Consider the following 43,561-nt stretch of genomic DNA (forward strand, 5'->3'; position numbering starts at 1 on the left):
AACTGAGCTTGTGTCTCGGTGGTAGACAGCGAGGCCTCGACGGCCTCACGTTTGAATGTGTCGCTAAAGCGACGGCGGGGTTTGTATTTCATAACACCTTCTCATTAAATGAAGGTGTCTACTTTTCTCGGGCCAGTCCACCGGGTTTTTCTTACCGCTGACAGCTTACGGCTTACAGCTCAAATGCCCTGGCGGGCTTCGCGCAGCAGGCGCTTCATGTCGCGCACTGCCTTTTCCAGACCGTCAAAGGCGGCCCGGGCAATAATGGCGTGGCCGATATTCAGCTCCAGCATTTCCGGAATGGCGGCAATGGGCTTGACGTTGTGGTAATGCAGGCCGTGGCCGCCGTTCACCTTAAGGCCGGCGTCATGGGCATAGGAAGCTGATGCCGCGATACGCTTGAGCTCGGCCAGCTGTTCGGCCTCGTCGGCAGCATCAGCGTAACGCCCGGTATGTATTTCTATATAGGGTGCGCCAGTGGCGACGGCCGCATCTATCTGAGCCCGGTCGGCATCAATAAACAAAGACACCTTAATGCCCGCAGCTTGCAGCCGGGCCACCGCCTCAGTGATTTTTTCCGGCTGACCAGCCACATCCAGACCGCCCTCTGTGGTGACCTCTTCCCGCTTTTCCGGTACCAGGCACACAAAAGCCGGCTTGATGCGACAGGCAATATCAATCATCTCGTCGGTCACCGCCATTTCCAGGTTCATTCTGGTTTCAATGGTCTGTGCCAGAATCTCGACATCACGATCGATGATATGGCGGCGGTCTTCCCGCAGGTGCACGGTAATACCGTCAGCACCGGCCTGCTCGGCAATGGCGGCGGCATGTACCGGATCAGGATAACTGGTGCCCCGGGCGTTACGCAGCGTGGCAATATGGTCAATATTCACACCCAAATACAGTTCACTCACTGGAATTTCCTCTCTTTCCTTTGATAAACAGGGCCCGGCTTTTCAGCACTCGTCCTTCCAGATAAGGGGCCAGCGCGGTGCGGCTGAAGCGTTTGGCAGCGTTCAGCACCTCCGGCGACTCCAGCCTGAGTTCGGCCAAATCATATAACCAGTCACCCCGGTAGGCACCGGGCTCGGCCTTGCTCAGCGCCACGAAACCGGCTTCCGGCCGGTAAGCATACCAGCCCGAGGCTGAAACCGCTGCTCCCGTCTCGGCATCCTGAGTAAAATCCACGCCATAACCGAGCACACTCAGCATATAAAACTCAAAATGGCGCAAACAGGGCTCAAGGACACTGCCGACCGTCAGCTTTTGCAGAGTTTCCACATAAACATCAAACACCTCATCAAAGGGAGTTTGTACTTCAAGCAGGTAGTAAATGAGCTCGTTCAGATAAAGACCACTGTACAGCGCCGGTCCTGCCAGCCGAATGGCCGGTGCCGTGGCTTCGGCACTGTAGAGGGTTTTCAGATCGCCCTTGCCGCCAAAGGTAAGACGCAAGGGGACAAAGGGCTGCAGCAGCCCTTTTAACGGTGAGCGGGGCTGACGGCTGCCCCGGGCCACCAGACTCTGCCGCCCCTGCTCACGGGTGAACACTTCCACCAGCTGGCTGGTTTCCCGGTAGGGGCGGCTGTGAATAACAAAGGCGGCATGCGCCATGATCAGTCGTCGCCGTAACCCAGGCTGCGCAAGGCGCGCTCGTCATCGGCCCAGCCGGATTTAACCTTGACCCACAGCTCCAGATACACCTTTTGCTCCAGCAGCCGCTCCAGATCGAGCCGGGCTTCGGTGCCTATGGTACGCAGTTTTTCGCCCTTGTTACCGATGACCATACGCTTCTGGCCGCTGCGCTCTACCAGGATCAGACCATTAATATGCACCACGCCCTTTTCATCCACCTGATAGCGCTCGATCTCTACAGTAATCGAATAAGGCAGCTCGTCACCGGTAAAGCGCATCAGCTTTTCACGAATGATTTCCGCCGCCATAAAGCGGGAAGAGCGATCGGTGATGTAGTCTTCCGGAAAATAATGCAGAGAAGGCTTAAGCCGGGACCGGGCCAATTTGGCGATGGTGTCTACATTGGTGCCCTTTTCTGCTGAAATCGGCACTATGTCGGCAAAGTCCATTTGCTGGGCCAGCCACTGCATGTGCGGCAGCAGGGCTTCCTTGCTGTCGACGTTGTCGATTTTATTGATGGCCAGCACCACAGGACAGCTCATGCGCCGCAGTTTGTTCAGCACCATGTCGTCATCTTTGGTCCACTGGGTGCCGTCCACCACAAAGACCACCATTTCCACATCGCCCAGTGAGCTGGTGGCAGCCCGGTTCATCAACCGGTTAATGGCGCGCTTTTCTTCAATATGCAGCCCGGGGGTATCCACATAAACAACCTGATAGTCGCCGTCTGTGTCTATGCCCATGATGCGGTGGCGGGTAGTCTGCGGCTTTTTCGAGGTAATGCTGACCTTCTGCCCCAGCAGCCGGTTCAACAGGGTGGATTTGCCCACGTTGGGACGGCCGACAATGGCCACAAAGCCGCAATAGGTTTGCTGTTGTTCTGTCATAACAAGGTTTCCAGGGCCTGCTCGGCCGCCGCCTGCTCTGCCTTGCGGCGGCTGGTTCCAATACCCACCACAGGGTCGGCCAGGCCATCCACCACACAGTGCACGGTAAATTTCTGATTATGGGCTTCGCCTATGACATTTACTACTTCATAAGTCGGCAATGGCTTGCGCTTGCCCTGCAGCAGCTCCTGCAGCCGCGTTTTGGGATCTTTCTGCTCCACGCCGGGCTGAATATCGTTCAGCCGGCGGTCATACCAGCTCAGCAGCAGCTGAGTAACGCTGTCGATGCCGCTGTCGAGATAAACCGCACCAATCAGCGCCTCCACCGCATCGGCCAGAATCGACTCACGGCGATAACCGCCGCTTTTCAGCTCTCCGGGACCAAGAATAAGGTATTCGCCCAGCTCAAAAGCCCGCGCCAGCTCGGCCAGGGTTTTTTCCCGCACCAGGGTGGCGCGCATGCGTGACATGTCGCCTTCATTGACCTTGGGAAAGCGATGAAACAGGGCATCGGCAATCACCATGCTGAGAATGGAATCGCCCAGAAACTCCAGCCGCTCATTGTGGCGGGAGCCGGCGCTGCGGTGAGTCAGCGCCCTTACCAGCAGAGCCTCGTCATTAAAGGTATGGCCCAGCTTGTTTTGCAGATTGTTCAGTTTTTTCATTAATGAATTGCGCCTATTCGGCTGAAACGCACATCACTGGGCACCCAGGCGGGCAGCCAGCTGTCGGCGTTGCGTTCAAACTCAAAGCTTATCCAGATAGCAACCGCCTTACCCACCAGATTGCCTTCGGGTACAAAGCCCCAGAACCGGCTGTCGGTGCTGTTGTCTCTGTTATCACCCAGAGCAAAATAGTGCCCTTCCGGTACTATCCACTCGTTTATCGCTGTACCAGGCTGGCGATAATACATGGATACTCTGTCCGGCAGCAGCGGGTTTTGCAGGGTGTCATGCGGCCGCTCTGTCAGGTTTTCCTGATAACGGGCCAGCGGAATTCCCATTTGGGTAAACTCACCACTTTGCTTAAATGTAAGCGGCACCGGTTCATAGCCGGGACAGTCGTTACCGTTACAGGCAGGCTTGATATAGAGTTGCTTGTCACGATAAACGATATGGTCACCGGGCAGCCCCACAATGCGCTTGATGTAATCAATGCGGGGATTTTCCGGATATTTAAACACCGCAATATCGCCCCGCTCCGGCTTGCCGGTGGGAATAAGTGTGGTGTTACTGACCGGCTCTTTCAGTCCGTAGGAAAACTTCTCCACCAGAATGAAATCCCCCACCAGCAGAGTGGGCATCATGGAGCCGGAGGGGATCTGAAACGGCTCATAAATAAAAGATCGCAGTACCAGCACTGCCGCAATCACCGGAAAAATTGACCTGGCCTGTTCGATCCAGCCCGGGGCCGCGGCGGCTTTGGCCAGCGCGGCCGCGTCCACCTTGTTGCCGTGGCTCTGTTGCGCCTCGGCCAGCTCGCGCCCCCGTCGGGGCGCCCAGATCCACTTGTCACAGGCCCAGATAATGCCGGTGACCAGGGTCACCAGCACCAGGATCAGGGCAAAGGTACTTGCCATGGTTACTTGTCCTTACCTACGTGCAGAATGGCGAGGAAGGCATCCTGCGGAATATCAACCCGGCCCAGCGACTTCATGCGCTTCTTGCCTTCTTTCTGCTTGGCCAGCAGTTTCTTTTTACGGCTGACGTCGCCGCCATAACACTTGGCGGTCACGTCTTTACGCAGCGCTTTTACGGTGCTGCGAGCAATAATCTGGTTACCGATGGCCGCCTGAATGGCAATATCAAACATCTGCCGTGGAATAAGCTCACGCATTTTTTCCACCAGCTGACGACCACGGAACTGGGCATTTTCCTTGTGGGTAATAATGGCCAGGGCATCCACGCGGTCGCCGTTGATCATGATATCGAGGCGCACCATGTCGGCGGCTTCAAAACGCTTGAAACCGTAATCCAGCGAGGCATAGCCCCGGCTGGTGGACTTCAGGCGATCAAAGAAGTCGAGCACCACTTCCGCCATGGGAATGTCGTAGGTCAGTGCCACCTGGTTGCCGTGGTAAACCATATTGGTCTGCACGCCGCGTTTTTCGATGCACAAAGTAATGACGTTACCCAGGTATTCCTGCGGCACCAGAATATTACACTCGGCAATGGGCTCGTGAATTTCTTCAATGCTGGTGATGGCCGGCAGCTGAGACGGGCTGTCGATATAGATGACGTCACCGTCGGTCTTGACCACTTCATACACTACCGTGGGTGCCGTGGTGATCAGGTCGAGATCGTATTCCCGCTCCAGCCGTTCCTGAATAATTTCCATGTGCAGCATGCCCAGGAAACCACAGCGGAAGCCAAAGCCAAGGGCGTTGGAGGTTTCCGGCTCATAAAACAATGAAGCGTCGTTCAGCGCCAGCTTGTCGAGGGCATCGCGGAAGGTTTCATAGTCATCACTGGAAATCGGGAACAGGCCGGCATAAACCTGCGGCTTCACTTTCTGAAAGCCCGGCAGCGCCTTCTCGGCCCCGTGTTTGGCATGGGTCAGGGTGTCACCCACGGGCGCACCGTGAATGTCCTTGATGCCGCATACCACCCAGCCTACTTCGCCACAGTTAAGGCCGTCAGTGTCTTTTTGCTTGGGCGTAAAGATACCGATGCGATCCACACCCCACACCTGGCCGGTGCTCATTACCTTGATCTTGTCGTTCTTTTTCAGATTGCCGTGCTTGATGCGCACCAGTGACACTACCCCCAGATAAGGGTCGAACCAGGAGTCAATGATCAGCGCCTGCAGCGGCCCCTCGGGCTCTCCTTCCGGAGACGGAATTTTCTGTACTATGGTTTCCAGCACCTGATCCACACCCAGACCGGTTTTGGCGGAGCAGCGTACGGCATCAAGGGCGTCGATGCCGACAATATCCTCAATTTCTTCCGCCACCCGCTCCGGCTCGGCCTGAGGCAGGTCAATCTTGTTCAGTACCGGCACCACTTCCAGATTCATGTCGAGGGCGGTATAACAGTTGGCCAGAGTCTGTGCCTCAACCCCCTGACCGGCATCCACTACCAGCAGCGCCCCTTCACAGGCGGCCAGTGAGCGGGATACCTCATAGGAGAAGTCCACGTGTCCGGGGGTATCAATAAAATTCAGCTGATACTGATTACCGTCCTGTGCCTGGTAGTTCAGGGTCACACTCTGGGCCTTGATGGTAATGCCGCGCTCACGCTCCAGATCCATGGAGTCGAGTACCTGCTGCTGCATTTCCCTGTCGGTCAGGCCACCGCACACCTGGATCAGGCGATCGGACAGGGTAGATTTGCCGTGGTCGATGTGAGCGATGACGGAGAAATTACGAATATGCTTCATGATGCGATAAGGCGTCCGTAGTCAATGGCGACAATAAAGGGCGGATTCTACCGGATTAGCGGCACAGTGACCAATCCTTAGTCGGCTTCAGGGCAACTAATCCGCTGCCCTGACCGTTGGTATCAGGGTATCCAGTATCACCGGCTGATCATCACCACTGCGCCGGCGTGCCAGCCATGAAGCCAGCCAGAAACCCATGCCGCCGCCGGCTGCCGCGCCCAGGATGGAGCCGCTGTCGGCGGCTCCGGCCAGCCCCGCCAGCAGGCCGCCGGCCAGCATAAACACCAGTGGCAACAAATAGACCAGCAGTGCGCCGGTAATCAGGCTGTGCTCGGGTATACCGATACGCACCTGCTGACCGGGCTGAAGCGTGAGTCCGGTGGCAATCACAAAGCGATGATCACGCCCCGGCAGGGCTTTGGATACCAGGCCGGTGCCGCATGTGCTGTTTTGCCGGCACTGACCACAGGCCGACTTACTGAAGCAGCTGACTTCCACGCCATTTGGGTGTACTGCCACTACTGTGGCTATTTCTTCAATCATGGCGTGCTGTTATTGACTGAACGGGGTGCTACCGACTCGGCAATACGCCTGGCCGTCTCTGCCGGTACGTCTCCGACCACTGTCACTTCCATGCGGGCCGGATTGACCAGGCTGACCAGGTGAGTTGCCCCCTGGCGTACCAGCTGCTGGCGCGGTTCATTCTGTGAAGATTCAGCCACATACACGGAAACATCCACTATACCGTTTGAAGCCATCAGATATTCCACCGGTTGCTCAGTCAGTGGCAGACGATGACGATTTTGCCTGTGTATCTTAAACCCTTCCGGCAGCCAGCCCGCCTGCCAGGATGCAGCCTTTGGCTCAGGTGCATGGCCTTCAGCCAAAGGCATGGCCGGTGGCAATTTCACTGTCTGCAATTCTTTTAACAAGGGGGCCGGCTTATCACTGAGCACCAGCGCCACCCCCATGCTCTGAGCCACCAGAGCCGCGTCTTCATCCAGCGTATCCAGGCGCAGAAGCAGCCCGGTTTGCTGATCCAGCCAAAGCACATAACCGTAGTAGTGCTCGGTTTTTGGCAAAAGCCGTACCAGATTGGCGGTGCGTCCCAGCACACGGTTGCGACCGGCAATCACGGCTTCATACTGATCCAGCAGTTGTTCCAGCGGCAGCTGCTGCACACGCGTGAACAGTCCCGGTAACCGGGAGTCTTTCAGGGTATAACCCTCGGGACCATAATCAAAAAAACTGGTTTCAGCGTCTCGCTGCACAAACTCTCTGGGGCGGCCATTAAGGTGAAGCAGGTGTGTCAGCGCCTGACCGTCGAGATGTCCGCGGGTCAGGCGCTTGGGCTCCGGAGGACCAATACCGGAATCAATGAGAGTAAGCTCAAAATTAAGCTGCTGATAAGCCTGCTGCATGGTACGCAACAAAGCCTCGGGGTCAGCGTCGGTTGCCGCTCTGACCGGAGCAATGGTCACTAAAAGCAGGGTCAGTGTTGCACCCAGTTTGCGTATCATCAAAAACCACTACCTCAGTGCTGATGCAGTCGCTGCTGCAATTCATGATCCATCAAGAGGGCGTTGATACGTTGCTCCTGCTCCAGACGCTGCTGTTCGGTATGGCGCTGCTGCTGCTCATTCTGGTAATTCAGACTCACCGGGGAGGCTCCGCCACTCATGGGCAGCGTGTTGAGCACTGGTGACTGAGCCGCATCGGGCTGGCTGTATTGCTGCACACCAAATATCACTGCCGCCGATACGGAGGCCGCAATGGCAAACTGGCCCGCATGACGAAGTACCGGCTTGATACGGCTCAGACCAAACACAGGGCGAACCACCTTGTTATGGTGCTCAGCCTGTTCGGTGCCGCTGCCCGGTGTCCGGATTTCCTCCTGCTCAATCGCAGCTGCAATACTGTCGCTCAGATCAAAGGGCAATTGCTTGGGCAACTCGTTACGCAGCGCATCGCCATACAGGTGATAACGGCCAAAGGTATCAGCCAGCTCCCTGTTGCCAGCAACGTCCTCCAGTAACACCCTGTCCTGAATTTCTCCGTCTACCAGTGCCGATATTTGCTCTTTGTTAGCCATATCACTTCCCCGTTAACTCCGAAGCAAGGGGTTGACCCGCTTGTCTATTGCTTCCCGCGCCCGAAAAATACGAGAGCGCACCGTGCCCACCGGGCATTCCATGACACTCGCTATATCTTCGTAGCTCATCCCTTCCAGCTCTCGCAAGGTAATTGCCGTTTTAAGGTCATCTGGCAGGCTGTCTATGGTGTCATATACAGCCCGGCGAATTTCCTCTGTCAGCATCAGGCGCTCCGGTGAAGCCTGCTCCTTGAGCGCCTCACCGCCGCCATAATACTCGGCATCTTCAACGTCCACATCGGCACCCGGAGGTCGCCGACGCTGTGTTACCAGATGATTTTTGGCGGTATTTACCGCAATACGGTACAGCCAGGTAAAAAAGGCACTGTCACCGCGAAAACCGGGTAATGCCCGGTAGGCCTTGATAAATGCCTCCTGAGTTACGTCAGGCACATCTCCGGGATTGGACACATACCGCGACACCAGGTTCGCCACTTTATACTGATATTTTTTTACCAGCAGGTTAAATGCATTTTTATCGCCACGCTGTACCCGCTCGATCAATTGCTGATCAGTCAAATGTTCGCTCATACGAGCCGTGTAACCTCCGATTTTTCCGGTGCTCGACCACCAGCCCGTCACAAGCGTACCTTACATGGACTGTCGTTATGGCAAAAAGTTCTGAAGACATTTCAAAAAGCCAAATACGGCTGCGCATAAAGCGCACATGCGATAATATGCAAAGACTCTCCATTTCGAGCCAATGATACTTTATGAAGGATCCCGTTGAATACCTCTGCGACGTACTCATCATTGGCAGCGGTGCCGCCGGCCTGTCTCTGGCATTAAAGCTGGCTGACCATGCTCAGGTACATGTGCTGTGCAAAGGACCGCTGGCCGAAGGTGCTACTCTCTATGCCCAGGGCGGTATCGCCGCTGTTTTTGATAAAACCGACAGTGTTGAATCTCACGTTACCGATACCCTGATAGCCGGTGCCGGCCTGTGCGACAAGCAAGTGGTGGAGTTCACTGCCCGTAATGCACCCGACGCCATTCAGTGGCTGATTGGCCAGGGCGTACCCTTTGATACCGAAGAACTGGAACAGGGCAAGGCCAGCTATCACCTCACCCGGGAAGGCGGCCACAGCCACAGACGCATTTTTCATGCTGCCGATGCGACCGGCAAGGCAGTGCAGACCACACTGATAGAGCAGGTACAGCGCCATCCCAATATTCATGTGCTGGAGCGGGTCAATGCCCTTGATCTGATCACCAGTGCCCGTTTGGGGTTACCCGGCAACCGGGTGCTGGGTGCTTATGTATGGAACCGCAATAAGGAGCGGGTGGAAACGGTGCGTGCCCGCTTTGTGGCCATGGCCACCGGCGGTGCTTCAAAAGTCTATCAGTACACCTCAAATCCGGACGTCAGCTCCGGTGACGGCATTGCCATGGCCTGGCGGGCAGGTTGCCGGGTGGCAAATATGGAGTTCAATCAGTTTCATCCCACCAGCCTGTTTCATCCGGACGACAGCAACTTTCTGCTGACCGAGGCCCTGCGCGGTGAAGGCGCGCACCTGCTGCGCCCGGACGGCAGCCGCTTTATGCCTGATTTTGATGAGCGCGGCGAACTGGCGCCCCGGGACATAGTGGCCAGAGCCATCGATCATGAGATGAAGCGCCTGGGTGCCGACTGCATGTATCTGGACATCAGTCACAAACCGGCAGACTTTATCGTGCAGCACTTTCCCACTATTTATGAGCGCTGCCTCAAGGTGGGCATTGATATCACCAAGCAGCCCATGCCGGTAGTGCCTGCCGCTCATTACACCTGTGGCGGTGTTATGGTCGACAGTCATGGCCGCACCGACATCGATGGCCTTTATGCCATTGGCGAAGTGTCTTACACCGGCCTGCACGGTGCCAACCGCATGGCCTCCAACTCGCTGCTGGAGTGCATCGTGTTTGCCCGTGCTGCCGGTGAGCATATGCTGGCAAGCCTTGCCACGACTCCCGAGCCGCCCATGCTGCCGCTATGGGATGAAAGCCAGGTCACCAACTCGGATGAAGAAGTGGTTATTCACCATAACTGGCACGAGTTGCGACTGTTTATGTGGGACTATGTGGGCATAGTACGCTCCAACAAACGTCTGGAGCGGGCCAAGCGTCGCATTGAGTTGCTACAACAGGAAATTCAGGAATATTACGCCAACTTTCGGGTCAGTAATAATCTGCTTGAGCTGCGCAATCTGGTGCAGGTAGCAGAGCTGATTGTGCTGTCGGCCATGGAACGCAAAGAGTCACGCGGACTGCATTACACCCTGGACTACCCCGGCCAGCTCGATAATCCGGCTCCGACGGTACTCAGCCCGGCCAACTATCGCCCGCGTCAGCCCTGATAAAACAGCTGCCGTGCCAGACGCCGGTAAACTGCATCGGGCACGGCATCCTGAAATATCCACAAGGGCGGCCAGGGATCTTGCTGTAATATCAGCAGCAAAAAGCCGGGACCGGCCCGGCTGAAACGCGACAGCTCACCACGGCGGCCGTCGAGAGTAATAATACCGGCATTAAACTCACCCCGTGGCCGGTAGTGCCGGGCGCGCTGCCACATTATGATTACCGCCAGTAACCACACAGGCGCAAACCAGAGCAGCCGGTCGGTACTCAACAGCAGCGAAGCCGGAAGCCACAGGCACAGCGCCAGCCCCAGCAAATAAAGCCGGAGCAGCCATGACGGCTCAGCGTTGATTACGAATCTGGTTGCGCTCAAGAATGTAACTCACCATGGCCTGCAGCGCTGCATCCTGTGAACGCTCATGCCCCATAAACCAGGCGAACAAGTCCGGATCATCACATTCCAGTAACCGGCAGAAGGTAGCCTTCTGAGTTTCGTCAAGAGCGTCGTACTCGTGCTCCACAAAGGGGCCCAGAATCACGTCCAGCTCCAGCATGCCGCGGCGGCATGCCCAGACAAGGCGGGGTTTTTCAGAGGTTGTGAGCATGTCGGCTTCCATCTAGCAAAACAAAGCTTATGTTATAAGGTCGAATGAATACTGACAAATAACTTGGCCGTCTTTACCATGAGGGTCACACTTTAAGAATGAAACAGAGGGTATTCCCGTGTTTACCATCCCTTCCTCCCCCAAACTTTATCCCCTGACCGACAGAGCCGTGATCAGTCTGACCGGCGAAGAGCGGGTCAAATATCTGCAGGGCCAGGTAACCTGCGACGTGACCTCACTGGCAGAAGGCGATGCCTGCGCCGGCGGCCATTGTGACAGCAAAGGCAAACTGTGGGCCTCTTTCTGGCTGGCCAACCAGGGCGAACAGCTGCTGCTGGTGCTGAACAGCTCGCTGGTAGCGCGTCAGCTGCCGGAGCTGAAAAAGTTTGCGGTATTTGCCAAAACCGATATTGAAGACGCCAGTGCGCAATGGCAAGTATTTGGCCTGGCCGGTGAAGGCCTGTCACACTGGCTGAGCCACGAAGCAGGTGACGGTAATCTGTGGCAGGGTGGTGTCATTATTCCGGTAGCCGCCGAGCATGCCCTGCTGGTGCTGCCCAAAGACGCCACGCTTCCCGACTTGCCCACAGGCGAAGAGCAGGAGTGGCAAGGGCTGATGATCCAGGCCGGTCTGCCGGATATGAGCGCCGAGCATCAGGGCGACTATATACCTCAGATGCTCAACCTGCAGGCGATTGGCGGCATCAGTTTTACCAAAGGCTGTTATATGGGGCAGGAAACCGTTGCCAGAGCCAAATATCGCGGAGCCAATAAGAAAGCCATGTTTATTCTGCAGGGCACGGCTACCGCTCAGGTGACGGTTAATCAGGATCTGGAACTGCAGCTGGGAGAAAACTGGCGGCGCGCCGGTACTGTGCTCAGTGTGTGCCAGCAAAACAATCAGTGTGTGCTGACCTCTGTGCTGAACAAGGATCTGGATGCCGACAGCGTGCTGCGCTTCAAGGATCAACCCGACAGCCGGCTGCAACTGCAGCCCCTGCCCTATCAGCTGGAAGACTGAGCCGGTTTTACTTCAGCTGCCGTCAGTTAAACTGACGGCAGCCAATTGTCATCAAGCAAGGAGACATAATGCGTACCACCAAAGATCGAATTCGACATGCCCTGGGCTTTGAGATTATCGGTCTGCTGATTTTTGCCCCCCTCGCCAGTCTGGTATTTAATTACGATCTGTTTGAGCTGGGATTAATGGCACTGGTGGGCTCTGTAATTGCCACCGTCTGGAACTATTTCTACAACGTTCTGTTTGATCACGGCATGCTGAAACTGCGCGGCGACGTGCGCAAAACCACCCCCATTCGCGTGCTCCACGCCCTGCTGTTTGAGAGCGGCCTGCTGTTGCTGTTTTTGCCGATGATTGCCTGGCATCTGAACATCAGCCTGTGGGATGCCTTTATTATGGACATTGCCATGTCCTGCTTTTATCTGACCTACACCTTTGTGTATAACCTGGCTTACGACCGGATTTTTCCGGTACCCAACCCCACTGCTCATAGCTGCTGATATAAAAAAACCGCCTGCCGGCGGTTTTTTGTTTTTCTGCTGGTTACTTGCTGCGAACCGGCTCGGTTACATCGTCATCGATGCTGTCCGGATTGCCTTCCATTCTGGCTACTATGGTGTTCACGGCAGTGTCACCCACCACATTGGAAGAGGTACAGAACATATCGTTAATGCGGTCTACTGCCATCACAATGGCCATGGCTTCCACCGGCAGGCCCATCTGATGCAGCAACACACCGGCCATGACTACAGCACCGCCGGGCACACCGCCCACACCCACCGACATCAGCAGCACGGTAATGCCCACGGTCAGCAGATCACCCATGGGAATGGGCGTACCGGAGATGTTGGCAGCGAAAAAGGCGGCCAGCGTAATGTAGATGGCCGAGCCCGACATATTGATGGTGGCACCCAGGGGCACACCAAAACCGGCTACCGCCTTGGATACACCCAGCTTTTCGGTCAGGGTACGCATGGTCACCGGAATGGTGGCGTTGGAGCTGGCAGTGGACAGGGAGAACAGCAGCTGCTCTCGGGTAGCCTTGCGGAACACACCCGGCTTGATGCCAGTGGTCAGCCAGACCGCCAGCGGATATACCACCAAAATCCAGAACGCCAGCACCATCACCACCATGGCCACATAACCGGCTACCGACATCAGAGTGGCGGCTTCGAGGGTAGCACCAAGGCTTATCATCAGTGCAAACACACCATAAGGTGCCAGGGTCATGACCAGACCTACCAGCTTCATCATCACTTCATTGGCCATACGAAACGCACGGGCTGCCGGTGCCGCCGTAGCACCCAGGCCCTGAATGGCCAGGCCGGTAAGAATAGCCATAAAAATGATTTGCAGCATATCACCGGAAGCAAAGGCCTGGACCGGGTTGCTGGGCACTATGTTCACCAGCATGGCACCCAGATCCGGAGTTTCTGTGGTGGTCAGCTCAACGGCACCGCTGGCACCATGGGGCAAAGTGGCACCCAGGCCGGGCTGAAATATCACACCCACCAGAATGGCAGCGGCAATCGACAGCATGGTGTTGATAATATAGAGACCAAAGGTACGGCTGCCCAGCCGGCCAAAGCTGGCCACATCACGCAGTTCACAGATACCGGTCACAATCGAGATGTAGACCAGCGGCACCACCATCAGCTTGATCAATGATACAAACATGCCGCCCAGGCCTTCAGCCAGGCCAACCAGCTCGTTATTGAGCAGAGAAACATCCGTAAACACATACTGAATTGCACTGCCGATCAGCAGACCGACAAAAAGCCCGGTAAAGATTCGGGCGGAAAGGGAGCCTTTCATTTCTACATCCTCAGAAAAAGCCAAAGTAATTATCTGCTATTTATTATTTTTGTAGATAAGTTAACCAGTCGTTCCGTAAGCGCCGAAATTTTACATTCAAAAAACACCACAGCAACCACAATGATCCACTTCTTCGGCTCTTACGTGATCAAGATCACAAAATAAATATTAAAATATCAAAAAAATGTAAGCAATTTGCAGAATCAGGCTGTTTCAATGGTAGCTGGTTGACACTGACGCCCTCGCTGACTGTACTGGGATGAGTCCTGAAGCCTGATCATCAGCGCTTTATCGTGCAATCATCACAGGGGCAGGCCATGCATACACAGATCCCCAGCTTCTCCCGCGAGGAATATCAGCAGCGTCTGGCCAGGGTCAGAGCGGCCATGTATGAAAAGGATATTCAGACGCTGATCGTGCACGATCCGGCCAATATTGCCTGGCTCACCGGCTATGACGGCTGGTCTTTTTATACGCCTCAGGCGGCCATTGTGGGCATGAGCGGTGAGCCCATGTGGTTTGGCCGCCATATGGATGCCAATGGTGCCCGCCGCACCGTCTGGCTGCAGGAAGACAATATTCTCTGGTATCCCGACTATTACGTGATGAACCCGCCGATGAACGCCATGGAGTATCTGGCCAACCAGTATCTCAAACCCCATGAGTGGACCTATGGCCGTATTGGGGTAGAAATGGACAGCTATTACTTTACCCCGGCCGCCTGGCTGGCACTGCGAGAAAACCTGCCCGACACCGAGCTGATAGACGCCACCGATCTGGTTAACTGGTGCCGGGCGGTCAAGTCGGAAGCCGAGCTCAGATATATGCGCATTGCTGCCCGCATTGTGGAACGTATGCATGCTGCTGCGCTGGAAATGATAGAGCCGGGTCTGCCCAAGAACCTGCTGGTGGCAGAAATTTACCGGGTAGCCATGGAAGGATATGACGGCCATTATGGCGACTATCCGTCCATGGTGCCCATGCTGCCTTCAGGGCCCGATGCCTCTGCCCCCCACCTCACCTGGGACGACCGGCCCTTTTGCCGGGATCAGGGCACCTTTTTTGAGCTGGCCGGCTGCCACCGGCGCTATCACTGCGTACTCTCGCGCACCATTTATCTGGGCCGGCCCACCAATAACTTTCTGCGCGCGGAAGAAGCGCTCAACGCCGGTCTGGAAGCCGGGCTGGCGGCGGCCCAGCCGGGCAACCGCTGCGCCGATATTGCCAATGCGCTGAACGCCACCCTGGCCAAATACGGCTTTGACCGGGAAGGTGCCCGTTGTGGCTATCCTATTGGTATGGGTTATCCGCCGGACTGGGGCGAGCGCAGCATGAGCCTGCGCAATACCGACTTTACTATTCTGGAGCCGGGCATGACTTTTCATTTTATGCCCGGCCTGTGGCAGGACGACTGGGGCATGGAGACCACTGAGAGCATTGTGATCACCAGTAACGGAGCCGAGACCCTGAGCAACTATCCGCGCCAGCTGTTTGTAAAAAAATAATCACCAGCTACAAGGCAACAAAATGCAACTGGATCGTTATGACATTCAGATCCTGCAAATTCTGCAGCAACAGGGCCGCATTACCAAATCGGCCCTGGCTCAGGCCATCAATCTGTCGGTCAGCCCTTGCTGGGAGCGGGTAAAGCGGCTGGAGCAGGCGGGGGTTATTCGTGGCTATGGTGCCTTTATTGACACCGGTCTGTTACAGGGGCGCACGGCGGTGCTGGTAGAAATCAGTCTGGGCCGGCACAGCGCCGATGTGATGCGCCGTTTTGAGCGGGCCATGCAGGACTGTGACAAGGTGACCGACTGCTACGCCACCGGTGGCGGCGTAGATTATGTGATCAAAATACTGTGTGATGATATCGATCAGTATCAGCGGCTGATCGACAGCTGGCTGGAGGCCAGCCTGGGCATAGAGCGCTACTACACTTACATCGTGACCAAAACCGTCAAGCACAGCCCCCCCGCCCTGCCCTCCATGTAAAAGAGGCCTTGCGGCCTCTTTATCGAGCTTACATCATTTCCCGAACCACTCTGCCGAACCGGCCAATCCCTTCTTCTATGGTAGCGGCATCGGAACCCGAATAGCTGAAGCGGGCCGTGTTAAGAATATCCGGCCGCACATAGAAAGGCTGGCCGGGCACAAAGGCCACATTTTGCTTGATGGACAGATTAAACAGCTCCATGGCGCTGATATGCTCGGGCAGACGCAGCCACAGGAACATGCCGCCTTCCGGGCGGGTAAAGTCCAGCCCCGGGCAATGGCGCAGCAGCGCCTGCTCCATGGCATTTTTTTGCTGGCCATAAACGGTGCGAATGCGGTCAATATGGGCATCCAGGCAGTTATCCTGCAGATAACTGTACAGCACCTGCTGAGCAAAGCCGTTGGTGTGCAGATCCGAGGCCTGCTTGGCAATGGTGATTTTCTGGCGCAGCCAGTCGGGCACCAGCATCCAGCCCAGACGGAAAGACGGCACCACCACCTTGGAGAAAGAACCCAGCAACACCACATTTTCCGGTGCCAGTTTGGCGATGGGCGGCAGATGTTCGCCCTCAAAGCGCAGCTCACCGTAAGGGTTGTCTTCCACCATCAGCACATTGTGCTGCACCAGACGCTCGGCCACTGCCTTGCGCTTTTCCAGGCTGTAGCTCAGACCCGACGGATTCTGAAAGTTGGTTACCCCATACATCAGCCGGGCATAGTGAGGCTCGGCCAGCAGGGCATCCAGCTCGTTCAGATCCGGACCGTCATCATTCAGCGATACTCCCTGAAACTCGGGCTGGTACACAGACAGCGCCTGAATGGCACCCAGGTAGCCCGGCTCTTCAATAATCAGTTTGGAGCCTTCGTCTACCAGCACTTTGCCAATCAAGTCCAGCGCCTGCTGAGAGCCGTTGGTGATCAGAATGTTATCGGGATTCACCGTCATGCCATGCTGAGTGCGGTAACGCTCGGCAATGTATTCCCGCAGCGGACCAAAGCCCTCGGTGGCCGCATATTGCAGCGCACCGTTGCTTTTGTTCTGCAGCACCTTGGCAGTCGCGACTTCCAGCGCTTCATTAGGAAAAAAGTCCGGATTGGGCAGACCGCCGGCAAAGGAGATCACTTCCGGATTGACGGCAACTTTGAGTATTTCTCGAATAAAGGAAGGCTCTACCTTGGCAAAGCGCTTGGCAAAAAACGGCTGCATAGGGGTCTCTCTGAATTACCACGCGTGGCGGGCGCCAACAAAACCTTTCTTTTGTATCAGAAATCACCGCAATAACAAACCATAAACAACAGATGCATTGCGCCCGGGTGCGGCTTATGGTCGAATTCGGCCATGCCAAACAACAAAATGACACCTGTGAACAACCAACCTTTCGCCGAGCGCATTCTGGCCTGGCATGACCAGCATGGCCGCAAGACCCTGCCCTGGCAGCTGAATAAAACGCCCTACCGGGTCTGGGTCTCGGAAATCATGCTGCAGCAAACTCAGGTGAGCACCGTTATTCCTTACTATCAGCGCTTTATGGCGCGTTTCCCCGATGTGCAGAGCCTGGCCGATGCCGGGCAGGACGAAGTGCTGCACCACTGGACCGGGCTGGGTTATTACGCCCGGGCCCGTAACCTGCACAAGGCCGCTCAGGTCATTCGCGATCACTATAACGGACACTTTCCCGAACGCTTTGAAGAGGTGCTGGGCCTGCCCGGCATTGGCCGCTCTACCGCCGGTGCCGTGCTGTCATTGTCGCTCGGCCAGCATCACGGCATTCTCGACGGCAATGTAAAACGGGTGCTGACCCGCTGGCTGGGCCAGAAAGGCTGGCCGGGCAAAAAGGAAGTAGAAAATGCCCTCTGGGACAAAGTAGCAGAACTGACCCCGGCAGCAGGCGTGAGTCAGTATAACCAGGCCATGATGGACATGGGGGCCACCATCTGCACTCGCAGCAAGCCTGCCTGTGAGCGCTGCCCGGTAAGCAACGACTGTGTTGCCCTTGCTCTGGGCACACCCACTGCCTTTCCCGAGTCCAAGCCCAAAAAAACGGTACAACCGGAAAAACAAGCCTGCTTTGTGTTGCTGCAAAGTGGCGATCACTTACTGCTGGTGCAGCGTCCGCCCCAAGGGCTGTGGGGCGGACTTTATTGTTTTCCCGAGTTTGCTGACGAGCGCGAGATGCAGCGCTGGCTGAGCCGCTTTCCCGAGGCCGGCAAGCCCGAGCCTCTGCCCGGCTTTCGTCATACTTTCAGCCATTTTCATCTGGATATCAGCCCCTGGCGGGTACAATTACCGCGCATTCCCGACGAGGTCATGGCGAGTGACCAGCGTCTTTGGTATAACTTGCACCAACCGGCACCGGTAGGTCTGGCAGCGGCGACCAAAAAGCTGCTTGCCTACCCGCAACTGCACAAGAGGACCCCATGAGCCGAACCATTTTTTGCCAGCGTTTGAACAAGGAAGCCGAAGGTCTGGACTTTCAGATGTACCCGGGTGAACTCGGCAAACGCATTTACGACAATATTTCCAAGGAAGCCTGGGCTGAGTGGCAGAAAAAACAGACCATGCTGATCAACGAGAAAAAGCTGAACATGATGAACGCCGAGCACCGCCAGCTGCTGGAGCAGGAAATGGTGGCCTACCTGTTTGAAGGTGCCGACGTCAATATTGAGGGCTACACTCCCCCATCTGCGAGTTAAACAACCGCTTTGCTCAAGCCTTGAGCGAACGCACACAAGCAACAGAAAAAGCGGTTGACTTGCCTGGGGCGATCGATTTAAATGACGCCCCGTTGCCCAGATAGCTCAGTCGGTAGAGCAGGGGATTGAAAATCCCCGTGTCGGTGGTTCGATTCCGCCTCTGGGCACCATTTTTCGGTGCCATATCAAAACACCAACGCCCAGATAGCTCAGTCGGTAGAGCAGGGGATTGAAAATCCCCGTGTCGGCAGTTCGATTCTGTCTCTGGGCACCATTTTCGGTGCTATATCAAAACACCAACGCCCAGATAGCTCAGTCGGTAGAGCAGGGGATTGAAAATCCCCGTGTCGGTGGTTCGATTCCGCCTCTGGGCACCATCTTTAAAGCCTCGCGAAAGCGGGGCTTTTTTGTATCTAGCGTTATCTCTCATGGCCCGCAGCACAGGAAACTCTCAATGAAAAAAACAGTTTGGGCACTGGCCCTGACCGCCAGTTTTGTCAGCACCCAGGCCGGTGCCGATGTAATGGGCCTGTATGCCGGCGCACAAGCCTGGCAGGTGGACACCAGCGGTAACTTTGGCAGCACCAACACCAGAGCCGACTTTGCATTTGATGAAAATACTCAGGGCGTTTTTTATGTGGCTGTGGAGCACCCGGTGCCGCTGCTGCCTAACGTAAAAATCCGTCACAACGATCTTGCCGCCAATGGTAATACCATGGTGTCTGGCCAGTTCAGTTTTGGTGGCACCGACTACGCCGCCGGTTCGTCACTCAGCACCTCTTTTGATGTGACCAATACCGACTTTATTCTCTACTATGAAATATTTGATAACGACCTGTTCAGCATCGATCTGGGTGCCAACATCAAATACCTGGATGGCGATATCAATGTCAGGGATGCCCGCGGCAACGCCTCCAGTGAAAAACTGAGTGCTCCCCTGCCCCTTGGCTACCTCAAGGCAGAAGCAGCCCTCCCCCTGACTGGTTTGTCGGTGTTTGGCGAGGTGAATTACCTGACCCTGGATGGTCATGAGATAGCCGATTATCAGGCCGGTGTGGGTTATAACCTGATTGACACTGTGGCCGTGAATATCAACCTGCACGCCGGCTATCGCGCCATGTCTGTGCAACTGGATGATCTTGATAACATTGATGCCAAACTCGACTTTGACGGCGGCTTTGTAGGGGCTGAAATCCACTTCTGATGCAGCGCTGTCAGGATACATGTAATCTGGCCGGTCATTACCGGCCATTTTTATGTCTGTGAGTGGCAATATTGGCACGGTAAACATGGTATAACTCAAGGTAGCTTTCTAAGCTTAGTGATGAAACGGCAAAAAGGATGATGCCATGAAGAACAAACTGTTTCTGCTTACCGCCCTGCTGTTACTTCCCGGTATCGCCTCTTCACAAGAGACAGACGACAGCGACTTGCCGCTGTGGGTGGTAGATAAAATCACTCCCATGCACGACAGCGTGACCGACTGGCTCGATAACAGCGCCCGCAACATCGACAATTTTTTTGGTGATGACGACAGCCTGACCATTGAGAATGGCTCTTACCTGCGTTTCAGTCAGGAATTTTCCTGGCATGAACAAGATGACTTTGGTTCAGAAACCAAACTCAAGCTGCGCCTTGACCTGCCCACCACGGAAGAGCGGCTGCGTATTCTGATCGAAAGTGATCCTGAAGAAACCCAGGGCACACTGGCGCAACAGGGTGCCAATACCGCCAGAAACAACAACGACTTCGACAGTGACAACTTTCTTATCGGCCTGCGCCGGCTCAGCAACCGCGACAAACGCGAACGATGGCGCTTTGATGCCGGAGCCGGGGTTAAAATTAAACTGCCTCTTGACCCTTATGTTCGTTTAACCGGAGAGCGTCAGTGGCAGCTGAATGAAGGCCCCTGGGTACTGGACAGCTGGAACCGGGCATCATGGTTTAACGAAGAAGGTTATTCTGCCCGCAGCCGCTGGGATCTGGGCCGGCCACTGAGCGATATTTACCATCTGCGCTTTATTACCAATGTGCAGTGGCAGGAAGAAATCGACACCCTGGAATATTCCGAAGGCGTTGAGCTTAACCAGCTGCTGGGCAGCCGCAGCGCTATGCGCTATGCCGCCGTGGCGGTGGGCCGCAGTGCTTCAAACCCCAGGCTGCACGATTACTACCTGCTCAGCCACTATCGGCGCAACCTGCATAAAGAAGTGCTGTTCGTGGATTTTATTCCCGAGCTGCATTTTCCCCGGGAGCAGGATTACGATGCCGAGTTTGGTGTTACCCTGCGTCTGGAGCTACTGTTCCGGGCTGATTTGTCATGGGGAAGATGAGGATCCGGCACCCCAAAAGACTCACCCAGCCCTTTATTGGCGCTGCTGACAGAAAAGTCGGGTTAACGCGTCATGGCTCACAAAAATACCTGTTGACCACCATCAGGTAACCGGTTAGAGTAAATTCGACTTTAAGGATACCGCTGAATTTATGTTCATTACGAAGTTCCTAGTAGTACCTCGTCCTGTATTTCATAAGTAAAGGTTGTGTTTTTGAAGTCGATTATTCTAGCAAGTTTGTTTACAGGATTTAGGTATGTCTAACACTGTTAAAGGTAAAGTAAAGTTCTTCAATGAAGCCAAAGGTTTCGGTTTCATCGAGCAAGAGCAAGGCCCTGACGTATTCGTACACTTCAGCGCCATCCAGACCTCGGGCTTCAAGACCCTGGCTGAAGGTCAGTCCGTAGAGTTCACTGTAGCCCAAGGCCAGAAAGGTCCTCAGGCTGAAAACGTAGTTCCTCTGTAAGAGTCTGCGTTAACAAAGAATTCCAAAGCCGCGCCCAAGGGCGCGGCTTTTTAATGCCCGGGTTAAAACCGCCCCACGGCAAACACCGACAGCAGCTTCAGCATTACCGCCCCCAGCATAACGCAAAGCCCGAGCGTAAAAGCCGTGTCTACTCCCAGTTGCGCCAGCACGGCAGTCAGCACACTGGCAGTGAGCATTTGCATGGCACCGGACAGTGCTGCTGCCGAACCGGCCCCCTTGCGATAAGGCTCCAGTAGCCGGCTCATGGCATTGGGAAAGGCCATGCCATTGCCCAGCGCCTGAATAAAAACGCCGGTTACCATCAGCCAGGGCTCAAGGGGCATCAGCATTATCCAGGCCCCTGCAGCCAGCTGAATAAAGGGACTGATGCGCAGCACCTGCTCGGCTCGCACCCAGAACTGAATACGGTTATTAATAATGCCGCCAAGCAGCAGCCCCAATGCCGGCAGCAGTGCCCAGCGGCCATATTCAGCTGCACTCATGCCTATCTGATGCTGCATCACATAGGGCAGCACAGAAACTGACGTCATCATCAACGCGAACTGCCCCCAGAGCATGCCACCATGCCCCAGAAAATGGCGTTGCCCCAGCAAACTGAGGTAACCGCGCATAATAGGCCCGGGGGCCAGGCTGAGCGGCTCACCCTGATGGGTTTCCTGAAACCGCGCCAGTAAAATAAGCCAGAGCAGGGACAGGTAAATCAGCATGGCGGTAAACACACTCTGCCAGCCAAAAGCATCGCCCAGCATGCCGCCCAGTGCCGGTGCCAGCACGGGCGTAATGGCGGCGGCCATGGCGATGTAAGACAGTGCATTACGCAGCGCCGCTCCTTCAAAGCTGTCGCGCAGCATGGCTCTGGACACCACGGCGGCACACCCCGCTCCCAGCCCCTGCAGCAAACGCCCTGCCAGCAGCCATTCAAAGCTGGCATCCGGCAGCATGCACAAGGCAACGCCGGCCAGTGCTAGTGCCAGCCCGGCCAGCAATACGGGCCGGCGGCCATAGGCATCGCTGAGCGGGCCATAAAGCAGTTGCACCGGACCAAAGGCAAACAAATAGGCTGAAACCAGCCACTGTACCCGCTCGGGATCTTCAGCCAGTGCACGGCTGATGCCGGGCAACACAGGAAAAATCAATCCCAGACTGAACTGACCAATACTGACAATCAAACAAGCCAGCACCATAATGGTGGTACCGGATATGGCAGCGTTCACACAGGCTCCTTTATCGGCAAGCAGATAATCCGGGCGACAGGCTACGCCCGGCAAGGTGGCAGGCTGGTCGCAAAGCTGTATTTAATTAACGCTTTGCTTTGACAAGCCGGCGGTTGATTAAGCACAATCAAGATTGAAAAATAACAAAAAGGACTGACCGACATGACCGCCCCATCATCGAATCCCCAATCGCTGCAGCAAGCCTTTTCATTGGGTAACGGACAGGATGCGGCACTGAACTGGTTACGTAAAAACCAGACCCACTGCGCCATTTTTCTGACCAATGGTATCAAACTTGAAGGGATGATCAGTGCCTTTGACCAATACAGCATTCTGCTGTCTGATCCCCGCGGCCAGCAGCAGCTGATCTACAAGGCCAAGATTTCCACCATTTCGCCGGCCAGCCGTCGCCCGCCGCGTTCCGGTGTCATCATCAACAAACCCCGTCGTCCCCGCTATGACAATCACCATGATCATCACGGCCACCGAGATGATCATCATCATGGCAACGACAACCAGGGTGACGATCAGTAAGCACCCTGAGTAGCACAAAAAAATGGCCGCTTGCGCGGCCATTTTTTATATCAGTTCCAGCTCTTCCATTACCCGGCGAATACGGGCCTTGGTGTCTTGCTGCAGCGGCACCACCGGCACCCGGCAATGCTCACTGGCTTTGCCCAGCAGCGACAATGCATATTTGGGACCTGCCGGGTTGGGCTCGGCAAACAGCACCTGATGCAGCGGCATCAGCTTGTCTTGCAACTCGCGGGCTTGTTCCCACTTACCGTTCAGAGTCAGTTCCTGCAGCTGTGCACACAGGCGCGGGGCTACGTTGGCAGTGACCGAGATACATCCGGTACCACCACCCACATTGTAAGAAACCGCAGTGCCGTCTTCGCCCGAGAGCCAGGCAAAGGGCTTTTTAATCAGCTGACGCTCGGCCCAGGGACGGTTCAGATCACCAGTGGCATCTTTTACCCCCACAATGCGCGGCAGCTCGGCCATGCGGGCCAGAGTTTCCGGCTTGATGTCTACCACGGCACGGGGCGGAATGTTGTAAACGATGATCGGCAGCTCGGTGGCATCGTGCAGCATCTTGAAATGAGCGAACAGGCCATCCTGATTGGGGCGGTTGTAATAACCGGCCACATGCAGCGTGGCATTGGCACCGGCCTTCTGAGCGCACACGCTGTAGTCAATGGCTTCCACCGGGTTGTTGGAGCCGGCACCGGCAATCACGGGCACCCGGCCAGCCGCCTGCTCAGAAACAATTTCAATCACCCGGCAATGCTCATCGTGAGACAGAGTCGGACTTTCCCCGGTGGTGCCCACCGGCACAATGCCGTGAGTCCCTTCCTCGATGTGCCAGTCTACCAGATGGCGTAACGCCGCTTCATCGATGCGGTCACCGTCAAAGGGAGTAAGCAGGGCAACTAAAGAACCGCGAAACATGGAAACTCCTTCTCCTGATCAGAGGATTGAATATTGAATTAAAAAACCCCGGGCGCAAAAAGCGTGGCCGGGGTTTTGATAAAAGTGGGTCTGAACGTATCAGGCGTCGGTCACGCAAAAACGAGGGCTGCTTTGTGTTTAAGCAGTTTAACTGGTTTGCGTTTTACTATCACTGACATGAATAACACCTGAAAAAACCTTGTTCAGCATCTTTTGCCAACCACCGGCAAATGTCAAGGGCAGCCATGGCATGTATAATGCCGTTTTTGAAAAATTTGCAGGAACACAGAATGTATGAGGCCCTGACGTCTGTCAGTGACATGCTGAGCCGCAACCTGGATACCCTTTGCCGCCAGCCCCTGCTGGTGTGCGGCCTGCTGGAAGACAAACTGCCCCTGATGCTGGCCGAACATGGCCCGGCACCCCGCGTATTTACCACCGACTACCGCTATTTTCAGTGGCTGGGCAGCCACACTGAAATCACGCCGGAATTTGGCCAGGCTCCTGCTGAGCAAGCTGCCCAGGGCCTGCTGTTGCTTATGCCCAAGGCCAAGGCCGAAGCTGAATATCTGCTGGCAGCCTGCCTGCCCCTGCTGAGCACTGGAGCTCCCGTGTTTATTGCCGGCGATAACAAGGGCGGCGTTAAGTCGGCCCCCAGGTTACTGGCTCCTTTTTGCACGCACGTTACCAAGGTCGACAGCGCCCGCCGGGCCAGCTTGTATCAGGCTGAGCTGACGCAGCCGGCATCGCCCTTCAAGCTGAGCGACTGGACTCAAGAATATCGGCTGGAGCAGGAAAAGCTGACGGTCTGCACCTTGCCCGGCGTATTCAGTGCCGGGCATCTGGATGCAGGAACCCGGCTGCTGCTGGAGCATGCCGGGCCGCTTTCCGGCCGGGTGCTGGATTTTGGCTGTGGTGCCGGCGTGATTGGTGCCAGTCTGCTGAAACGCAATCCGGCCATCGCACTGGAGCAAATCGACATCAATGCCCTGGCGCTGGAAGCCAGCCAGCAAACCCTGCTCAGGAACGGCCTGCAGGCCAGCGTGTATCCGTCCGATGGCCTGAGTGAAACAGAAGGCCGGTTTGACTGTATTATCAGCAACCCGCCTTTTCATGCCGGGTTAAAGACATTTTACAGCACTACCGAAACCCTGCTGAAGCAAGCCAGACATTACCTCAAGACGGGTGGCAGCCTGCTGCTGGTAGCCAATGCCTTTTTACCCTACCCGGAATTGATAGAGCAGAGCTTTGGTCATTGCGAGACCCTGGCCGCCAACGGCCGCTTTAAAATTTACCGGGCCCGGGCCTGACCCTGGCAAAACTGTGCCATTTTTAAGCAAACGGCCGCTGCGGCCGTTTTTTTATGAATTAAGTTAAAAAAGCCGGTTGACGGCTGGTAAAAAATCTATAGAATTCGCAGTCCTCAGCACGGGCGAGGGTGGCGGAATTGGTAGACGCGCTAGCTTCAGGTGTTAGTGTCCTTACGGATGTGGGGGTTCAAGTCCCCCCCTTCGCACCACTGAGAAAAAATTTGAGCACGCGAGGGTGGCGGAATTGGTAGACGCGCTAGCTTCAGGTGTTAGTGTCCTTACGGATGTGGGGGTTCAAGTCCCCCCCTTCGCACCAAGTCTTTGACTTGAGAGCCGCTCAAATTTCAACATGGTGGCCCATGTAAAACAGCCAAACAATCGAGTATGCGAGGGTGGCGGAATTGGTAGACGCGCTAGCTTCAGGTGTTAGTGTCCTTTGGATGTGGGGGTTCAAGTCCCCCCCTTCGCACCAAGATTGTTTCTTTCCAGCCGTTCAGGCGTAATCTCCCAGCATTATTCCAAGAGTCATGCCAAGGCCGGCTAATCCGCCTATCGGCAGCCAATACCAGTGCCTGCTGACTGAAGGCATAGCCAACACCAGTGCAAACAATGCAAACCCGGCGCTTAACCATAATGTAAGTGACGATGCCGGCACCCACCAGATCATCATCAGCCACAGCACTACCAGCAAAATAACCATTATCACCTCCTTTACCAGTAAATGATAATAGTTATCAATTTCTTTTATAGCAAGCCTTTATTACGTTGCGCTAAACAGCGCCACGGTTTCCACATGCATGGTATGAGGAAACATATCCACCGGTATCGCCTGCTCCAGAGTAAAGCCCTGCTCGCTCAGCCAGGCCGCATCCCGCGCCAGGGTTTTAGGATTGCAGGACACATACACCAGCCGGGCCGGACGCATGCTGGCCAGAGTATCCAATAGAGCCTGATCACACCCCTTGCGTGGCGGATCCACCACCACCACGTCAGCACTCACTCCCTGCTGATACAACGCAGCTACCTGCTGTTCAGCCGCACCACAGTAAAAACGAACATTTTTAATATCATTACGCTCGGCATTACGCTCGGCATCGGCCACCGCTTCCGGTACTATTTCCATGCCATGAACCTGGGCTGCAAAGGGGGCCATAAATAAACTGATGGTGCCGATACCGCTGTAGAGATCAAACACGGTTTCACTGCCTGAGAGTGCGGCCAGCCGCACCACCTCACGATACAGCACTTCCGTCTGATGCGGATTTATCTGATAGAAAGACAGTGCCGAGATATCAAACTGCAGCTCGCCAATACGGTCACTGATGCTGCTGCCACCCCACAAAGTACGCACTTGCTCGCTCAATATGCGGTTACCTACTGTATCGTTCAGACACAGCTGCACACTGACCAGTTTTGGCACCTGAGCAAGACGCTCAACCAGGGCATTCAGTGCCCGCTCTGTCGGCTCTTCCGCCACAACCAGCACCACCATCAGCTCTCCGCTGTGCCGGCCATTGCGCACCATCACATAACGTACGCAGCCACTGTGGTGAGCCTCATTAAAGGCCGGAACCGCCTGCTCGCGCATCCACTGCCGCACCAGTGCCGTGATGTCGGCCGTTTCCGGTGCCTGCATGACACACTGTTCTATTTCCACCAGCTGATGACTGTGTTTGGCATAAAAGCCCAGGGTCGGACCGGGCTGCACCGCAAACTGCGCCTTGTTGCGATAATGAAAGGGATCATCCATGCCAATGGTGTTGGCCACTGAGCAGTCCAGCCCCCGCTCCTGCAGCGCCTTGACCAGCAGCTCACGCTTTAATTGCAGCTGAGCGCCATAGTCCATCACCCTGAGCTGACAGCCACCACATTCGGTATGGGGGCAAAAGTCAGGGCTGCGTCCTGACGCCGGTGTCAGCACTCGTTTTACTTCTGCCTGGGCATAGCGAGGCCTGGCCAGTGTGACTCTGGCTTCTACTTCATCACCGGGCAACCCGCCCGAAATATAAACCGGACAGCCGTTATGCTGAGCAATGCCGTCCCCTTTATCGGTTAGGCTGTGAACGGAAAGGGTAAGCAATTGACCGGCTTTAAACATGATGGGCACTCTGAAAGTTCAACCACACCGGCCTGGGCCGGCAAAGCAGGAATTTTACCCGAGGCCGGCCCGCAGCAACAGCCTGGCGTGAACCGCTGGCCTCCCCAAGGCTACAAGTGGCAGCCGGTGTAAGGTATTCTCGGCTTCAACCGAGCACATTACATTATAATAAGGAAGACAAATGGGCACTCAGCGCGACACCCTTTTTCGCTACCTGACCATGCTGCAGCTGATCCCCCGGGCACCTCAGTTCAAGGCCACCACCACACTGCAGGCCCTGCTTGAAGAACGAGGATTCAGTGTTGAGCTGAGGTCCATTCAGCGGGATCTTGAGAAAATGTCACTGCACTTTCCATTGCTTTGCGACAAACGCGAGCGCCCTTACCGCTGGTCTTTTGACAGTCACTTTAAAAGTGGCTTGCCGGCGCTGGATACTGCAACAGCGCTGACTCTGGTGCTGGCAGAAGAATATTTGCAAAGCCTGTTACCCCGCATGGCAGTAGACCGGCTTGGCCCTCAGTTTGACAGCGCCCGCCGGTTTCTCGATGGCCTGCAACAAAACGGCTATGCCGACTGGGCCAGACGAGTGCGGGCCATTCCGGATGGCAAGGCCCTGCTACCGGCCCCTATCAGGGCAGAAGTGTGGCAAGGCATCAGCGACGCCCTGCTGAATCGTCAGGCGGTGGACGTCTGCTACCTCAGCCGTCAAAAAGGGGATATACGGCAATACACACTACACCCTCAGGGGCTGGTGGCCCGTCACAGTGTCAGCTATCTGCTGGCCACCGTGAATGATTATGATGATATTCGCCAGTTTGCCCTGCACCGCATTCAAACGCTGGCCATCACCGATATTGCCTTTCGGCCGCAGCCGGACTTCTGTGTTGATGCCTACATCAGAGAAGGCGGCTTTGATTATCCGCTGAACGAAGAAAGCGTGCAGCTGGTCGCCCGCATTTCACCGGACCTGGCCTGGCGGCTGAGTGAAACCCCGCTCAGCGAGCAACAACAGTTGTCCGCTCCCGGCGAAGACGGCCGCATTACCCTGACCGCCACCATTCACAATGATCAGCAAACCCTGTGGTGGCTGACCGGTTTTGGAGCCAGAGTGGAAGTAATTGAGCCTTTGTCATGGCGACGTGCGCTGGCTGAGCAGGCGCGCCAACTGCATGACATGTACCGGGACTCGGGCGACACATAAAGTCGCCTGCGCCATCCATGATGTCATCACTGTTTACGATTTGCCGGAATCTCCATGACTTTTGATCCCCTGATGTGGGTCTTTGCCACCAATGCTCGTTACAAACACTCACGCCGCTCCTGCCTGGAACTTAAGCCGTCACTGGGGCGCTTTTTCACTGATGAACTGCTGGCCTTTGCCGGCTTTGTGATTGTGGATGAGCTGCCCTCACCACCGCTTGAACAGGTAAAAGCCATGGGGCTTGAAAGTTTGTTAACGCCGTCAGCCCAAGGGCTGACACTGGCCAATACCTACTACCTGAAGCCTGCCGCCGCCGGCCAGCTGCGAGTGCATGTGCATGAACTGGTGCATGTGCTGCAATGGCGCAACCTGGGCGCAGCCCGCTTTATCGATCGTTATTTACAGGAAATAGCCCGCCACGGCTACCGCCAGGCACCGCTGGAGCAAATGGCCTGTGAGCTGGAACACCTGTTTGCCCTGAGCCCGGCCCGGGGCTTTGATATCACAGCAGAAGTAAAACACCGGCTGGCTCCATAAAAAACAGTAAGACTCAGGGCTGCTCAGCCTCCTGCACCCAGTGCGGCACTTCCCGCCGGGTCCAGCGGGCGAATTTCATTTTGTCGCCCAGATAAAAGTTGCGGTAGGCCTGCACGGCGTCGCCGGGCACCTTGTATTGATCGGGCATGGCCTGGGCAAACTCGGTGAGGCCGATTGCAGGGTAGGTAAACTGCTGTATTTGCGCCAGCACCGGCATGGACTTGTGATCCTGCTCTTTACGGTAGCGATAGCGGTACTCGGCGTTGAGCGCCTGTGTGAGCCGGGTCAGCCACTGAAAGTTGTCGTACGATTCTTCTACCCAGAGCACGCTGGGGTGTTTGATATGAGTGGATTTGTAGGGCGTTTCAAATCCTTTTTTGTTCAGCGCGGTGCACAGTATCTGCACGCTTTCGAGGATCATCTTGACCACGTGCTGATCACAGTGATATTCGGCGCAGCGCTCTATGTTATTGTCCAGTATAAAAATATTCACGAATGTCATCCCGTTTGAACACGGAATGATTGTGAAAGCGAACACAGCGCAGAGCAAGGGCCCAAAGCGCGAGGTGGTCAGCAAAGGCCGAACATCGGGCACAAAAAAACCCGATTAAATCGGGTTATTTGTTGGTAGCAGTGGCCGGACTCGAACCGGCACGCCCGAAGGCAAGTGATTTTGAATCACTCATGTCTACCAATTCCATCACACTGCCGCCGGTAAACTCATTATGAGTGAGCCAGAGCATTATACTCAGCCCCGCAGCGCCCGCAACCGGATTGTATGAACAATAGTGCCAACTGAGCATTATTTGTGCTGGGTGACCGGGCTTTTTCCTGCAGCGGCTTTTGCTAGAATGCAGCCCTTATCGATTTAAAGGAACGAAACTGGTGGCTTTTTCTTATACGGGTTTACCCCGGGCCGGGGTGATGCGTCGCCTGGGAGCCTGGCTGTATGACTTTCTGGTGGTGGTTGCACTGCTGATGGTAGCGGGTTTTGTCTGCTTTGGCCTGACCGCTCTGGCGCTGCAGCTGGGCTGGATTGCGCTGGGCGAACATGAAGATACCGCCGCTCTGCTCAGTGCCAGCCGCTTATATCAGCTGGTATTGCTGAGTGTGGTGCTGTTTTTTTATTGCTGGTTCTGGCGCACCAGCGGCCAGACCCTGGGCATGCGCGCCTGGCGGCTGCGCGTACAAAACACCGACGGCACCCGGCTGCGCCTGGGCCAGTGTCTGGTGCGCGCCGGCGCCGCCTTGCTCGGGCTGGGTAATTTCTGGGTATGGTTTAATCCACGCAGCAAACTGGCCCTGCAAGATAAACTGGCCGATTGCGAGATGGTGGTACTCACCAAAGAGCAGAACCGGGAGCTGCTGAGCAGGCAGTGAATACAGGGATTAGGGAGCAGGGAATGGGGAATCCCTACTCCCCACTCCCGCCGAAGGCTTCGCCTTCAGGCACGGCGGTTAAGCAAAAACAGCGCTACACCAATAAACAGCAGGCTGGGGCCCAGAGCGCCGAGGATGGGCGGCACCTCATACACCAGACTGATGGGCCCAAACACTTCGTTGGCCACATAAAAGCCAAAGCCAAACAGAATGCCCATCAGCAGCCGGGCCCCCATGGTCACACTGCGCAGCGCACCAAACACAAACGACGAGGCCAGCAGCATCATGGCAATCACCATCACCGGCTGCAGCGCCTTGCGCCAGAATGCCAGTTCATACAACCGGGCATCCTGACCGTTATCTCTCAGGTAACCTTCATATTCCCACAGGCCACGCATCGACAGCTCATCGGGCTCAATGGCCACCACTCCCAGCTTGTCGGGCGTCAGGGTGGTTTTCCAGGTTCTGCTGGCCTCCTGAGAGGTCATAATTGACTCACCATGATTAAATAGAGTATCGGTGAGGTTAAGCAGTTGCCATTCACCGTTACGATAATCAGCGGTCGCAGCCTGAGTAATACGCTGCAGCCGCTGCTCGTCATCAAAATAGTAGAGGGTGACATTGCTCAGGGTGCCGTCACGACGGGCCTGGCCAATATTGATATAAGCTTCGCCATCCCTTGCCCAAACGCCATATACCGACAGCACCACCTGACCACCTGAACGCGCCTGAGTGCGCAAATCATCTGCCGCCAGCTTGGTGGCCGGAGCCACATATTCGCCCACCAGCATGATCACCAGCATCAGCGGCACGGCCGTTTTAAGGGCGCTGGTCACAATATTAAAACGGGAGTTGCCCGCCGCCTGCATCACCACCAGTTCACTGGAGCTGGCCAGCTGGCCCAGCCCAATCAGGCCGCCCAGCAGCGCAGCGATGGGAAAGAACAGCACAATTTCTTTGGGCATCGAGAGCAGCACGTAATAAAAGGCCGACAGCAGGGTATAACTGCCCTCGCCCACACTGCGCAGCTGCTCCACATAGCGGATAATGGCCGATAACCCCACCAGCACAAACTCACACAACAGCATGGCCATCAGCACGGTGCGGCCAATATAACGATCGAGAATATTAAACATCAGGCCGCCTTGCTCCGTGTGAGTTTTTCCCGGGTACGGTTCCACCAGGGCGTTTCTGCCAGATTAAGCGGCAATGCCACCAGCAATAAAAATACCAGCGGCACGGTATACAGCCCCGGCACCGGCGGCAGACTGCCGCCTTCCATTGCCGAGCGTGAGGCGGTTTGCAGCAAAAAATAAGCAAGATACAACAAAATAGCCGGCAGCAGCTTGGCATAGCGGCCCTGGCGCGGATTCACCACCGCCAGCGGCACGACCACCAGGGTCAGCACCAGCATGGACAAGGGCAGTGCCAGCCGCCATTGCAGCTCTGCCTGCTGCTCAATATCCTCGGCATTAAGTAATGCCAGGCTGGGCATTGCTTCAATGCGACTTTGAGCCACTTCTACCTCTGCCGGCCTGATAAAGGCGCTGTACTCATCAAACTCCGCCACATCAAACTCCCGGGTGCCGGGCGTGCCGCTGTAACGCCGCCCCTGCTCCAGGGTCAGCCACTGGCCATCTTCCTTTTCATGCAGCCGGCCGCCGTCGGCCACCACAATGCCGGGAGCACGCTGAGCCTGGCCCTGCTGCACCACAAACAGCCGGTTGAGCCGGTTGCCTTGTTCATCTTCGTCCAGCTCTTCTACATAGCCCACAATACGACCGCCATCCAGGCTCATAAAGCGGGCTTCACGCAATACCGCAAAGCCAGGGTCGGCTTTTACCTCTTCCCGCAGCTGATACACCTGACTTTTGGTCCAGGGGTTAAGCCAGAGTGAGTTAAACAGCGCTACTGCCGTCCAGATAAGCCCCAGCACCAGAGTGGCACGCATAATGCGCCCGGGCCCGATGCCTACAGCCTTCATCACCGTCATCTCACTGTCGGCATAGAGCCGCCCATGAGCAAACAGAATGCCGATAAACAGGCTTACCGGCAGCATCAGAGTGGCCATTTCGGGCAGGTTAAGCAGTAGCAGCCTGCCCACCAGCGCACCGGGGATCTCCCCACTGGCAGCCTTGCCCAGTACGTCAATAAAATTCTGGCTGATAAAGATGAGCAAGAGCACAAACAGCACGGCCAGCTGTGTCTTCAGGGTTTCCCGAAACAAATAGCGGAATGCAATCACCGTCAATCCCAGTGTAAACTTGTCTTTTTTAATGGAAACGCTTAACAATAAGCGTAAAATCACCATTTTCGCATATTAACTGTGCGAAATACGACGCCTTTGCGATGTTCGTCATTATCGTTCATTCGGCGTCCATTGTCTTCAGGCTCAGGAGAATCCATGGAGTTCAGTGTAAAAAGCGGTAGTCCCGAGAAACAGCGCAGTGCCTGCATTGTAGTAGGTGTGTTTGAACCGCGCCGGCTGTCGCCGGTGGCCGAGCAGCTCGACAAGGTCAGCGACGGTTACCTCAGCTCGCTGCTGCGCCGGGGCGATCTGGAAGGCAAACCTGGCCAGACCCTGCTGCTGCATCAGGTGCCCGGCGTGCTGGGCGAGCGGGTACTGCTGGTGGGCTGCGGCAAAGAGCGTGAGCTGGATGAGCGCCAGTACAAGCAGATTATTCGCAATACCATCAGCACCCTGAATGAGACCGGCTCCATGGAGGCGGTCTGCTTCCTGACCGAGCTGCACGTGAAGGGCCGCGATACCTACTGGAAAGTGCGCCAGGCAGTGGAAACCACCCTGGCCAGCCTGTACACCTTTGATCAGTTCAAAACCAACAAGGCCGAGCCCCGCCGCCCGCTGCGCAAGCTGGTGTTTAACGTTTCCACACGACGGGAGCTGACCATTGGTGAACGCGCCATTGCCCACGGCCAGGCCGTGGCCCGGGGTGTGCGCGTGTGCCGTGATGTAGCCAACATGCCACCCAATGTGTGCAACCCGGCTTACCTGGCCTCGCAGGCGCGCCAGCTGGCTGACGCCTGGGACAACATCAGCACCCGGGTAATTGGTGAAGAAGAAATGGCCGAGCTGGGCATGAACGCCTATCTGGCAGTGGCCCGTGGCTCTCACAACGAAGCCATGATGTCGGTCATTGAATATAAAGGTCATCCGGATCCCGATGCCCGCCCCATTGCGCTGGTGGGTAAAGGTCTCACCTTTGATGCCGGCGGCATTTCACTCAAGCCCGCCGAAGGCATGGATGAAATGAAATACGACATGGGCGGTGCCGCCTCCGTACTGGGCACCATGAATGCCCTGGCCGAGCTGCAGCTGCCGGTGAACGTGGTAGCCATTCTGGCTGGCTGTGAAAACATGCCCGACGGCAATGCCTACCGCCCGGGCGACATTCTCACCACCATGTCGGGCCAGACAGTGGAAGTGCTTAATACCGATGCCGAAGGCCGTCTGGTGCTGTGTGATGCGCTGACCTTTGTGGAACGCTATGAGCCGGAAGCGGTGATCGACGTGGCCACCCTCACCGGTGCCTGTATTATCGCGCTGGGCCACCACACCTCGGGTCTGCTGGCCAACCACAATCCGCTGGCTCACGAGCTGCTTAGCGCCTCCGAACAGGCCGGCGACAAGGCCTGGCGGCTGCCCATGAGCGACGAATACCAGGAGCAGCTGGAAAGTCCCTTTGCTGACATGGCCAACATCGGCGGCCGGCCGGCGGGCACCATTACCGCCGCCTGCTTCCTGAGCCGGTTTACCAAAAAGTACAACTGGGCCCACCTGGATGTGGCCGGCACTGCCTGGCAAAGCGGCAAGAACAAGGGTGCCACCGGCCGGCCGGTGCCGCTGCTGACCCAGTTTTTGCTGAACCGGGCCGGCGCTCTGAACGTCGAAGAATAAAATGAACACCGGCTGTTTTCACCTGTTGACCAACGACGACGATACCCAGCTGCAACAGCTGGTGTGTCGTCTGGCTACCGACTGCTACCGCCAGAATCAGAGCGTGTTTATTTACACCACTGATCAGGCCATGGCCGAAGCCATTGACGAGCGCCTGTGGCAACAGGAGGCCGACAGTTTTGTGGCGCACAACCTGCAGGGCGAAGGCCCGCGGCAGGGTGCGCCCGTGATGATTGGCTGGCAGCCGCCGGCAAACGGCCGTGCCGTATTGATTAACCTGGCGACTGAGGCCCCGGCCTTTGCCCGCCGCTTTGGCCAGCTGCACGACTTTGTACCGGCTTCCGATGCGGGCAAGCAACAGGCCCGGGAGCGTTTCAAGGCCTACCGGCAGGCCGGTTTCGAGCTGACCACAGCGCCGGTACCACCCCACACTCAAGATGTATAACACCATGGAAAAGACTTTTAATCCCAACGCCATTGAGCAGGCCCTATACCAGCAATGGGAAAGCAAGGGCTACTTCAAGCCCCACGGCGATACCAGCAAAGATGCCTACAGCATCATGATTCCGCCGCCCAACGTGACCGGCAGCCTGCATATGGGCCACGCCTTTCAGGATTCCATTATGGATACCCTGATCCGTTACCAGCGCATGCAGGGCAAGAATACCCTGTGGCAGGTAGGCACCGACCACGCCGGCATCGCCACCCAGATGGTGGTGGAACGCAAGATCGCCGCCGAGGAAGGCAAGACCCGCCACGACTACGGCCGTGATGCCTTTATCGACAAGATCTGGGACTGGAAAAAAGAGTCCGGCGGCACCATCACCCAGCAGCTGCGCCGACTCGGTGCTTCAGTAGACTGGGATCGCGAGCGCTTCACCATGGATGACGGCCTGTCCAACGCGGTGAAAGAAGTGTTTGTGCGCCTGTATGAAGACGATCTCATCTACCGCGGCAAGCGTCTGGTGAACTGGGATCCCAAGCTGCACACCGCCATCTCCGATCTGGAAGTGGAAAACAAGGACAAGAAGGGCCACATGTGGCACTTCCGCTATCCGCTGGCCGACGGCGTCAAGACCGCCGATGGCAATGACTACCTGGTGGTGGCCACCACCCGCCCGGAAACCATGCTGGGCGACACCGCGGTGGCAGTGAACCCGGCAGATCCGCGCTATAAAGACTTGATCGGCAAGGAGATCATCCTGCCCATCGTCAACCGCCGTATTCCCATTGTTGGCGACGACCATGCCGACATGGAAAAAGGCACCGGTTGCGTGAAGATCACCCCGGCCCACGACTTCAACGACTACGAAGTGGGCAAGCGTCATCAGTTGCCGATGATCAACGTGCTCACCTTTGACGCCGCCATTCGCAACGAAGCCGAGGTGTTCACCACCACCGGTGAGCTCTCTGATGTCTACAGCCCCGAGCTGCCCGCCACCTATCAGGGTCTGGACCGCTTTGAAGCGCGCAGCGCCGTGGTGGCCGAGCTGGAAACCCTTGGCCTGCTCGACAGCATCAAGGATCACGATCTCACCGTGCCCTACGGCGACCGTGGCGGCGTGGTGATTGAGCCCATGCTCACCGACCAGTGGTACGTGCGCGCCGCTCCCCTGGCCAAGGTGGCCACCGAGGCGGTGGAAAACGGCGACATTCAGTTCGTGCCCAAGCAGTACGAAAACATGTACTTCTCCTGGATGCGCGACATTCAGGACTGGTGTATCTCCCGTCAGCTGTGGTGGGGCCACCGTATTCCCGCCTGGTACGACGAGTCCGGCAAGGTCTACGTGGGTAGAGATGAAGCCGAAGTGCGCGCCGCCCATAACCTGGGCGATGACGTGGTGCTGAGCCAGGACGACGATGTGCTCGACACCTGGTTCAGCTCGGCGCTGTGGACCTTCTCCACCCTGGGCTGGCCGGAAAAAACCCCGGAGCTGGCCACCTTCCATCCGTCCAGCGTGCTGGTCACCGGCTTTGACATCATCTTCTTCTGGGTGGCGCGCATGATCATGATGACCATGCACTTCATCAAGGACGACAACGGCAAGCCCCAGGTGCCGTTCAAGACCGTTTACGTCACAGGCCTGATCCGCGACGAGAACGGCGACAAGATGTCCAAGTCCAAGGGCAACGTGCTCGATCCCCTCGACATGATCGACGGTATCGATCTGGAGTCGCTGGTCACCAAGCGCACCGGTAACATGATGCAGCCCCAGCTGGCCGCCAAGATCGAGAAGCGCACCCGCAAGGAGTTTGCCGACGGCATCGAGCCCCACGGTACCGACGCCCTGCGCTTTACCCTGTGCGCTATGGCTTCAACCGGCCGCGACATCAACTGGGACATGAAGCGCCTCGACGGCTACCGCAACTTCTGCAACAAGCTGTGGAATGCGTCCCGCTACGTGCTGATGAACACCGAAGAGCAGGACTGCGGTCAGAGCGATGGTGAGCTGCAATACTCGCTGGCAGATCGCTGGATCCGCGCCCAACTGCAGGCCACCATCGCCGATGTGCGCCAGGCGCTGGACGACTACCGTTTCGACCGCGCCGCCAGTGCCCTGTATGAGTTTATCTGGAACCAGTTCTGTGACTGGTATCTGGAACTGACCAAACCGGTACTGTGGCACGGCAGCGAGGCCGAGCAGCGCGCCACCCGCAAGACCCTGATTGAGGTGCTGGAAACCCTGCTGCGTCTGGCCCACCCAATCATGCCCTATATCACCGAGGAGATCTGGCAGCGGGTAGCTCCCTTGGCCGGCCGTGGTGGCGACAGCATCATGCTGGCCGCCTACCCCGAGGTGAACACCGCCGAGCAGGACCCGCAGGCCATGGCCGATCTGGAATGGGTGAAGCGCTTTATCGTGTCCATTCGCAACCTGCGCGCCGAGATGAACATTCCTCCCGGCCAGGCCTTGAGCGTGCTGCTGCGCCCGGCCGGCGACGATGCCCGCCGCGCCACCGACAACGACGCCTTCCTCAAGGCCATGGCCAAGCTGGACAGCATCACCCTGCTGGCCGGCGACGAGGAAGCGCCGGTGTCCACCAAGCAGCTGATTGGCGACACCGAGCTGCTGCTGCCGATGGCGGGCCTTATCGATAAGGACGCGGAGCTTTCGCGCCTTGAGAAAGAGCTGGGCAAGATCCAGGGCGAAATCAAGCGGCTGGAAGGCAAGCTGAACAACGCCGGTTTCGTGGCCAAGGCCCCCGCCGAGGTGGTGGCCAAGGAGCAGGAAAAACTGGCCGACTACCAGGCCACCCTGGCCAAGCTGCAGCAACAGCGCGAGCAAATCGCCAGCCTGTAATTCTGGCTATTCAGTAGTGAAGAACAGCCCCGGCAAACGCCGGGGCTTTTTTGTGGCGCTTCTCGCCCCGCGCCCTTACTCTGAAAACAGCAGGTTCACCAAGGAGTAACCCCATGAGACGGCATCATTTGATCTGGCTGGCATGGCTGCTGGCCGGCACAACCAGTGCGCAGACTGCCGGCATCAAACAGGCCTTGCTCAAGGCCCATAACCGCATTCGTGCCGAGGTGGGTGCCGCGCCGCTGACCTGGTCAGCCCGGGCCGAGCAACAGGCGGCCAGCTGGGCACAAGTGCTGAGCGGGCGCTGCGAACTCGAGCACAGCCGGGGTTCAGGTTTTGGTGAAAACCTGTTTATGGGAACACTGGGGTTCTATAACGAGCTGGACGGAGTGAAGAGTTGGGAAGAAGAAAAGCGGTATTATTCGGGCCAGCCGCTGACACGGGAGCTAGTGCCCAGAGTGGGGCATTACACTCAAATGGTCTGGCCCGCCACGCGGGAGCTGGGCTGTGCCACCAGTACCTGCAATAACATCATGATACTGGTGTGCAATTACTATCCGCCGGGCAACTACCTGGGCGAGCCCGCCTGGCAGGCCCGGTAAAAAGAGGACAAGGCCGGGTTATTTACCGGTCTGGTTACCGATTACGCCTCCCACTACGGCACCACCTATGGTGCCAACAGCACTGCCGTCGGTCAGGACTGAGCCGGCTACACCACCCACACCAGCACCAATGGCGGTGTTGCGGTCACGGGTAGACATATTGGCGCAGGCGGACAAGCCTACCAGCAAAACCACTGCTGCCACACCCGCTTTTACTTTGCCATGAATCGCCATTTTCATTACCTCTGTGTTTTGCTGCAGACCTGAATGCCTGCTCTCACCATTCAGTGTATGCAGCATTGCCTGCCACCGACAGGGCTAAACAGTAGCCATGTGCAAAGCCCTGTCGCAGCATTCAGGTGGCCAGCCACAGCAGGCGCACCACCGCCACGTTGGCCATGCTCACCAGCATCAGAAAACTGACGTAGGTCATCACCAGATAACGAAAATAGTTGTGCCGGCTGTGCTGGATCAGCCCCAGCTTTTCCTGATGGGCCCGGTGAGCCCGCACTATTTTGCCGAACAGGGTCAGCTCAAAGTGCATCAGCACCAGACTGATCAGGCTGAGCACAGTGCCCAGCAGCGGCGCTATCAGGATCCAGCCCTTGAGCACCTGGGTGATCTCGGGCTTGAGGTAGGGCACGGATCCTAACAACACCACCGCTATGGTGATTTGAAACAGCTTCTGCCAGATATGATCATGGCGGTATTTATATTCATCCCATAGCATCATATGGGGATCAGGCGGTGGATACATTCAGGCACTCCAGCAAAGGTTTGTGCCACTATAGCATGGCCTTGAGTCCCATCTCTTCGTCCGCAGGCCGGCCAGCATCGCCACGCTCATAATCACAGACGCCGTCCGGAAACACTACCTTCAGCATCACCATATAAGGTCGCATATCCAGCGTACCATAAATCCCCCGGCTGACCGCCAGCTCCACCGGAATACGCTCACACTGGAACAGTTCACCGGTCAGGGGAGCGCCGGCTACATGACGGGGTGAACGAAACGCCGGATAACGCTGCAGACAGACCCCCGTGTTGCTGTTACCACGCCAGGCTCCGTTCCATACCTCGCTGCCTTCGGCAATCAGCTCGCCGCTGTTGGTCCAGCAGGTATCCTGAGCGCTGGCAGGCCGTTGCCCCGTGTTCAGCCACTCGTCCAGCACAACAAAGGCCTTGTCGCTGGGATTAAAGGGCTTGCCGCTTTGCCAGATCACCATGTTGTCGGCATTGCCTTTAGCGGCCTGCATGCGCAACCATACCGACTGAGTGGCATAGGAATGGTGCATATCGAGCTCGGGGTCGAGATAGTGACGCACGTCGATCACCGGAATATCAATATTGCCAAGAAACACATGGCCTGAACGATAAGCAGCGGCAATGGCATCGGGGTTGCCCTGACTGCGGGGAGCTACCTTGACCATGTCGGTCCGGTTGCGCTCAAACACCCACAGCGGCACCGGGCTGCCGGGGGTTTTACGCATATTGTGATCACTCCAGATGGATACCCCGGCCAGGCTGTCGTCACCGGTCAGTACCCAGAGCTTTTCCTGCACCATGTCGGCGGGCGGCTTCCAGCTGCCGATATTGGCATTGAGATGAAAGAACTCGGCCGGGGTGATATCACCCCGCTTCAGGGCCGCCAGACCATATTGCACCCCGGTGTTGTCATGAGTGCGATTGGCATAGCCGTGTTCGTCCACACCATAGACATGGGCCAGATCGTGCCAGTGACTGAAGCGCTCGTTGGCGGCGATGGCCGGTGAATAATGATGGGCCCGGTGAGAATAGTGCGGATTGTTGGTTAACGGTGCCAGCCCCCGCCAGCTTTTGGAGCACTCGGTCGCGCCCTTGGGCAGGCCCGGTAAGCGCAGGCCAAAGCCGGCAATGCGTGCCCAGCGATAGTACTTCTTGAACTCGTGCTCTACCTCACTGCTGGCCGACACGCCCATCACCAGACTGCGATTTTCCTGTACCCGCCAACGCTTGTTGTTGCGGGCGGTCACATCAAAGTAATATTCAAGCAGCTCGCAATCCAGGGCCCAGATACTCTGAGTGATCATATCCGGGTAGCTGTATTGAGGAATAAGGGCATCAAGCAGACCCGGCTTGTTCTGAGCAATCAGATATTGCTGCACGGCACCACCGGAGCCGCCAGCCACATATTGTAGTGGTTGCTGGTCACGTTACCGCTGGAGCCCGCCAGGGCATAGCCCTGAGCCAGCTGGGCTACCAGCCGGCTGCCCACCCGATTCAGGCTCATTTTACCCTGACGTTTGCCGATGCCGACGCCGCCCTTGAAATGATAAATCAGCTTGTTGTTCCAGTAGTGGCTGTGAGTACGGGTAACAGGGTCGGCAGGATTGGCCAGCATGGCGAGCATATACACAAAGCGGTTAATGGTGCCCCGCTCCACGCGAAGCACAAAGGGAATACGTTTTCCATCGCGCTCCACCCAATCCATGTCTTTGGGAAAGCCATCTTTGGGCAACTCGCGGAAGTCGTTCTTGTCCTTGATTTTATAGAAGTAGTCCAGGCGCGTATTGAGCAGGCAGTCTTTGCTGTGTCCCAGCAGCCTTTGCTTGTTCTTGACGCCGTTTTCTTCGGCATACACTGGCGTGCCTATGCCGTTCTGATTATCCACCAGCGGCTGGCCCAGATCCGACTCTTCGGTATTGCAGGCAAAGGGATATTGCAGTGGCCCCAGAGAGTGGTCTGTTGGCCCCGTTTTGCCGATTGGCACCGGAAACTCAAAAGCAGACAAATCCAGCTGGATCAGGGAGGCGTGAGAACCACGATAGGGTGGACGCGGGCTGCTCGGCTCATAGCCGGAGGGCAGTTTTTCAACCACTACATCAGGGGGATCCGGCAGCAGATGACGGCCCAGATGAGCCTCAATTTTACTACAGCCGGAAAGCAGAAAAAGAGAAGAGACAAGCAGCAATAGCGCAGCGCGGTGAATAAACATGGCACTCTCCTTGATCCATGTATATATGGATCAAGCTTAGACGAGCCTCGACTGCGCTGCCGTTTTACTCCTCGTCGTCCTCTTCAAAGTAGGTGCCCCAGCCGTCGTAATCAACGCCATACTTTTCGGCAATGGGCAGCAACTCTTCTATTTGCTGCATGATTTGCTCTTCATCCAGAGCACTGTCGGCCACGGCATCAAAACATAACAATGTCTGACCTCGTTCCAGCGTCAGCTCTTCAGCATCAGTTACCTCATAGCCGGCCTTAAAACAATCTACTGCGGCTTTTTCCAGCCTGGCAAAGTTCTGCCCGGAAAAGTGATGCTCAATGGTATATTCGGCATCGGGGTGACTACCGTCATTCAGCAAAGATTCGATTATGTCACGGGTTTCGGCCCGCCAGTCAGTGTTTTGGCTCATGATTCGACTCCGGGTTGCGTAAGGGATTCGGGGCGACGGGCTTCACCGTCCAGGCGCTCAATGCGCTCGGCAATCTGCTTGCGGCTGAGCTTGAGCAAGTCACGCAACTGGGTTGGTTCATACTCGCTCACATCAATGGGCGGCATAATGTCGATCAATACTTCGCCATTGTCCCAGCGATTCAGATCCACCTGGCCAAAGTAGCTGGAGCAGGCAACGGGCACAACCGGAACCTGAGCCTGCAGCGCAATATGAAAGGCACCGGTTTTAAAGGGCAGCAGGCCTTTGCCTTTGCTGCGGGTACCTTCAGGGAACATCCAGATCGACATTTTTCGGCTACGGATCTTGTCCACTACCTTGCTGATGGTGCTCGCTGCTTTCGCTCTGTTTTCCCGGTTGATCAGCAGGTTACCGCTAAGCCAGAACAACTGACCAAACAAGGGGATCCAGAACAGGCTGTTTTTGCCAATGGCCACAGTGCGCGGCGACAGCACCCCAGGATGGGTAATGATGTCCCAGTTGGTCTGGTGATTGGCAATAAAAATAGCCGAATCCAGCGTTTTTACATGCTCACGGCCACGAATTTTAACCTTGAGCCCCACCAGCGGACAGGCCAGGTGAAACAAGCGGCCAAGCAAAAACACATTGTTCGGATGCCGGGGGCGGACCAGGCACAACAGGGTTCCCAGCACAAACACGACAACCATGGCCAGTCCCAGCAACAGTATCCGCAACAGCTTTAACATGAACAATCCTCGCAATTTGAGACACGGCAGTATACTGACCGCGTTTCAAGTGAACAAGAGCGACCTCAGGACCCGGCCTTTACACCCGGCATTGACGCCGTCACCCGGCTTCTGCTCTGCCTGATGTTTTGCAGCAGCAGCAGCAGGGTTATCGATACCAGCAGCAGAATGGCAAACATGATGAACATCAGTATTTGAGTATTAAAAGCCTGCTTGCGCTCCACCTCCAGGCTGGTGCGGTCAAGCACCAGACGGCTGAATTGACTCACTGAGTCGCTGACCAGTTTGCTGTATCTGTCGTAATCGGTATTAAATACTTTCAGACGGGCCTGATGAACGCTTCCTGTTGCCATTAAACGAAGTGCTTCTTCCTCCAGGCGGAAGAGCGTAGAGGTGGCCTGACGGGCACGCTCCAGCGCCTCTCTTTCTTCCGTGGTTAACATCATGCTGTTAATGCGCTGATCATCGGATTCCAGCCTGCCACTCTCCCTCACGGTACGACCTTCAACCACTGCCAGCGTATGGTGATACATCGACAACGCATGCTCGGAGCCGGTATAGACATAATTTCTGATCCTAGCGCTGAGCTGTCCCGACAATATGCTCATCTGAGCAGCTGTCTCCAGATATTCAAAGCGCCGCTCCTGAGTATCTTCGATGCTTTTTTGTGAAGTCCATAATAAAGAAAGGGACATTAACCCTGATAATAACAATATCGATACGACAAAAAGCATCGCAACAGACGCTGTTTTTTGTTGCATGTGTGCCTCTTTTATCCCGTATTATTTTTATTTGTCTATTTAGCCGTGAAATTATCAGTCAACTTTCTCTCTGGTTATACCGCTTTTATCAAAAAAGTGAATATTCAGACACAGCCTCTTTCCGAGGATTAAAAATCAGATTAAAACTTCAAAAAAATAAACATTACAAATAACGAGTAGGGTGAGGCGTTACCGCCTCATCCCTCTCACAGAACCGTACGTACGGACCTCGTATACGGCTCATGCCTGCTTTTATTCAGCCTGCGGGCTGAACACATACCCTGTCCTGACATCTTCAAGATTGACCA

General features: G+C 56.1%; 45 protein-coding genes, 7 tRNA genes and 1 pseudogene. 25 read left to right on the forward strand and 28 right to left on the reverse strand.

Annotated features, from left to right (window positions below):
• Nucleotides 1–179: 179 nt before the first annotated feature.
• The 10 genes from pdxJ to rpoE all read right to left on the reverse strand — a co-directional run bounded on the left by pdxJ (nucleotide 180) and on the right by rpoE (nucleotide 8,586).
• Nucleotides 180–917 carry a pyridoxine 5'-phosphate synthase gene (gene pdxJ / locus R0I78_RS02605; protein WP_019934949.1) on the reverse strand — a complete coding sequence of 246 codons (738 nt, stop codon included), beginning with the start codon at nucleotides 915–917 and terminating at the stop codon, nucleotides 180–182.
• On the reverse strand, nucleotides 910–1,617 hold the full coding sequence (recO, locus tag R0I78_RS02610; protein ID WP_317074210.1) for a DNA repair protein RecO: 708 nt from the start codon (nucleotides 1,615–1,617) through the stop codon (nucleotides 910–912). Before recO ends, pdxJ begins: the two co-directional genes overlap by 8 nt.
• A 2-nt stretch (nucleotides 1,618–1,619) precedes the next feature.
• Complete coding sequence (era, locus tag R0I78_RS02615; protein ID WP_019934951.1) at nucleotides 1,620–2,525, reverse strand: GTPase Era; 906 nt, start codon at nucleotides 2,523–2,525, stop codon at nucleotides 1,620–1,622.
• Nucleotides 2,522–3,190, reverse strand: coding sequence for a ribonuclease III (gene rnc, locus R0I78_RS02620; RefSeq protein WP_019934952.1), 669 nt, complete (start codon nucleotides 3,188–3,190; stop codon nucleotides 2,522–2,524). Before rnc ends, era begins: the two co-directional genes overlap by 4 nt.
• Nucleotides 3,190–4,104, reverse strand: coding sequence for a signal peptidase I (lepB, locus tag R0I78_RS02625; RefSeq protein WP_019934953.1), 915 nt, complete (start codon nucleotides 4,102–4,104; stop codon nucleotides 3,190–3,192). Before lepB ends, rnc begins: the two co-directional genes overlap by 1 nt.
• 2 nt (nucleotides 4,105–4,106) lie before the next feature.
• Nucleotides 4,107–5,903 carry a translation elongation factor 4 gene (gene lepA, locus R0I78_RS02630; RefSeq protein ID WP_317074211.1) on the reverse strand — a complete coding sequence of 599 codons (1,797 nt, stop codon included), beginning with the start codon at nucleotides 5,901–5,903 and terminating at the stop codon, nucleotides 4,107–4,109.
• A gap of 96 nt (nucleotides 5,904–5,999) precedes the next feature.
• A complete protein-coding gene (locus R0I78_RS02635; protein WP_019934955.1) occupies nucleotides 6,000–6,446 on the reverse strand; it encodes a SoxR reducing system RseC family protein in 447 nt (148 codons plus the stop codon).
• Nucleotides 6,443–7,423, reverse strand: a complete 981-nt coding sequence (locus R0I78_RS02640; protein WP_317074238.1) for a MucB/RseB C-terminal domain-containing protein — start codon at nucleotides 7,421–7,423, stop codon at nucleotides 6,443–6,445. The genes R0I78_RS02635 and R0I78_RS02640 overlap by 4 nt, the downstream gene beginning before the upstream one ends.
• A gap of 14 nt (nucleotides 7,424–7,437) precedes the next feature.
• Nucleotides 7,438–7,995, reverse strand: coding sequence for a sigma-E factor negative regulatory protein (locus R0I78_RS02645; protein ID WP_019934957.1), 558 nt, complete (start codon nucleotides 7,993–7,995; stop codon nucleotides 7,438–7,440).
• A gap of 12 nt (nucleotides 7,996–8,007) precedes the next feature.
• Nucleotides 8,008–8,586: an RNA polymerase sigma factor RpoE gene (gene rpoE / locus R0I78_RS02650; RefSeq protein ID WP_019934958.1), complete on the reverse strand. Its 579-nt coding sequence runs from the start codon at nucleotides 8,584–8,586 to the stop codon at nucleotides 8,008–8,010.
• A 182-nt stretch (nucleotides 8,587–8,768) separates the two neighbouring features.
• On the opposite strand from rpoE, the gene nadB reads away from it, so the two are divergent.
• Complete coding sequence (gene nadB, locus R0I78_RS02655) at nucleotides 8,769–10,391, forward strand: L-aspartate oxidase (RefSeq protein WP_019934959.1); 1,623 nt, start codon at nucleotides 8,769–8,771, stop codon at nucleotides 10,389–10,391.
• Here the strand turns inward: nadB and R0I78_RS02660 are convergent.
• Both R0I78_RS02660 and R0I78_RS02665 read right to left on the reverse strand, forming a co-directional pair.
• Complete coding sequence (locus R0I78_RS02660) at nucleotides 10,382–10,765, reverse strand: protein YgfX (protein WP_156816482.1); 384 nt, start codon at nucleotides 10,763–10,765, stop codon at nucleotides 10,382–10,384. The two genes, nadB and R0I78_RS02660, sit on opposite strands and share 10 nt — an antisense overlap.
• Nucleotides 10,734–10,997, reverse strand: a complete 264-nt coding sequence (locus R0I78_RS02665) for a succinate dehydrogenase assembly factor 2 (protein WP_019934961.1) — start codon at nucleotides 10,995–10,997, stop codon at nucleotides 10,734–10,736. Before R0I78_RS02665 ends, R0I78_RS02660 begins: the two co-directional genes overlap by 32 nt.
• A 112-nt stretch (nucleotides 10,998–11,109) precedes the next feature.
• On the opposite strand from R0I78_RS02665, the gene R0I78_RS02670 reads away from it, so the two are divergent.
• A complete protein-coding gene (locus tag R0I78_RS02670; RefSeq protein WP_317074239.1) occupies nucleotides 11,110–12,018 on the forward strand; it encodes a folate-binding Fe/S cluster repair protein in 909 nt (302 codons plus the stop codon).
• 68 nt (nucleotides 12,019–12,086) lie between these two features.
• Entirely contained in the window at nucleotides 12,087–12,518 is a 432-nt protein-coding gene (locus R0I78_RS02675; RefSeq protein ID WP_317074212.1) for a PACE efflux transporter, read from the forward strand.
• Nucleotides 12,519–12,561: 43 nt separating this feature from the next.
• Here R0I78_RS02675 and R0I78_RS02680 read toward each other — a convergent pair whose 3' ends face one another.
• Nucleotides 12,562–13,833 (reverse strand): dicarboxylate/amino acid:cation symporter, encoded by a 1,272-nt coding sequence (locus tag R0I78_RS02680; protein WP_019934965.1) that lies wholly within the window; start codon nucleotides 13,831–13,833, stop codon nucleotides 12,562–12,564.
• A gap of 317 nt (nucleotides 13,834–14,150) precedes the next feature.
• Between R0I78_RS02680 and R0I78_RS02685 the strand changes: the two genes are divergently transcribed.
• Together R0I78_RS02685 and R0I78_RS02690 are read left to right on the forward strand one after the other, a co-directional pair.
• On the forward strand, nucleotides 14,151–15,338 hold the full coding sequence (locus R0I78_RS02685) for a M24 family metallopeptidase (RefSeq protein WP_317074213.1): 1,188 nt from the start codon (nucleotides 14,151–14,153) through the stop codon (nucleotides 15,336–15,338).
• Nucleotides 15,339–15,360: 22 nt separating this feature from the next.
• Nucleotides 15,361–15,825 carry an Lrp/AsnC family transcriptional regulator gene (locus R0I78_RS02690; protein ID WP_317074214.1) on the forward strand — a complete coding sequence of 155 codons (465 nt, stop codon included), beginning with the start codon at nucleotides 15,361–15,363 and terminating at the stop codon, nucleotides 15,823–15,825.
• Nucleotides 15,826–15,853: 28 nt separating this feature from the next.
• Here R0I78_RS02690 and R0I78_RS02695 read toward each other — a convergent pair whose 3' ends face one another.
• On the reverse strand, nucleotides 15,854–17,032 hold the full coding sequence (locus R0I78_RS02695; RefSeq protein ID WP_317074215.1) for a PLP-dependent aminotransferase family protein: 1,179 nt from the start codon (nucleotides 17,030–17,032) through the stop codon (nucleotides 15,854–15,856).
• 147 nt (nucleotides 17,033–17,179) lie between these two features.
• On the opposite strand from R0I78_RS02695, the gene mutY reads away from it, so the two are divergent.
• The 8 genes from mutY to R0I78_RS02735 all read left to right on the forward strand — a co-directional run bounded on the left by mutY (nucleotide 17,180) and on the right by R0I78_RS02735 (nucleotide 21,318).
• The gene (gene mutY, locus R0I78_RS02700; RefSeq protein WP_317074240.1) at nucleotides 17,180–18,247 is read left to right on the forward strand and encodes an A/G-specific adenine glycosylase; all 1,068 of its coding nucleotides are present in this window, start codon (nucleotides 17,180–17,182) and stop codon (nucleotides 18,245–18,247) included.
• Nucleotides 18,244–18,519 carry an oxidative damage protection protein gene (locus tag R0I78_RS02705; protein ID WP_317074216.1) on the forward strand — a complete coding sequence of 92 codons (276 nt, stop codon included), beginning with the start codon at nucleotides 18,244–18,246 and terminating at the stop codon, nucleotides 18,517–18,519. Before mutY ends, R0I78_RS02705 begins: the two co-directional genes overlap by 4 nt.
• A gap of 94 nt (nucleotides 18,520–18,613) precedes the next feature.
• A tRNA-Phe gene (locus R0I78_RS02710) sits at nucleotides 18,614–18,689 on the forward strand.
• Nucleotides 18,690–18,717: 28 nt separating this feature from the next.
• Nucleotides 18,718–18,793, forward strand: a tRNA-Phe gene (locus R0I78_RS02715).
• A gap of 27 nt (nucleotides 18,794–18,820) precedes the next feature.
• Nucleotides 18,821–18,896 (forward strand) — tRNA-Phe (locus tag R0I78_RS02720).
• A 77-nt stretch (nucleotides 18,897–18,973) separates the two neighbouring features.
• Nucleotides 18,974–19,723 carry a TIGR04219 family outer membrane beta-barrel protein gene (locus tag R0I78_RS02725; RefSeq protein ID WP_317074217.1) on the forward strand — a complete coding sequence of 250 codons (750 nt, stop codon included), beginning with the start codon at nucleotides 18,974–18,976 and terminating at the stop codon, nucleotides 19,721–19,723.
• A gap of 145 nt (nucleotides 19,724–19,868) precedes the next feature.
• A complete protein-coding gene (locus R0I78_RS02730; protein WP_317074218.1) occupies nucleotides 19,869–20,852 on the forward strand; it encodes a hypothetical protein in 984 nt (327 codons plus the stop codon).
• 256 nt (nucleotides 20,853–21,108) lie between these two features.
• Nucleotides 21,109–21,318, forward strand: coding sequence for a cold-shock protein (locus R0I78_RS02735; RefSeq protein WP_019934973.1), 210 nt, complete (start codon nucleotides 21,109–21,111; stop codon nucleotides 21,316–21,318).
• A 62-nt stretch (nucleotides 21,319–21,380) separates the two neighbouring features.
• On the opposite strand, the gene R0I78_RS02740 is transcribed toward R0I78_RS02735, so the two are convergent.
• Nucleotides 21,381–22,553, reverse strand: coding sequence for an MFS transporter (locus R0I78_RS02740; RefSeq protein WP_317074219.1), 1,173 nt, complete (start codon nucleotides 22,551–22,553; stop codon nucleotides 21,381–21,383).
• A 162-nt stretch (nucleotides 22,554–22,715) separates the two neighbouring features.
• On the opposite strand from R0I78_RS02740, the gene hfq reads away from it, so the two are divergent.
• Nucleotides 22,716–23,087, forward strand: a complete 372-nt coding sequence (hfq, locus tag R0I78_RS02745) for an RNA chaperone Hfq (protein ID WP_019934975.1) — start codon at nucleotides 22,716–22,718, stop codon at nucleotides 23,085–23,087.
• Between the two features lie 45 nt (nucleotides 23,088–23,132).
• Here the strand turns inward: hfq and dapA are convergent, their stop codons facing one another.
• Nucleotides 23,133–24,005 (reverse strand): 4-hydroxy-tetrahydrodipicolinate synthase, encoded by an 873-nt coding sequence (dapA, locus tag R0I78_RS02750; RefSeq protein ID WP_317074220.1) that lies wholly within the window; start codon nucleotides 24,003–24,005, stop codon nucleotides 23,133–23,135.
• 290 nt (nucleotides 24,006–24,295) lie between these two features.
• On the opposite strand from dapA, the gene rsmC reads away from it, so the two are divergent.
• The 4 genes from rsmC (at nucleotide 24,296) to R0I78_RS02770 (ending at nucleotide 25,787) form a co-directional block, all read left to right on the forward strand.
• Nucleotides 24,296–25,315, forward strand: coding sequence for a 16S rRNA (guanine(1207)-N(2))-methyltransferase RsmC (gene rsmC / locus R0I78_RS02755; protein ID WP_317074221.1), 1,020 nt, complete (start codon nucleotides 24,296–24,298; stop codon nucleotides 25,313–25,315).
• Between the two features lie 122 nt (nucleotides 25,316–25,437).
• Nucleotides 25,438–25,524, forward strand: a tRNA-Leu gene (locus R0I78_RS02760).
• A gap of 20 nt (nucleotides 25,525–25,544) precedes the next feature.
• Nucleotides 25,545–25,631, forward strand: a tRNA-Leu gene (locus tag R0I78_RS02765).
• A 70-nt stretch (nucleotides 25,632–25,701) separates the two neighbouring features.
• Nucleotides 25,702–25,787: transfer RNA gene (locus R0I78_RS02770), tRNA-Leu, on the forward strand.
• A 21-nt stretch (nucleotides 25,788–25,808) separates the two neighbouring features.
• Here R0I78_RS02770 and R0I78_RS02775 read toward each other — a convergent pair.
• Entirely contained in the window at nucleotides 25,809–26,015 is a 207-nt protein-coding gene (locus R0I78_RS02775; RefSeq protein WP_317074222.1) for a hypothetical protein, read from the reverse strand.
• Between the two features lie 60 nt (nucleotides 26,016–26,075).
• Complete coding sequence (rlmD, locus tag R0I78_RS02780; RefSeq protein ID WP_317074223.1) at nucleotides 26,076–27,413, reverse strand: 23S rRNA (uracil(1939)-C(5))-methyltransferase RlmD; 1,338 nt, start codon at nucleotides 27,411–27,413, stop codon at nucleotides 26,076–26,078.
• A 181-nt stretch (nucleotides 27,414–27,594) separates the two neighbouring features.
• Between rlmD and R0I78_RS02785 the strand changes: the two genes are divergently transcribed.
• On the forward strand, nucleotides 27,595–28,614 hold the full coding sequence (locus R0I78_RS02785) for a WYL domain-containing protein (protein ID WP_317074224.1): 1,020 nt from the start codon (nucleotides 27,595–27,597) through the stop codon (nucleotides 28,612–28,614).
• A gap of 54 nt (nucleotides 28,615–28,668) precedes the next feature.
• Nucleotides 28,669–29,151 carry a hypothetical protein gene (locus R0I78_RS02790; RefSeq protein ID WP_317074225.1) on the forward strand — a complete coding sequence of 161 codons (483 nt, stop codon included), beginning with the start codon at nucleotides 28,669–28,671 and terminating at the stop codon, nucleotides 29,149–29,151.
• A gap of 13 nt (nucleotides 29,152–29,164) precedes the next feature.
• Here R0I78_RS02790 and R0I78_RS02795 read toward each other — a convergent pair whose 3' ends face one another.
• Nucleotides 29,165–29,644 carry a pyrimidine dimer DNA glycosylase/endonuclease V gene (locus tag R0I78_RS02795; protein ID WP_317074226.1) on the reverse strand — a complete coding sequence of 160 codons (480 nt, stop codon included), beginning with the start codon at nucleotides 29,642–29,644 and terminating at the stop codon, nucleotides 29,165–29,167.
• Nucleotides 29,645–29,776: 132 nt separating this feature from the next.
• Nucleotides 29,777–29,861, reverse strand: a tRNA-Leu gene (locus R0I78_RS02800).
• 175 nt (nucleotides 29,862–30,036) lie between these two features.
• Here R0I78_RS02800 and R0I78_RS02805 point away from each other — a divergent pair.
• Complete coding sequence (locus R0I78_RS02805) at nucleotides 30,037–30,531, forward strand: RDD family protein (protein WP_317074227.1); 495 nt, start codon at nucleotides 30,037–30,039, stop codon at nucleotides 30,529–30,531.
• A 65-nt stretch (nucleotides 30,532–30,596) separates the two neighbouring features.
• On the opposite strand, the gene lptG is transcribed toward R0I78_RS02805, so the two are convergent.
• Both lptG and lptF read right to left on the reverse strand, forming a co-directional pair.
• Nucleotides 30,597–31,667, reverse strand: a complete 1,071-nt coding sequence (lptG, locus tag R0I78_RS02810; RefSeq protein WP_317074228.1) for an LPS export ABC transporter permease LptG — start codon at nucleotides 31,665–31,667, stop codon at nucleotides 30,597–30,599.
• Nucleotides 31,667–32,782 carry an LPS export ABC transporter permease LptF gene (gene lptF, locus R0I78_RS02815; RefSeq protein ID WP_317074241.1) on the reverse strand — a complete coding sequence of 372 codons (1,116 nt, stop codon included), beginning with the start codon at nucleotides 32,780–32,782 and terminating at the stop codon, nucleotides 31,667–31,669. Before lptF ends, lptG begins: the two co-directional genes overlap by 1 nt.
• A 153-nt stretch (nucleotides 32,783–32,935) precedes the next feature.
• On the opposite strand from lptF, the gene pepA reads away from it, so the two are divergent.
• The 4 genes from pepA (at nucleotide 32,936) to R0I78_RS02835 (ending at nucleotide 38,351) form a co-directional block, all read left to right on the forward strand.
• Nucleotides 32,936–34,447, forward strand: coding sequence for a leucyl aminopeptidase (gene pepA / locus R0I78_RS02820; protein WP_317074229.1), 1,512 nt, complete (start codon nucleotides 32,936–32,938; stop codon nucleotides 34,445–34,447).
• A gap of 1 nt (nucleotide 34,448) precedes the next feature.
• Nucleotides 34,449–34,892: a DNA polymerase III subunit chi gene (locus tag R0I78_RS02825; RefSeq protein ID WP_317074230.1), complete on the forward strand. Its 444-nt coding sequence runs from the start codon at nucleotides 34,449–34,451 to the stop codon at nucleotides 34,890–34,892.
• 4 nt (nucleotides 34,893–34,896) lie between these two features.
• A complete protein-coding gene (locus R0I78_RS02830) occupies nucleotides 34,897–37,749 on the forward strand; it encodes a valine--tRNA ligase (protein ID WP_317074231.1) in 2,853 nt (950 codons plus the stop codon).
• A gap of 113 nt (nucleotides 37,750–37,862) precedes the next feature.
• Nucleotides 37,863–38,351 (forward strand): CAP domain-containing protein, encoded by a 489-nt coding sequence (locus R0I78_RS02835; protein WP_317074232.1) that lies wholly within the window; start codon nucleotides 37,863–37,865, stop codon nucleotides 38,349–38,351.
• An 18-nt stretch (nucleotides 38,352–38,369) separates the two neighbouring features.
• Here the strand turns inward: R0I78_RS02835 and R0I78_RS02840 are convergent, their stop codons facing one another.
• The 6 genes and pseudogenes from R0I78_RS02840 to R0I78_RS02865 all read right to left on the reverse strand — a co-directional run bounded on the left by R0I78_RS02840 (nucleotide 38,370) and on the right by R0I78_RS02865 (nucleotide 43,253).
• Nucleotides 38,370–38,651, reverse strand: coding sequence for a glycine zipper 2TM domain-containing protein (locus tag R0I78_RS02840; protein WP_317074233.1), 282 nt, complete (start codon nucleotides 38,649–38,651; stop codon nucleotides 38,370–38,372).
• Between the two features lie 55 nt (nucleotides 38,652–38,706).
• A complete protein-coding gene (locus tag R0I78_RS02845; RefSeq protein WP_317074234.1) occupies nucleotides 38,707–39,084 on the reverse strand; it encodes a hypothetical protein in 378 nt (125 codons plus the stop codon).
• A gap of 52 nt (nucleotides 39,085–39,136) precedes the next feature.
• Nucleotides 39,137–41,325: pseudogene (locus R0I78_RS02850) on the reverse strand (DUF6351 family protein).
• Nucleotides 41,326–41,389: 64 nt separating this feature from the next.
• On the reverse strand, nucleotides 41,390–41,746 hold the full coding sequence (rraB, locus tag R0I78_RS02855; RefSeq protein ID WP_317074235.1) for a ribonuclease E inhibitor RraB: 357 nt from the start codon (nucleotides 41,744–41,746) through the stop codon (nucleotides 41,390–41,392).
• On the reverse strand, nucleotides 41,743–42,492 hold the full coding sequence (locus tag R0I78_RS02860; RefSeq protein WP_317074236.1) for a 1-acylglycerol-3-phosphate O-acyltransferase: 750 nt from the start codon (nucleotides 42,490–42,492) through the stop codon (nucleotides 41,743–41,745). Before R0I78_RS02860 ends, rraB begins: the two co-directional genes overlap by 4 nt.
• A 65-nt stretch (nucleotides 42,493–42,557) precedes the next feature.
• Nucleotides 42,558–43,253 (reverse strand): chemotaxis protein, encoded by a 696-nt coding sequence (locus R0I78_RS02865; RefSeq protein WP_317074237.1) that lies wholly within the window; start codon nucleotides 43,251–43,253, stop codon nucleotides 42,558–42,560.
• Nucleotides 43,254–43,561: the final 308 nt, after the last annotated feature.

Source organism: Oceanimonas sp. CAM02, from assembly GCF_032842915.1.
GTDB classification, from domain to species: Bacteria; Pseudomonadota; Gammaproteobacteria; order Enterobacterales; family Aeromonadaceae; genus Oceanimonas; species Oceanimonas smirnovii.

Coding starts and splice junctions, on each gene's coding strand:
- recO (WP_317074210.1), bottom strand. CDS start 1,617: ATGGCGCATGCCGCCTTTGTTATTCACAGCCGCCCCTACCGGGAAACC.
- era (WP_019934951.1), bottom strand. CDS start 2,525: ATGACAGAACAACAGCAAACCTATTGCGGCTTTGTGGCCATTGTCGGC.
- rnc (WP_019934952.1), bottom strand. CDS start 3,190: ATGAAAAAACTGAACAATCTGCAAAACAAGCTGGGCCATACCTTTAAT.
- lepB (WP_019934953.1), bottom strand. CDS start 4,104: ATGGCAAGTACCTTTGCCCTGATCCTGGTGCTGGTGACCCTGGTCACC.
- lepA (WP_317074211.1), bottom strand. CDS start 5,903: ATGAAGCATATTCGTAATTTCTCCGTCATCGCTCACATCGACCACGGC.
- R0I78_RS02635 (WP_019934955.1), bottom strand. CDS start 6,446: ATGATTGAAGAAATAGCCACAGTAGTGGCAGTACACCCAAATGGCGTG.
- R0I78_RS02640 (WP_317074238.1), bottom strand. CDS start 7,423: ATGATACGCAAACTGGGTGCAACACTGACCCTGCTTTTAGTGACCATT.
- R0I78_RS02645 (WP_019934957.1), bottom strand. CDS start 7,995: ATGGCTAACAAAGAGCAAATATCGGCACTGGTAGACGGAGAAATTCAG.
- rpoE (WP_019934958.1), bottom strand. CDS start 8,586: ATGAGCGAACATTTGACTGATCAGCAATTGATCGAGCGGGTACAGCGT.
- nadB (WP_019934959.1), top strand. CDS start 8,769: ATGAAGGATCCCGTTGAATACCTCTGCGACGTACTCATCATTGGCAGC.
- R0I78_RS02665 (WP_019934961.1), bottom strand. CDS start 10,997: ATGCTCACAACCTCTGAAAAACCCCGCCTTGTCTGGGCATGCCGCCGC.
- R0I78_RS02675 (WP_317074212.1), top strand. CDS start 12,087: ATGCGTACCACCAAAGATCGAATTCGACATGCCCTGGGCTTTGAGATT.
- R0I78_RS02680 (WP_019934965.1), bottom strand. CDS start 13,833: ATGAAAGGCTCCCTTTCCGCCCGAATCTTTACCGGGCTTTTTGTCGGT.
- R0I78_RS02685 (WP_317074213.1), top strand. CDS start 14,151: ATGCATACACAGATCCCCAGCTTCTCCCGCGAGGAATATCAGCAGCGT.
- R0I78_RS02690 (WP_317074214.1), top strand. CDS start 15,361: ATGCAACTGGATCGTTATGACATTCAGATCCTGCAAATTCTGCAGCAA.
- R0I78_RS02695 (WP_317074215.1), bottom strand. CDS start 17,032: ATGCAGCCGTTTTTTGCCAAGCGCTTTGCCAAGGTAGAGCCTTCCTTT.
- mutY (WP_317074240.1), top strand. CDS start 17,180: ATGACACCTGTGAACAACCAACCTTTCGCCGAGCGCATTCTGGCCTGG.
- R0I78_RS02705 (WP_317074216.1), top strand. CDS start 18,244: ATGAGCCGAACCATTTTTTGCCAGCGTTTGAACAAGGAAGCCGAAGGT.
- R0I78_RS02725 (WP_317074217.1), top strand. CDS start 18,974: ATGAAAAAAACAGTTTGGGCACTGGCCCTGACCGCCAGTTTTGTCAGC.
- R0I78_RS02730 (WP_317074218.1), top strand. CDS start 19,869: ATGAAGAACAAACTGTTTCTGCTTACCGCCCTGCTGTTACTTCCCGGT.
- R0I78_RS02735 (WP_019934973.1), top strand. CDS start 21,109: ATGTCTAACACTGTTAAAGGTAAAGTAAAGTTCTTCAATGAAGCCAAA.
- hfq (WP_019934975.1), top strand. CDS start 22,716: ATGACCGCCCCATCATCGAATCCCCAATCGCTGCAGCAAGCCTTTTCA.
- dapA (WP_317074220.1), bottom strand. CDS start 24,005: ATGTTTCGCGGTTCTTTAGTTGCCCTGCTTACTCCCTTTGACGGTGAC.
- rsmC (WP_317074221.1), top strand. CDS start 24,296: ATGTATGAGGCCCTGACGTCTGTCAGTGACATGCTGAGCCGCAACCTG.
- R0I78_RS02775 (WP_317074222.1), bottom strand. CDS start 26,015: ATGGTTATTTTGCTGGTAGTGCTGTGGCTGATGATGATCTGGTGGGTG.
- rlmD (WP_317074223.1), bottom strand. CDS start 27,413: ATGTTTAAAGCCGGTCAATTGCTTACCCTTTCCGTTCACAGCCTAACC.
- R0I78_RS02785 (WP_317074224.1), top strand. CDS start 27,595: ATGGGCACTCAGCGCGACACCCTTTTTCGCTACCTGACCATGCTGCAG.
- R0I78_RS02790 (WP_317074225.1), top strand. CDS start 28,669: ATGACTTTTGATCCCCTGATGTGGGTCTTTGCCACCAATGCTCGTTAC.
- lptG (WP_317074228.1), bottom strand. CDS start 31,667: ATGTTTAATATTCTCGATCGTTATATTGGCCGCACCGTGCTGATGGCC.
- pepA (WP_317074229.1), top strand. CDS start 32,936: ATGGAGTTCAGTGTAAAAAGCGGTAGTCCCGAGAAACAGCGCAGTGCC.
- R0I78_RS02825 (WP_317074230.1), top strand. CDS start 34,449: ATGAACACCGGCTGTTTTCACCTGTTGACCAACGACGACGATACCCAG.
- R0I78_RS02830 (WP_317074231.1), top strand. CDS start 34,897: ATGGAAAAGACTTTTAATCCCAACGCCATTGAGCAGGCCCTATACCAG.
- R0I78_RS02835 (WP_317074232.1), top strand. CDS start 37,863: ATGAGACGGCATCATTTGATCTGGCTGGCATGGCTGCTGGCCGGCACA.
- R0I78_RS02840 (WP_317074233.1), bottom strand. CDS start 38,651: ATGCTGCATACACTGAATGGTGAGAGCAGGCATTCAGGTCTGCAGCAA.
- R0I78_RS02845 (WP_317074234.1), bottom strand. CDS start 39,084: ATGATGCTATGGGATGAATATAAATACCGCCATGATCATATCTGGCAG.
- rraB (WP_317074235.1), bottom strand. CDS start 41,746: ATGAGCCAAAACACTGACTGGCGGGCCGAAACCCGTGACATAATCGAA.
- R0I78_RS02860 (WP_317074236.1), bottom strand. CDS start 42,492: ATGTTAAAGCTGTTGCGGATACTGTTGCTGGGACTGGCCATGGTTGTC.
- R0I78_RS02865 (WP_317074237.1), bottom strand. CDS start 43,253: ATGCAACAAAAAACAGCGTCTGTTGCGATGCTTTTTGTCGTATCGATA.